We start from the raw sequence: 57,671 nt of genomic DNA on the forward strand, positions 1-57,671 counted from the left end.
TCTGCAGTTTTTTCTACATGGGTAACTTGATCATCAAAGAAAATATGTGGTTTTAGAATTTCTAATACTTTACGTTTTTCAATACCACCTAAGAAAAAGGCTTCGTTTATTGTGTCGATTCCCCATGCTCGCAAGCTAGTAATAACACGTTTGTGTGCTGGAGCATTTCTTGCAGTTACAATAGAAATTCTTAAACGGCTTTCGTAAGTAGGATGATCCTCTAAATACTTTAATTCAGCTTTTTGAAGGGTGGACAGTTGTTGAAGCAATTTATGCAAAGGTCCAGTATTTGCAGGCTGATCTGCAAGTTTAGATTCATTTTCAATAAAAGCATTCAGGTCTTGTTCTTTGTAAATTTTTTCAGAGGAGTCATCTGCAATAACTCCATCAAAGTCAAATGCAATGCGTAATTCTTTGTCGTGTTCAATATCAAAAATATTACCTTTTAGAATTAAACCAGCAGGATAGCCTGCTGTAATCGCTTGGTTTACATCAGTTTCATTTGCAGATAAAAATAAACTAATATTAAGAGCATCAATATATTTATGAGGAGTTCGTCCTTGTAAAAAAATTGCTCGTTTAATATTGAGTTTATGGTATTCAATTGAATTCATTACATGTAATCCAGTGTTTGGATCGTTACGTGATAATAAAATTACTTCAACAAAAGGCTTATCTGCTGGGAAAATATCATTAATACTTAATAAACGTTGAATAAAAGGAAAAGCAACGCCTGTTTCTAATGGAATATTTTCATTTTTACTCTGATATTTACGATAAGCTAATTCTCCTTTTTTACGGAAAACTTTGTCTGATTTTTCTAGATTAAACAAAGCACTTGAAGCAAGTCCAATTACTAACTTTTGATCTAAGTTATAACCACTCATAAAAACTCACTTGAAATTATCTAATAGAATTCTTTGCCTTATTTCAATCGCAACTTCATAGATCTTTTTTAATCTTTTTTCTTTTTCTTGAGTATCTTTATTATAAATAAGTTGTTTATTAGTTTCATTAGATACTATCTCCAAAGCTTGGAGAAAATTATAAATTTTCATAATATAAAGGGCTGAATAATCAGCCCTTTATATTATAGATTAAATTGTGAACTTCAAAGCATCAAAGCGCCGCAATCTGCTCCATATTCGCTTTAATCTTCGCTAACTGGTCAGCAAACTCAGCCAATTTCGCTTTTTCACCCTCAACCACAGCAGCAGGTGCTTTTGCTACAAAGCCTTCATTGCTCAGTTTAGTTGCAATCTGGTCATGCTGCTTTTGCACTTTGTCTAAGTCTTTTTGAAGGCGACCGAGTTCCGCTTTCGGGTCAATTAAACCTTTCATTGGAACGAATACAGATACGTGACCCACAACAGAAGATGAAGACAATGGCGGTTGTTCAGCATCAGCCAAGAAAGTAATGCTTTCAACTTTTGCTAAGGCTTTAAACAATGCTTCAATACGCGTGATCTGTGCTTTTTCAGCTTCAGTTGTGTTTTGAAGAAGAACTGGTAATAAACGTGCATTACCTAAGCCCATTTCACCACGAATGTTACGTACTGCACCAATTAAACCTTGTAACCACTGCATGTCCGCTTCAGCTTGCTCATTGATTTTTTCTTGAGCAGGCACAGGGTATGCCGCAGTCATAATGGTTTCGCCTTGAATACCGAGCATTGGTGCAAGAGTTTGCCAAATTTCTTCAGTCAAGTACGGCATAATTGGGTGTGCTAAACGTAAAGATGCTTCCATCACCGCCAATAACACACGACGAACTTCTGCTTTACGCTCTTCAGATACTTCAGCATCGTTCAATACTGGCTTGGTCAATTCGACATACCAGTCACAGTATTCATTCCAGATGAAGTCATAAATCGCTTGTGCAGCCAAGTCTAAACGGTAAGTTGCAAAAGCTTGCTGAACCGCTTGTTCCGCTTTTTGTAAACGGCTGATGATCCACTGTTCAGGTAATTCCCAAAGATCAGGGCGTGCAGTTTGACCAACAGTTTGACCTTCAACATTCATCAACACGAAACGGGTTGCGTTCCAAATCTTGTTACAGAAGTTACGGTAACCTTCAACACGTTTCATGTCGAACTTGATGTCACGACCTGTGTTGGCAAGCGCACAGAAGGTGAAACGAACGGCATCTGTACCGTAAGCCTGAATGCCCTCTGGGAATTCTTTACGGGTCGATTTTTCAATCTTCGTCGCTTGTTTCGGGTTCATCAAACCAGTGGTACGTTTTTGTACGAGGGTTTCAAGGTCTACACCGTCAATCAAGTCTAATGGGTCAAGTACGTTGCCCTTAGATTTAGACATTTTCTGACCTTCACCATCACGTACCAAACCATGTACATAGACAGTTTTGAACGGAACTTGTGGCGTGCCATCTTCATTCTTCATGAAGTGCATGGTCATCATGATCATGCGCGCTACCCAGAAGAAGATAATGTCAAAACCAGTCACCAACACATCGGTTGGGTGGAAGGTATTGAGGAAGTAGTTTTCAGCATCTTTGGCTTTGTCGCCAGTCCAACCCAAAGTTGAGAAAGTCCATAGCGCAGATGAGAACCAAGTATCGAGTACATCTTCATCTTGGTTGAGTGCAACATCAGCAGGAATGTTGTTGTTGGCACGGACTTCCGCTTCGTCACGACCCACAAAGACATTACCTTGTGCATCGTACCAAGCTGGAATACGGTGACCCCACCACAATTGACGTGAAATACACCAGTCTTGAATGTTGTTCATCCAAGCCATGTACATGTTGCTGTACTGTTCAGGTACAAACTTGATGCGACCATCTTTCACGGCTTCGATTGCGGGTTCAGCAAGCGGAGCAATTTTCACATACCATTGGTCAGTCAATAATGGCTCTACGATCACGCCTGAACGGTCACCGCGTGGTGGCTTCAATGTATACGGTTGAATTTGGTCTAACCAGCCTTCAGCTTCAGCTTGTTCAACCAATTTCTTACGTGCAGCAAAACGCTCTAAACCAATGTAGTCTGCTGGTGCAGCGATGGTTTTAGAAATTTGCTCACCCGCTTTGGCGATGTATTCAAACTCAGCCAATACTTCAGCATTTTTGTTGAAGATGTTGATGATCGGTAATTCACAGCGTTTACCTACTTCATAGTCATTGAAGTCGTGAGCAGGTGTGATTTTTACACAGCCTGTACCGAATTCTTTATCAACATATTCATCTTTAACGATTGGAACTGCACGACCTGTAATTGGCAGGATGATGTTTTTGCCAACTAACGCTGCATAACGCTCATCATCCAGTGCCACTGCAACCGCAGTATCACCCAATAAAGTTTCAGGACGTGTGGTTGCAACCACGATGTAATCTTTACCATCATGCGTGCGTAGTGATTTATCTTCAAAGAAGTATTTGAAGTGCCAGAGTGAACCTGCTTCTTCTTTATCTGACTCAACTTCAAGGTCAGAAAGAGCCGTTTGTAATTTCGGATCCCAGTTTACTAGGCGTTTGCCACGGTAAATTAAGCCTTCTTCGTGTAGTTTAACGAAGACTTCTTTTACGGCATTCGACAAACCTTCATCCATGGTGAAGCGTTCACGTGACCAGTCTACAGATGAACCCAAACGACGGATTTGGCGGGTAATGTTACCGCCAGACTGTTCTTTCCATTCCCAGACTTTTTCAATGAACTTTTCACGGCCCAAGTCATGACGGCTGATGTTTTGTGCACCAAGCTGACGTTCTACCACCATCTGGGTTGCAATACCCGCGTGGTCAGTCCCTGGTTGCCATAAGGTGTTTTTACCTGACATACGGTTGTAGCGGGTGAGGGCATCCATAATGGCATTGTTAAAACCATGACCCATGTGCAAGTTACCAGTGACGTTTGGTGGTGGAATCATGATACAGAATGAATCCCCTTGACCTGATGGCTTAAAGTAGCCTTTGTCTTCCCAAGTCTTGTACCATTTTTTCTCGATCTCGGTAGGATCGTAGGTTGTAGCAATATTCTGAGCGGAATTCGCAGTTGCGTCAGTCATAGTTAACAGATCAAAAGTGCAAAAAAATTGGCTCCATTGTAGCAAAAAAATCCACAAGATTAAGCTACAAAGCGTCGGCAATCTGTGGCATATCATGCGACAATATCCAGTTAAGCGATAAATTGGATGCTTGAAGCAGGATTTTTTATGGGGTATGTGGTCAGTTTGCAGGTCAACCCGCAAAGTTATGCACAATTTTTAACGTTACAACAGCAACTTAATGCCGCAACCAAGCAAAAGCTGGCACATGAGTTGGGGCAATTGCTTGCCGATGTTGCTGTGCAAATTATTCAGCAAGTGTTTGTAGATTTATTGACTCAACAAAAGCAGCGTGTGCAACGCCCCGAAGGGCATAAAATTGCTGAAGAGTCCGAAAAAGTCGTGCAGCATGTGCTGGATGCCTTAAAAAAATATTTGCCGTGGTCAGTGGCATTGCTCAGTAATACGCGCTTGGTTGGTATCGTCAATTATTTTGCGAAATGTATTGTCTTGGAACAAGATCAGGTATTTTTACGCTATCCTGTAACCGATACCTTGGTTGATCAAGTTTTAACATTGGTTCAAAAGATTCAGGCAGGCGATGCCAGCCAGATTAGCCCTGCATTTCATGCACTGACTGAAATTATTGATCAGGGCGTGACGCATTTAATTCGTGTTCCCAAAGAAATGCTCCATTTTAACTTTGTGGTGGATAAAACTTTAAATGGCGTCATACAAATGACCACACATATGGGTTACAAGCGTTTACAGGGCTTAGGCAAGGAAGTTGATTTGCATGTTGCACCTTATTATATCGATCATTTCCTGAAATTTTTGATTCGTGATGGACATACAAAATAAGGCAATTTATGAAAACACAAAATTTGCAAGATCAGGTGGTTTGGATCACAGGGGCATCTTCGGGAATTGGGCAGGCTTTGGCGATTGTCTTTGCCGAGTTAGGTATGCAATTGGTTTTGTCTGCACGCCGTGACAGTGAGTTGCAACGGGTAAAAGCCTTGCTGGCAAACCAAGAGAAGCATATTTGTATTCCGCTGGATATTACCAATGCCATGCAAATTGAGCAGGCGCTACAGCAGGTTTTGACAGAAAAAGGCAGAATCGACTGGTTGATCAATAACGCAGGTCTAAGTCAGCGTGCTTTAATTCAAGACACGTCCATGGACACTGAACGCAAGATTATGGAAGTAGATTATTTTGCTCAAGTCGCTATGACCAAAGCTGTTTTCCCAACGTTGCTCAAGCAAAAGTCGGGACGTGTGGTATTTATTTCCAGTGTAGCAGGGCTGATTGGAACCCAATATCGAGCCACGTATTCGGCTGCCAAAGCTGCGATTCATATGTGGGCAAACAGTTTGCGTGCCGAGGTTGCTGCACAGGGAATTCATGTTGCAGTCGTGTTCCCTGGTTTTGTTAAAACCAACGTGTCGCTAAATGCCTTAACAGGAAATGGCGAAGCACAAGGCTTCCAAGACGAAGCGATTGAGCAAGGTTTAGATGCGGATGAATTTGCGCAGCAGACAGTCAAAGCCTTGCTGCAAAATCAGGAATATATTGTGATTGGCGGCAGAAAAGAAAAACTGGGCGTAATGCTGTCACGTTTGTCACCATCCATACTGTATAAACAGATTCGTAAAGCGCAAGTGAAGTAATAAAAAAGCCCACCGAAGTGGGCTTTTTCTTGTCTGTTTTATTTTTTCTGATTGCGTTCAGCACTTGAGGCAGGGTACTGCACTTGGTCTGAAGTGTTGGCTTTCACACCACCACCTAAGGTTTTATACAATTCAATCTGGTTGTTCAGATTTGTTTGTTCAAGAGTCAGTAAACCTTGTGCCGCAGCGTAGTTTGAGCGCTGTGCATCCAAAACTGTCAAGTAATTATCAATTCCTGCGCGGAAACGGGCAGTTGATAATTGATAGTTTTTGTTGGTTGCCTGTACCAAACTACGCTGTGCTGCCAAGCGTTCATTGATATGACCGCGGGTTGCCAATACGTCATTGACTTCACGGAAAGCAGTCTGAATCGCCTTTTCATATCCAGTTAAAGACAACTGTTGATCAACTTTTGAAATTTTGACGTTGGTTTTACGTGTTCCCCAGTCAAAAATTGGCAGGTTGATCGACGGTGCAAATTGCCAAATCGTTGAACCCGATTTAAACAGATCACTTAACTGGTAGCTGGCAAAACCTGCGTTTGCAGTTAAGCTAATGGTTGGGAACATGGCTGCTTTCGCTGCACCAATATTGGCGCCTGCTGCACTTAACTGATATTCAGCCGACACAATATCTGGACGGTTGTTGAGTAAGTCACTTGGTAAGCCCGCCGCCAACACTTTTTGCGAGGTAATCTGCTTCACAGTGTCCTTTGGTAGCAACTCTGCTGGAACAGTTTTACCGACCAAAAGATCAAGCAGGTTTTTGGCTTGTTCAAGTTTAGTCTGATAATTGGCAACGTCACTACGTGCAGTTTCTACAGAAATTTGCGATTGGCGCAGTGGGACTTCACTGTCGATACCGACATCAAAGCGTTTTTTGTTGAGGTTATACGATTCTTGCTGTGCTTTAAGCGTTTGCTGTGCCAGATGCAAGTTTGCATTTGCATAAGAATAACTCACCCACGCCTCAGCCACCTGACTAATCAAACTAATTTGAGTTGAGTCTTTCGCTGCACGTGTCGACAAGTAACTATCAAGCGCTGCGTCTTTTAGGCTGCGCACACGTCCCCAGAAATCTAGTTCATAAGACGTGACTCCAAGAGAAACCTGATACATCGAATAAGGTTTCCAGTTAGAGGTGGCTGCTTGGGCACGAGCATAGTTCACTTGTGTACCGACAGTTGGTAGCTGATCAAGTTCAGTCACATGATATTGCAACTGTGCTTTTTGAATATTCAATGCTGCAGTACGCAAATCACGATTATTGTCCAAACTCATTTCAATGACTTTTAACAAACGTGGGTCTGAAAAATAATCTTTGTAGCCTTGCTCTGCAACAGAAGATCCAGCAGTATTTTGCGATGCAAACTGATTTGGAATATCGGGTTTTGCAACAGGCTCTGGACCGCGCATGCTTTGGCAGGCAGCCAAAGCAAGTGCAAGTGTGGAGACGGCAATGCTACGACCTGTAAGAGACCATATGTTTTGCATCACGATTTATGCTCCTGAATTTGGGTATTCTTTGGTTTGTATTTAAAGATACTACGAATCCAAACAAAGAATACAGGAATAAAGAAAATACCAAGTAATGTTGAGCTGAGTACGCCACCCAATACACCATAACCAACAGAGTGCTGACTACCTGCGCCTGCGCCTGTTGAAATAGCCAGTGGCAATACACCAAAACCAAATGCCAGCGTAGTCATGATAATTGGTCGTAACCGCAGTTTTGCTGCATGCATGGTGGCCTCAAACAGTTCTTCACCTTTTTCTTGCAGTTCTTTTGCAAATTCGACAATCAAGATCGCATTTTTCGCCGAAAGACCAATCACCGCAATAATCGCCACCTGAAAGTAGATGTTATTGGCAAGATTTGGATTCTTCAAGATCATCAAGCCGACAAAGGTGAGAGCTAACGCACCGAGTACACCGAGTGGTACAACCAATAAGACTGAGAAAGGAACTGACCAGCTTTCATATAACGCTGCCAAGCACAAGAAGACAATCATTAACGAAAGGGCATACAGGTAAGGACCTTGTTTACCTGAATCCTGTTCTTCAAGTGACAGACCTGTCCATTCATAGTCGAAGCCTTTTAAGCCCATCGCAGGCAATTTCTGCATGATTTCCTGCATGGCCTTGATGGCTTCACCTGAACTCACACCTGGTGCTGGTGCACCCTGAATGTTAATAGACGATACACCATTATAACGTTCTAAGCGCGGTGAGCCATATGTCCAAGAACCTGTAGCAAAACTAGAGAATGGAACCATCGTCCCTGAAGCGTTACGAACATACCATTTGTTCAAGTCTTCAGGCATCATACGGCTTGGTGAATCACCTTGTACATAGACTTTCTTAATACGACCATGATCGAGGAAGTCATTTACATAACTACCACCCCAAGCAATACTCATGGTGTTGTTAATGTCTGACAGGTTAATGCCCATAGCACCAGCTTTGGCTTGGTCAATCTGAATTTGATACTGTGAAGTATCTTGCATACCGTTTGGACGCACAGCCATCAAGCGCTTGTCTTGAGATGCCATGCCCAAAATCGCATTACGCGCTTCAAGCAATTTGGTATGTCCCTGACCATTCACATCTTTGAGCATGAAGTCAAAACCAGAACTTGTACCCAGTTCAGGCATGGATGGTAATTGTAACGGGAAGATCATTGACGCATCTTTGATCATGCCATTAAGTGCCATTGCACGCCCAACCAGTGCACCGATTTGGGTTTCTGGTGTTTTACGTTCGCTCCAGTCTTTGAGTTTGACGAACTGGATGCCCTGGTTTTGCCCAACACCTGTGAACGAGAAGCCTGCCACACTAAACACCGATGCCACACTCGATTTTTCTTTATTCATGAAATAATCGGTCATGGTGTCAAGGGTTTTACCTGTACGTTCTAAAGAAGCATTGGTTGGTAATTGTACCAATGCCATGACCACACCTTGGTCTTCATCGGGCAAGAATGCAGTTGGCAGTGATTTAAACAAGAAGCCTAAAAGACCAATCACAATCGCATAAAATGTTGCAGAGAACACTTTATTATGTGTCATGCGATTGACGCCGTTTTGATAGCGTTGTGATAACTTGTCGAAACCGCTGTTAAATCCTCTAAAGAAACGCGCAAAAACATGGTTGCTTGGCACTTTATCTGGATCATGCTGTTTTAAAATGGTCGCACAAAGGGCAGGTGTAAAGGTCAAGGCAATAATCAATGACAAGACCATCGCGGTGACCAGTGTAATCGAGAATTGTCGATAAATAACCCCGGTTGTCCCGCTAAAAAATGACATTGGGATAAACACAGCAGTTAATACACTGGTAATACCAATCAATGCCCCTGTAATTTGCCCCATCGATTTTTCGGTTGCCGTGACAGGGTCAAGGTGTTCTTGCTGCATCAGTCGTTCGACATTCTCTACTACCACAATCGCATCATCGACCAGCAAACCAATTGCAAGTACCATCGCAAACATGGTTAAGGTGTTAATCGAGAAGCCGAACAGGTTAATGATTGCAAATGTACCTAAAACCACCACAGGAACCGCAAGCGTTGGAATGATGGTTGCACGCCAGTTCTGCAAGAACAGGAACATGACAATAAACACCAGTACGATTGCTTCAACGAGGGTATGTACCACGTTTTCAATCGATAGTTTAATAAATGGTGTACTGTCAAATGCAATCGTATCTTTCATACCCGCAGGGTAGTTGGGACGCAATTTCGCAAGAGCAGCCTGTACGTTGTTGGCAGTATCGAGTGCATTTGCACCTGTTGCCAGACGAATCGCGACACCACCTGCAGCTTTACCATTATATTTAGTGTCGTACTGATAGTCTTCAGCACCAAGCTCTACACGTGCCACATCACCCAAACGGACTTGAGCACCAGATGTGGTGTTTTTCAGAATAATGTTTTTAAACTGTTCTGGTGTTTGCATTAAGCTTTGCGCATTGACTGTCGCATTGATCATCTGACCATTGACCGCAGGTGATCCGCCGAGCTGACCGACAGAAACCTGAGTGTTTTGTGCTTGAATCGCACTACTTACATCACTTGGGGTTAGCTGATAATTAGTCAGTTTTGCAGGATCGAGCCAGATACGCATTGCATATTGACCACCGAAGACCTGAACTTCACCTACACCTGCAACACGGCTGAGCGGTTCAGAAATATGTGAGTTCACATAGTCCTTGATGTATGCACCGCTTAAGCTGTCATCAGGCGAATAGAATGCGACGACTTGCAAGAAGCTGGCGCCCGATTTTTTAACGGTTACGCCTTGACGCTGTACAGCTTGAGGTAAAGATGCTGTTGCAGTCTGCAACTTATTTTGCACCTGTACCTGTGCCATGTTTGGATCAACCCCTTGCTTGAAGTTGACTGCAATCGATACAGAACCATTGGCTGCACTTTGTGAGCTGATATAGCGCAAACCATCCAAGCCGTTTAATTGTTGTTCAATGACCTGTGTAACGGTATTTTCAACAGTTTCAGCAGATGCTCCTGGATACATCGCCGAAATTGTAATTTTCGGTGGAGCAACTGTTGGATATTGTGCAATTGGCATCTTTGTCAGCGTAATAACCCCCGCCAACATGATCACCAATGCAATCACCCATGCAAAAATTGGGCGATGAATAAAAAAGCGAGCCATTCAATCTACCCCTTAAGCATGTTGCTGTGCTTGCTGTTTAGATGAGCTTTGAGCCGGTGCTGATGCATTTGGTTTTGCGACAGGAGTAACAGGATTTGCTGGCGTTGCTGCTTGAGCAGGAGCAGGCTGATACGGTGTGGTTTTCACCTGTTGGCCTTCTTTCACTTTAGCAACACCATCGGCAATGACTTTATCACCTGGTTTTAAACCACTGGTTACAATCCAGTTTTGACCTTGAGCAGCAGAAGTCTGAACATTGCGGGTTTCTACGATACCTTTTGCATTGACAATAAATACCGTTGCTTGACCTGTCGGTGTGCGAGACACTGCAATTTGTGGCACTAGATAAGCATTTGGAACAACACCTTCCACAATTTGTGCGGTGACGTACATACCAGGAAGTAGCAAGCGATCCGGATTAGAGAACACGGCACGAATGGTAATACTTCCTGTACTGGTGTCTACACTGGCATCGGCAAAGGCAAGGTTGCCCTGATTGCCATATGTGCTTCCATCTTCGAGCTTCAGTTTAACTTTAGCGTTGTTGCTGTTGTCTAAACTGCCTTTTTTTAGTTCCTGTCTCAAACGTAACAAGTCACTGCTTGACTGGGTAATATCGACATAAATCGGATCTAGGCGCTGAATTTTAACCAGTGCATCGGCTTGTCCCGAGGTGACTAAAGCACCTGCGGTAAATGATGAACGATCAGTTTGACCTGAAATCGGCGCACGAATTGTAGAGTAGCCGAGATTGATTTGTGCAGTGTTTAATGCTGCACGTGCTGCCTCAACCTGAGCTTTTGCAACTTTAACCTGACCAACCAAATCATCGTAGTCCTGCTTGGCGACAGCATTAATGCCGACCAACTGGTTATAACGATTCATTTTGGTGGTTAGACTGTTGAGATTGGCTTCTTGCTGTAACAATGCCGCGTTGGCATTTTCAACACTAGCACGGTTAGCACGAGAGTCAATCTGATACAAAGGTTGCCCAGCTTTGACATAGCTACCTTCAGCAAATAGACGTTTTAAAATCACGCCGCCTGTCTGAGGGCGAACCTCAGAGACTTCATAAGGCGATGTTCTACCTGCGAGTTCAACCGTTTTCTCCACATTTTGTGGCTGAGCAACAATTACACCGACTTCAACCATAGGTGCTTGCTGGGAAGCGGCAGCTTGCTGCGCATCCTTTTTGTCATTGCTACAACCAACAAGTGTGATACTTGTTGCCAATGCGCAAGCAGTAAGGGTTGGAACCCAAAGCTTAGCTGCCATCATTCTTACACCTCTTTTAGATTTTTTCTAAAAATTAAATTGTTGTTTGCTCATATGAATTCGCGTGAATCCGAGCCAAATCAGGGCTACCCATAAAAAGCCAATGCCCCAACCTGCCAATACATCTGTTGGGTAATGTACACCTAGATATACTCGAGAAATCCCCATAAATATGAACCAGATACATGCTGTTGGCGCAATGCTACGGAAATGTGGGTGTCGTCGGTAAATCATGATTACAAGGCATGCCAGCGTTGCTGCAGAGACACTATGACCACTAGGAAAGGATGCACCATAGCTATTGACCATATGGTAGATAGAGGCAGGGCGTGGACGATCAAAATACCACTTTAAACTCCAGCCAATAATACTACTCCCACTCACTGCTAAAATAATGGTTACGACGATCGCATACTGTCGAATGCGTAGCCAGTAAACACACCAAAGTGTCGTAAATATCGATACAAAAGGCATGCTACCAAGATCAGATAAGCCTTTTGCAACAGGATCTAACCACTCAATTCGATGCAGGCTCAATATTCTGACAATTTGCTGATCTAAGATTTGAGTGCTCATTAAATTCAGTAGACTGACACTGAAAATAAAAAAAACACAGCCAATACAAAACATTAGATACGGCATGCATCAACCTTGTAATTTAGGTCACCGAACAACGGTATTTTTAAGAAGGTAAAGTGTACTTTCCAGTACACTTTTTTTCAAGTCTGAAAATTTATAGTAATTTTATTTCAAGTTTTTTTTAACATTAAGTAAACAAACATAACAAAAAACAGCAGGGTTCTATTGTGGATACATTCGATTTTATATCGTTATAACATTGTATTTGGTGTTATTTTTGAGGGTGTTCAGAAGTTTCAGATGTTGTTTTAGGTGGCCAAAAAAAGTCACTTGGTCGTGTTACAAAATGGGTGAGTACCAACTTGGCCAAAGGTTTCCATTGTTCAAAACGAACTCGTCGAGCGCGTAATGCCACAAGAATAGTCAATGAAAAACTGACAAACAGGTTAGTGAGCCCAATCAGTAAGACGCCAAAACTAGACACTAGAATTAGCCCTAAATCAGGAGGTTCATTGATGGACATTAAACCTTGAATGAGATTGGCAGAAGCAAAAGCAATATGTCGAATATCTAAGGGTAAGCCTAAAATAAAACCAATGGTGCCCATACTACCAAGCATTATTCCAAATATGAAATTACCCGAAAGCGCACCCAGATTGCGTTCGACATAATCAGAAAATCTAATTTGACGTTCTTCACCTAGCCAATCGCGTAAACGTTGATGTGCTTTTAGACGTGGACCAATTTTGCGGTAAATCGCCATGTTGTCGAAGTAACCCGCAATTAAGCCTGATAAAAACAAACATACCCCTGCAATTGCGGCGTGGGGAATTGCCAGAGAAGTAAATGGATCAAGACTGTGTAGCAAGTCGGCAGCCTTGGCATGCTTCAGTAAGGGTTCACTGGTTATCTTTTGCCATAAAAAAGTGATGATTGCAGCAGTGGGGATTGCAATCGAAATATTACCCAAAATAGCAATAAACTGTGTACGTATAATATTGACAATCAACTCTGCAAGTTCAGCAAGTTGCGCCGTCCGTGAGCCCTTACGATGCTGAACCGTTGCTGCCAATGCCGCAGCAGTCATAGCGGGTTGTTTGGTTGCAACTGTGAAATGCAAGATGTGAATAAATACGAACCCGAAAGCATAATTCAGACTATAACTTAATGCATGAGCGAATGGAGCAAGTGTTAGGCGAGACAGCAGAATCTTTAGGGTTGCCATCAAAGCAATAATGCAACCTGCACCTGCGGCTGCCCAGTACATACTAAAAAAACCTTGTTTGTCAGTGCTGACATAATTTTCGCCAGTCTTGCTCGCATTTTCAGTGACTTGAAAAGCCAGTAATTCGCTGTTGGCAGAAAGTAATGCGCCAACACTTTTTTCATTGTGGGTAGCAGTGACCAAGTCACAGATCAGTTTATGAATACCATTGGCACGAATCTCTTTAGATTCCTGTAATAATTTCAATAACAGCTCCAACCGCTCAAGACTTTGTTCTAAAACTGTCAGCAAATAGGTCAGATTCAAACTGACGCCAATCCGTTTGGTGGATTTACGAATATTACCGACAATGGTCTGACATTGTTCAATCATCACAAACGCCTGTGCAGCATCCAGCGGTTGCTCTATGCTCGTCTGATGATCTTTCAGTAATAGGTTATTGAACTTATTAATAAAACCAATAATTTCACGGTTCTGTGCGATAAAAGGGGATTCGTATTCGGTGAGTTTTGGTTCGGCATAAATCAGCTCTGGAAATAATCCAATTCCACTGATGCGATAACTCAAAACATTAATTGCTTTAATTACATCTTGTTTTAGCAGATTTTTTTGCTGCTTCTGATTTTGATTCTGGTCAAATAATTGAAATAGTACCCGCCATTCAACAAGCTCAATCTGTTCGAGCCAGTAATGGTCAGTCGGTAAAAAAAAGACTTTTTCCAGCAGGTTTTGCAACTGAGTCTGGTCATTAATTGGAGGCAAGATATGAGACATAAAACGCTGTCCCAATTGATTCCAGAAACCATCCAAGGACAAAATTCCAATGTCTGCATACAATTTTGTTTGCTGATATTGGGTGATTAGGCACAACAAATACTGCTGCAAGCTGACAATACTATGCGGAGTTTGTCGCAATGCTTGCAACAGGCAACGGAACTTGCTTCTGGTTTCTTCCACATTGTGTGGATTTTCTGGACGAAGCTGCTGAACGAGATCAATCAGGATTTGTTCATCTACAGCAGTTGAAGGGTATTCAAGCTGCTGTTGGATATGAATCAGAATTTGGCTGATAGATTGTTGAGTCATCTCACCACGGTCTATTATTGGATACGATCCAGAGCCAGCATGGCTAAGTTGTATAGTCCCTGACGGGCAATACTCTCTGGTAAAATTGCTAAAGCATCAATGGCAAGCTGAGTTTCTTGTTGGGCACGCAGGCGACAATAATCCAAAGCGCCAGAATTTTGTACAATACGAATGACGTCATCAAGTTCAGTCAAGCCGCCTGTGGCAATACTTTTACGGATAATCTCGTGATCTGTGCCTGAAGTCTTACTTAATGCCGAGATTAATGGCAAAGTCGGCTTACCTTCCATTAAATCATCGCCAATATTTTTACCTAGTGTTTCAGCATCCGAGGTATAGTCCAAAATATCATCAATAATCTGAAAGGCATTGCCAAAGTGTCCTGCATATTGTTGTAGCGCCTGACGATATTCAGGTTTGCCGACTAAAATTGCAGCACCTTCAGTCGCGAGCTGAAATAAGCGTGACGTTTTACCATGAATAATGCTGAGATAAGTCTCTTCTGTGGTATCTGGTTGATGCTGAGCCTGAAGCTGCAACACTTCGCCCTCGGCGATCTCGCAAGTTCCTGTTGAAAACTCTTTTAATAAGGTCATATTGTTGAGATCAACCAACAAATCAAAAGAGCGGGCAATCAGAAAGTCACCGACTAAAACGGCAGTTTGATTGTTCCATGTGGCATTGGCAGTAGGTCGACCCCGACGTAAATTAGACTCATCCACCACATCATCATGAACCAATGTTGCCGTATGCAACATCTCGATAACAGCTGCTAAGCGCTGAGTCTGGGTGAGATCATTTTCACCACAGGCTTGTGCCGCCAGTAGACACATGATTGGGCGCATACGTTTGCCACCTGCCTCAACCACATGTTTGCTCACAGACATAACCAGTGCGACTTTAGAGCTAATTCCTTCATTGATAAATTTATCCATTGCAGCAAAGTCCGCAGCAACAGGGGCGAGAATATCTTGCTTAAAATCGATGGCCATAAACATAAAACCTAAAATCTATTTAAAACGTTTTTATACTGCCTGCCACAAGCAAATGCATTGTGGCTGAAAGCATGTTTTATACCATAAAATAGATGTTTTTCTTAGTTCTTGGTTTTTTATTTGCAAATAATAGTTAAAAAATAATAAAAAACATATACTTATATATAGTTAACTTTTAATGTGTAAAAATAAATATGCCTACTTGTTGTTTGTATGTTTTTTACTTAAAATACTAGCCCTTTATATCCCCAGTGGCGTTCGTTTTAAGATCGATATATCCCTTTATCGACACGACGACACGGGCTTGGTTTGGAGTACATTATGTACGCAGTAATCCAAAGCGGTGGTAAACAGCACCGTGTGGTTGAGGGTGAAACCCTTAAAGTAGAATTGTTAAAAGCTGAAACTGGTTCAACTATTACATTTGATGATGTATTAATGGTTGTAAACGGCGAAAGCATTCAAATCGGTGCTCCAGTTGTTGCTGGCGCTAAAGTAACTGCAGAAGTGGTTGGTCATGGTCGTCACGACAAAATTCGTATTGTAAAAATGCGTCGTCGTAAACACTACCGTAAACAACAAGGTCACCGTCAATGGTTTACTGAGTTGAAAATTACTGGTATTTCAGGCTAATCACGAGGAGTAAGAGACATGGCTCACAAGAAAGCCGGTGGTTCGACACGTAATGGTCGTGATTCAAACCCAAAAATGCTAGGTGTTAAAGCTTACGGTGGTCAAACTGTATCAGCTGGAAGCATCATCGTTCGTCAACGTGGTACAGAATTCCACGCTGGTGCAAATGTTGGTATGGGTCGCGACCATACTCTATTTGCTACTGCTGACGGCGTAGTAAAATTCGAAGTGAAAGGTCAATTTGGCCGTCGCTACGTAAAAATTGAAGCTGTATAAGCTTTGATTAAAAAAAGCCTGCTTTTGCAGGCTTTTTTTATGCCTCAATTTTTCATATTTTATTCATGAATAGGGCAAATGCTCACAAACTGGTGCTATAACAAATACAAAATTGCTTATATTCTCTGTTCTTAGATTTTATCATCTAGAGTAGTATGGCAAACAATGCAACTGCATTTATAAAGAAAAAGGTGAATCAATGAATATGCTTCGTAAAACATTTTGTGCTGCGGTACTTGGTGCCGTGACTTTGGCTCCAGTCGTAAGTACAACAGTTTTCGCAGCGCCAGTTCCCGCTTCAGAACAGCAAGCGACTCAAAATTTAGTCAGACAGTTAACCAGTTTACATAGCTTGAGTGCGAACTTTGAACAAACCACCAAAAGCAATGGTAAAAAAACAGTACAGAAGAAAGGGTTAACAGCACAGCACCTGAACCAGACATTCCGTGGTGTGATGAAAGTCGCTCGACCAGGAAAATTTTTCTGGGAAACAACAGCACCATCAAAACAAACCATCGTGACGACGGGTAAGACAGTATGGATTTACGATCCTGACTTGCAGCAAGCCGTGCGTCAAAGTTTGAGCGATCAAGTGGCGAATACACCTGCATTATTGCTTTCAGGTAACACCAGTCAGATTATGCAGTCTTATCGTGTGAGTCAGCCAGACCACAGTAAAACTTACTATACCTTGACGCCAAAAGCTAAAGAAAGCGCATTTCAGAATTTGAGTATCAGTTTTTCTGCAAATGGTACGCCAGCGTTTATGATTTTAAATGATTCTTTAGGGCAAACCACAACCATACGTTTTACCAATGCGGCGAAAAATGTCAGCGTTCCTGCATCGATTTTTAATTTTACCCCACCTAAGGGTACGGATATTATTGATCAGTAATATTTTTCTGATCCGAAGAGCCTGCGATATGCAGGCTTTTTTTTGTTTAGCAAGAATGCAACACAGTTTAACCACCAAATCCTTTATAGTGAAAAGATTGCTGAATATAAGGGAGTTATACGTTGAATTATAAGCATAAAATACTCAATTGCTGTGTTGGCGCAGTCTTAGTAAGCGTATTGAGTGCCTGCCATGACAGTCAGCAATCTCAACATACTCAGGAAACCTCATCAGCCAGTCAAAGCCTGTCGCAAACTGCAAGCATTCCATTAATTCAGGCAAAAACTCAGCCTATTATTTTGCCAAAGGTTGAAGTTTGTGAGAAAGATGAATGCACATCTTATCAATTGGCAACGGTACAAACCAATGTGGACTGGATTGATGGATTCTTCTTGAAACGTTTTAAGAAAGATTTTCCACTGGCATTTAACCCACCTGCATCTGAACCAGCAGCCAGTCAGGCACAGCATTTAATTCAAAGTTCGAATAGCGCTCTGGTGCGTTATTTAGGGCAAAATGCCAATCTGGCCTCATTTGTGATTGAGTCGGAAACTTATAATCAGGGTGCAGCGCATGGCATGTACCATAAGGAATATGTGATTTTTGATTTAAAAACCAAGAAACGCATTATGGTGGATGATCTTTTACAAACCCAAGTGCAGCAAAAACTTCTGAATGCCTTGTATGAAGCCAACCAGAACTGGTTCAGTCAGCATCAATTTGCCAAAGAAAAACTGGAGATTACCGATAATTTTTACTATGGTGCAAATGGCCTTGTTTTTGTGTATCCATTATATGAAATGACCTCTTATGCTGAGGGTATGACAGAACTGACCTTGCCATATTCGATGGCAAAAGGTTTGATTCGTGCTGAATATTTGCCGAAATAGTCTTGGATCCTGTAGCTCAACTGCAGGATTCATCACAGGTGACTGTATTTTTTAGAATGAAGCGCTTACACTATACCCAGTCTTTTTTATGCAATTTGATTGGTTATGATTGACCCGAAATTACTGAGAAATAATATTGAGGCGGTAAATGCAGCGCTTGCCAAACGTGGTGTACAACTGAACGTTGAAGAATGGGCAGCTTTAGAATCTCGTCGTAAAGAAATTCAGTCTAAAACTGAAAATCTCCAAGCAGAACGTAATGCTGGAGCGAAACAGGTTGGGCAAATCAAAAAAGCAGGTGGCGATGCCTCCGAAATTATGACCCGTATGCAAGCGATTGCCGATGAAATTAAAACGGCAGAACTTGAACTGGCTGAATTGCAAAATGAAATTGAACAAAAATATTTGTCGATTCCAAACTTGCCAGACGAATCTGTACCGAATGGCAAAGATGAAAGTGATAATGTTGAAGTCTACAGATGGGGAACGCCTCGTGAATTTGACTTTGAGATCAAAGATCATACTGACCTTGGCGAGTGGATGGGCGGTTTGGAGTTTGAAACTGCAACCAAACTGACAGGTTCACGCTTTAGTGTTTTGAAAGGACCACTTGCGCGTTTACAACGTGCATTGACCCAGTTCATGCTTGACACACATACTCTCAAAAATGGCTATACCGAAGCGTATGTGCCGTATCTGGTGAATGCTGATACTTTGCGTGGCACAGGTCAACTTCCTAAATTTGAAGAAGATTTATTCAAATTAAAAGGTGAGAAAGAGTATTACCTGATTCCAACAGCAGAAGTGCCAATCACTAACTTTGTACGTGATGAAATTATTGATGCAGATCGTCTGCCACTCAAATATACCGCACATACACCATGTTTCCGTAGTGAAGCTGGGTCTTATGGACGCGATACGCGTGGTTTGATTCGTCAGCACCAGTTCGACAAAGTTGAGATGGTGCAAATCGTGAAGCCTGAAGATTCGATGCAGGCTTTGGAAGAGCTGACTTCTCATGCAGAAGGTATTTTGCAGGCATTAGGTTTACCGTACCGCAAGATTATCCTTTGTGGTGGTGACATGGGATTTGGTGCAACCAAAACTTACGATTTGGAAGTTTGGGTACCAAGCCAAAATACTTATCGCGAAATTTCAAGCTGCTCAAATATGGGCGACTTTCAGGCGCGCCGTATGAAAGCACGTTACCGTGTTGATCAAAAGAAACTTGAACTGGTACATACTTTAAATGGTTCAGGTTTGGCTGTAGGTCGTACCTTGCTTGCCGTTATGGAAAACTATCAGCAAAAAGATGGCAAAATTGTCATTCCTGAAGTATTACGCCCATATATGGGTGGTTTAGAGTACATCGATTAATTTTGTGCACGATTTTTGCTTAAAGACGATCAGATTGAAAGTTAGGGAGTTGTTGTGGAAATTTTTCCAATCTCGCTCAAGTTGCAGCAGCAGCGTTGTTTGATCGTTGGAGGAGGGCATATTGCCTACCGCAAAGCGATTTTGTTACATAAAGCAGGAGCAATCATTGATGTGGTTGCACCTGAAATCGATGAAAATCTGCTTGAGATTGTGCATAAATCAACAGGGAAATTCCTGCAACATGCATTTGTTGAAACTGATTTAGACCATCCTTATCGTCTTGTTATTGCAGCAACGAATCAGGCTAAAGTCAATCATCAGGTTTTTGATTTGTGTGAGCAGCGTAACTTATTGGTCAATAGTGTCGATGATATTCCGCACTGTCGTTTTATGGTACCTGCGATTATTGATCGTTCGCCTTTGGTAGTTTCTGTTGCTTCAAATGGCACATCGCCAGTACTTTCCCGTCAGTTACGCACCCAAATTGAAAGTTTGCTGCCGCATGGTTTAGGCAAGCTGGCAAAATTTTCGGGGCACTGGCGTAAAGCTGTGAAAGAAAAAATTCCCAACCCTGATCAGCGTCGGGTGTTTTGGGAGGAGCTGTATGCTAGCCCTCTCAAAGAACAAGTGTTTAATGACAACTTGGAAAAAGCCGATCAGATGCTACAACAGGCACTGGCAGAGTGGACAGCACCCAAAGGGGAAGTGTATTTGGTTGGGGCAGGGCCAGGTGATCCTGAACTATTGACGCTCAAAGCCTTACGTCTCATGCAACAAGCAGATGTAGTAATTTATGACCGTTTGGTCTCTCCACCTATTTTAGACTTATGCCGCCGCGATGCTGAAAAGGTCTATGTGGGTAAAGCACGCTCCAATCATAGTGTCCCTCAAGATGGTATCAATGCCTTACTGGTTGAATATGCACAACAGGGCAAACGGGTCTGTCGCCTAAAAGGTGGTGATCCGTTTATTTTTGGACGTGGTGGCGAAGAAATTCAGGAATTATTTGCTGCGGGTGTGCCTTTTCAAGTTGTACCCGGGATTACTGCGGCATCAGGCTGTTCAGCTTATGCGGGTATTCCATTAACACATCGTGACTATGCTCAAAGTGTACGTTTTCTGACAGGACATCTGAAAGAAGGTTCCCCTGAATTGCCTTGGGATGAACTGGTGTATGAAAACCAGACTCTGGTGTTGTATATGGGCTTGGTAGGACTGGAAAAAATTAGCCAGCAATTGATTGCTCATGGTCAGCGCCCAGATATGCCTGTCGCACTGATTTCTAAGGGAACAACACCCGATCAGAAAGTCGTTGTGGGAACATTGGCGGATATTGCCAGTAAAGTCACCGAATATCAAATTCAAGCACCAACTTTGACCATTATTGGTGAAGTCGTGCATTTACGTGAACAGTTACAGTGGCAGTAGTTGCGGTAACTTCTGTAGAAAAAGTCGAGAAAAGTTGTGATTCATGTGGTTTTGTACGAGCCTGAAATTCCAAGTAATACGGGAAATATCATTCGTTTATGTGCCAATACGGGTGCTCAGTTACATTTGATCAAGCCTTTAGGTTTTGAATTGGATGACAAAAAGCTCAAGCGTGCAGGATTGGACTATCACGAATATGCACGTATGAAAATCTGGGATAATTTTGAGCAGTGCCTTGAGAACTTGGCAAGTCAGGGCGTTGAGCATATTTTTCCATTGACGACCAAAGGTTCGGCAATTCCGCATACTGTTGATTTAAATCGTCCTGTTGCATTGCTGATGGGGCCTGAAACCCGTGGCTTGCCAGAACATGTACGCCTCATGTTTCCAAAAGAACAATGGATTCGTCTGCCAATGGCAGAAAATTCTCGCAGCTTGAATTTGTCGAATGCCACAGCAGTCATTGTGTATGAAGCTTGGCGTCAACAAGGTTTTAAAGTGCTGTAATGATCAAAGTTGCATAAAAAAGTGTCCTCTTTATGAGGACACTTTTTTTTATTTATAAATAGGCTTTGATCATCAGCCATTTCATTTCTATTGTGCTTCATTGAAATATATTTTTTGTTTTGGGGTAAAGATAAAGAAGATATTAAGCCTCGAGGAACGATGCCTAATATTTTTATCCATTAAGAACTTATAAATTATTCAAAAACTTAGTCAGTTGATATTTTTTTCAGATTCGCATCATATGCATTTTGTGCATGTAAAACACGATCAATATTCTGTTCCGCCCATTCTTTTAATAAATATGCAGTTTTTGAGAAATCTGTTCCGAGTGGAGTTAAAGCATATTCTACTCGGATTGGGCTGCTATCGATCACAGTTCTTTTCACAAAGCCGTCACGTTCTAAGTTTTTAAGTGTTTGTGACAGGACTTTGGGAGAAATCCCTTCAATATTTTTTTTCAAAAGATTGAAATGTTGGGGAGAGCATTCCAATACATTCATGATTAGTAAGACCCATTTATTGGCAAGTGTTTCAAAAAACAGGCGTGCTGGGCAATACAGATTGTAAATGTTGTAAGACGGTAACGATGCCATATTTCAAATATATTCCGTGCTATGTTTGATCAGATACCAGTAGTTACCTTTTGGTAACTAATTGACAGTTAGTTTCTAAAATATATTATATAGCAATTCCTTTCTAAAACGAAAAAATAGGGTTTCAATATGGCAAAAGTAGCAGTGGTATATTTTTCTGGATATGGTCATACCAAAGTGATTGCAGAGACGTTTGCAAATGAAATTGCAGCACAATTAATTGCAATTGACCAAAATGGCGATATTCAAGAAGCTGACTGGGAAACATTAAATCAGGCCGATGCAATTGTATTTGGTGCACCAACTTACATGGGTACAGCACCTTGGCAATTTAAGAAATTTGCTGATGCAACTTCAAAAGCATGGTTCACTCAAGCATGGAAAGATAAAGTGTTTGCAGGTTTTACCAACAGCGCAAGTTTTAACGGTGACAAACAAGTAACACTCATTCAGTTGCAAACTTTGGCATCACAACATGGTGGTCTTTGGGTGAGCTTGGGATTGTTGCCTGCGAATACAAAAGCAGCGACTCGCCAAGATATTAATAACTTGGGCGGATCAGTCGGTCTGTTGGTACAGTCTCCTGCCGACGCAAGTGTCGATGAGATTCCATCGGGTGATTTAGATACAGCTAAAGCCTATGCAAAACGTGTTCTAGCGATTGCTGAAAAATTGGCAGGCTAATTCAAAGCTTGAGTTGACAAACTCAAGTCATAAAAAACCAGCGTAAAGCTGGTTTTTTATTGGGCGTACTCTAGTCGTGTTTGTACTGTGGTGGTGGAATTTTAAATCCTTTGGTTTTATAGCCAAGGAATAAAACCCCAATCACAGCCCAGACAATTCCCCATTGCAACGCAGTGTGGTTAATCTGAAGCCAGAGTGCACCAATCGAGATAAAGCCGAGCATTGGAATCACCAAATAGCGGAAAATATCTGCGGCTGTTTTGGTACGTCCTTCACGCAATACATATTGTGAAACCACACACAGGTTCACAAAACTAAATGCAGTCAGTGCCCCGAAGCTAATCAGGTTAATGACATGCTCAAGGTCGGTAAAACCTGCAGAGAGTGCGATGACGCCAACCAAAATAATGTTAAAGGTTGGAGCATGAGTTTGTGGGCTCAGATGTCCAAAATATTTTTTGTTAAAGACCCCATCACGACCCATGACATACATCAGGCGCGATACTCCTGCATGCGCAGAAATACCTGATGCCATGACTGTTACAATCGCAAATGCCAAGATCACAGACTTGAACATCTCACCACCGACGATGCGTAAAATATCAGGTTGGGTGGCATCGACGTGTTTGAAGTACTGTGCAGGGTTCCCTGGAAAATACAGTTGCATAAAGTAGGTCGCAGCAATAAACACAACGCCCGCAATCAGTGCAGTCAGGAAAATGGCTTTAGGCAAGACTTTATCGGTTTCATGGGTTTCTTCTGCCAGTGAACTGAGTGCATCAAAACCTGTGAAAGAAAAGCACAAAATGGTTGCCCCAGAAATTAAGGCGCCTAGTTTGGCTTGATCACTCCAGAACGGTGCAGATGAAAGCAAGGTGCCATTATTTGCTGCCGATAAACCCATTGCAGTTTGTGCAGTATGACCAAGTGCCAAGTCTTTAATAATTAAAAAGACAAAAATTGCAATCACCAGCATCTGGAAAAATACGATTAAGCCATTCAGATTGGCTACAAATCTGATGCCGCGCAGGTTGACCCATGTCATAAGTCCAGTCAGACCAATGACCCATACCCATTGATTCACACTGGGGAACATGCTTGTTAAATAGATGACTGCAAGTAAAATATTCACCATCGGGCTAAGAATATAGTCGAGCAGGGAAGACCAGCCAACCATAAAGCCCGCATTGGGATGAATCGCACGTTGCACATAAGTATATGCTGATCCTGAAGATGGATAACGTTTGATCATATAGCCATAGCTCAGCGCAGTGAACAGCACCGCCAGCAAGGCAAAGAAATAAGATGTTGGTACATGTTGGGCACTGGCTTCAGATACCATACCGAAGGTATCGAACAAGGTCATGGGTTGAATATAGGCAAGACCTATAACAATAACATGCCCCAGTAGAAGTGATTTTTGCAGTTTTGCTGCCGATTGAGTCCCAGGAGAATGTGTCAACGGCGTTATCCTCATAATCGTTGATCAAGGATCAGCTATCAATTTTTAGGATCGTTTAGGACGAACGATCCCCCCATTTTTTAACAAAGAGCGCAACTTTATCGTAAATAGATATCTGTTGTCAGCAATTAATTGCAGTATTCCTTTAGCAATTTTTCTGCCAATTCAACGATCTTTGCATTGTAGTTGATTCTTATATAACAAAAAACGCCCAATGTACCAGTGGCAATGGGCGTTTTTTGTTATTTGGTTGGTTTACCACGCCTTTTGCAAGATTTCTCGTAACTGAGCTAAAGAGGCTTCTTTAGGATTGTAAATAATCGAGCCATCATTTAAGGCTTTTTCTGCAACCTCATCGAGCTGGCTTTCGCTAACTTTGCCTGTTTCACGCAAATTACGTGGCAATTTGGTGAGTTCATACAAATGATCACGAATGCTGTAGAGGGTTTCGATTGTTTTGTCAGTACGTTGGTCGGCTGGGGTTTGTGCATAAATATCTGCACCAGCCAAAGGTAACAACAGCTCCGCAATTTTATCGCCATTGACCGACTTGTTGTATTCAAGCACATACGGCAAGAACAGGTTCATACATAGACCATGAGGTAAATGTGCAACTGCACCCAATGCATGCCCAAGAGAATGTACTAAGCCAACCATAGAGTTAGAGAAAGCAATACCTGCCATGGTTGATGCTTGTGCCAGTTCTAAACGTGCCTCTGCATCTTTAGGGTTATCCAATACTTTAAACAGGTTCTGGCTAATTTTCTTGATTGCGCCTGTTGCATAGGCGTCACTCAGTGGATTTGCCGCCATACAGGTATAGGCTTCAATGGCATGCGTCATGGCATCCATAGCGGTCATTGCAGTCAGGTGCGCGGGTAGGGTTTGCGTCATGCGTGGATCAAGAATCGCGGCATGTGGCATCAGGTAGTAAGAAGCAAATGCCATTTTGACATTTTTGACAGGGTCAGAAACCACAGCCACCATGGTGACTTCCGAACCTGTACCTGACGTCGTTGGAATCACAAAAAATGGTTTCAGTGGTTTAGGTAAATTATGTGCGCCCGAATATTTGAGTAAATCATCACCGCCTTCAGTGACTAAAATATTGGTCGCTTTCGCCGTATCAATCACCGAGCCACCACCGACTGCAATGAGCGCATCACATTGATGTTCACGATAAAAAGCTGCGGCTTTTTTAACGGTTTCTAAGCTTGAATCGGGTGGTACTTCATCAAAAATAAAACCGATTTCAGCATCAGTTGAGCTAAATGCCGTTTCAATCGGTTCAAGCAAACCATTGGTACGTACGCCTTTATCGGTAATAATCAGTGGGCGTTTTGCACCTAAAGTAGCAAGTTCAAAAGGAATATGTTCTAAAGCCGCGTGACCTGCAATGACTTTGACTGGACAGAAAAATTCATAATACGCTTTTGTCATGTGCTTATGCGCTCCGTTTTAGAAAGGATTGTGCAAGTTTTAAATAGATCAGGCTGGCGTTGGATAGTTTTTCTTTAAAGCCAAGTTGTTCTGGGTATTGTTTGACCGCGAGTGATGCGATCAGCTTTGGTAAAATCAGTGATTCCATTTTGTTTAAACAGCGCACAAGGCGAATCGCATAAGAAACGTCACCATCTGCAATCATACGGTCATTGGCAAAGGCGCGTGCAGTACTTTCCTGAAATGAAAAAACCAGAAATGCATGTTCCAAATGCTTAAAGATAATGCACAGATCAGGTTTACCACTTGGTTCATCGACCAGTTCAAGTTGCTTAAGCTGGTTGACTCTCGCAGTAAATGCTGGGCCATGTGGAAAAACCTTCATTGATAGCGTGAAGTTTTCAGGGAATTTAGCAATTTCTTGCTGAATTTCAGGGTCAACTTGGCTGGCAATCACCAAGCCGTTGCCAATAACACTCATCATGAGCTTGACGTAAGCTTGCTGCATTGCTGGTTTTAACGGCTTAGTAAACACGTACTTGTCCTTTTTTGTATTTATTGATCTGAAAGAGAGAACCAGAAAAAACGTTATTTTTCCAGAATGACCTCAATTTCTTTAAAGTACTGAGTTTGTGTTAAATATTCAATCACGTCTTGGCTGAGTTGTGTAAATTTAGGATGATTTTCGACAAGATCCTGAATCCGTACCATTTCTAAACCAGCATAGCCACATGGGTTAATTGTCTGAAAACCGTAAAGGTCACAGTCGATATTCAATGATAAACCATGATAGCTGCGACCACGACGAATTTTAAAACCTAAAGAACCGATTTTACGCCCATCGACATAGACGCCTGGTGCATCAGGTTTAGCATACGCTTCGATCTGGTACTTTTTGAGCAAGTCAATCATCAACTGTTCGGCAAAGCTGACCAGTGTACGCACATGCCATTTTAAGCGGTTGAGGTCAAACAGAAAGTAAGCAATCATTTGCCCTGGGCCATGCCATGTTACCTGACCACCACGATCTGACTGCACCACAGGAATATTGCTGCTAACCAAAATATGTTCAGGTTTTCCAGATTGTCCTTGAGTAAGTACATCTTGATGCTGCAACAGCCACAACTCATCGTGAGTATCTGCTTCACGTGTTTCAGTGAAGGTTTTCATTTTTGAAAACTTGGCTTGATAATCTTGTAAGTTATCGAAAATACGAATAATAAGTTTTGGTGACTGCTGGAGAGTAGATGCATCCATGGAATGAAAAACCTTATATAAAAAACAAAACCAGATGTTTTAGGCATCTGGTTCAGGATTAAAGCGCAGTTCGGATGTGAGGGCAAGCTGCCAAGTCTGCATACAGTGCGTGAACTTGTTCAAGCTCATCAAAACGTAGTTGAGCAGTAATTGAGTGGTATTTTCCTGTACGCGAAGGTTGTACAGCCAAAGTGGCTTCATCAAACTCAGGGAAATGTTTGATCAAGATTTCTACCACGGCAATACGAAGTTCTGTACCTGCATTGCCAATGAGTTTAATAGGATAATCCATTGGGAATACCCAAAGGTCTTCACGAAGTTCACGAGAAGGTGTGCGATCTAACATAGGTGCTCTCAGCAGTTGAAACGCCTGCAAGAGCAGGCGTTTTTTAATTCTTTAAAGATAAAATGGGGTAGTTTCCTGAAAAATCAAGAATCCCGATTAATCATTTTCCAAGAATGAACGTAAGTGTTCTGAGCGTGAAGGATGGCGCAATTTACGCAGCGCTTTGGCTTCAATCTGACGGATACGTTCACGCGTTACATCAAACTGTTTACCTACTTCTTCAAGCGTATGGTCAGTTGGCATATCGATACCAAAACGCATTTTCAAGACTTTGGCTTCACGTTCAGTTAAGTTCTCAAGCACTTCACGAGTTGCTTCTTTCAAGCCTTCTGAAGTTGCAGCATCCACAGGTGATGTGATGTTTTGATCTTCAATGAAATCACCAAGATGCGAATCTTCATCATCACCAATCGGAGTTTCCATTGAAATCGGTTCTTTGGCAATTTTCAGCACTTTACGAACTTTAACTTCATCCATTTCCAGACGTTCACCTAGTTCTTCAGGAGTTGGCTCACGGCCCATTTCTTGAAGAAGCTGGCGAGATACACGATTGATTTTGTTAATCGTTTCAATCATGTGTACTGGAATACGAATGGTACGTGCTTGGTCGGCAATCGAACGGGTAATCGCCTGACGGATCCACCAAGTTGCATACGTCGAGAATTTGTAACCACGGCGATACTCAAACTTATCTACCGCTTTCATCAAGCCGATGTTACCTTCCTGAATCAAGTCAAGGAATTGCAAACCACGGTTGGTGTATTTTTTCGCAATCGAAATCACCAAACGCAAGTTAGCTTCAACCATTTCTTTTTTGGCGCGGCGTGCTTTGGCTTCACCAATCGCCATACGTTTAGAAATATCTTTGATTTCCTGAACGTTTAAGCCAAGCTCAGTTTCAATATCTGCAATTTTTTGCTGGAATGCCAAGATGTCTGGACGAACTTTTTCCAGATGCGGTTTCACTTCTGGCGTTACTTTGGCAAGCTGTGCATCAAGCCATGCTGGATTCGATTCTTGTTGAGGGAATGTAGTACGGAACAAGTTACGATCCATACGACCACGACGGACGGCATAACGCATGATTTCACGTTCAGCCGTGCGGATACGCTCATGTGTACCACGGATCATTTCAGAAATGATATCAAATAAACGAGGTGTGAATTTGAACATCATAAATACAGTTGCAAGGGTAACCAATGCTTCATCAGCTTCTTTTGAGTTACGACCATGCTGCTGAATCGCTGCTTTGGTTTTGCTCCACGCTTGTTCCAACTCTGCAAAACGCACTTTTGCAACTTCTGGATCTGGGCCTGAATCACCTTCAGAATCGTCATCACCTTCCGACTCTTCTTCCTCATCGTCGTCGTCAAGTTTGACCTCTTTGGCAGGCTTCGATGTATCTTCTTCGACATCGACCAATTCGGTTTCTTCTTCCTCGATGACTTCTGGAATGTCATCGTCGGTTTCAGGGTCAAGGTACCCTGATAAAATATCAGCTAAACGGCGTTCGCCAGTGTTAACGTCTTCGTATTCTTGGAGGACAACTTCAACCGCATTTGGCCAGTAAGCAATCGCATTTAATACATCACGAATCCCTTCTTCGATTCGTTTTGCAATGCTAATTTCACCTTCGCGAGTGAGCAGCTCAACGGTTCCCATTTCACGCATATACATACGAACTGGGTCAGTCGTACGACCAGGTTCGTTTTCAACTGAAGCAAGTACCGCAGCGGCTTCTTCTTCGGCAACTTCATCGGCTGCTTCGGTTGATTCGCCAAACATCGTATCGTCAGATTCAGGTGCGCGTTCATGAACAGGAATACCCACATCTTGAAGCATTTGAATAATGTCTTCAATCTGTTCGCTTTCCGTGATTGAGTCTGGGAGATGATCGTTAACCTCAGCGTAAGTTAAGTAACCTTGCTCTTTGCCTCGGCTAATCAGAGCCGCTACTTGAGAAGTAGGGGAATGCATATCGCTCATCTTTTGCTTACTCTTTGTTGAATCTGTGGCAGTGAAAAACCGTGCATGATAGCACAATTTGTTTAAAAAATTCAGAAATCATGGGGCGGGCACCGAATTCATGACATCTTTTGTGTTGTTAAAGTAGAATGAATATTGTGTCATTTTTAATTTTTTCAAGTCCGTGCAATTTTGTGATGAAAAACTCCAGATTCTTAATAAATACACAAAAAAAACGCGGAAAAAAAGCAGATTTTAGTGAGAACCCTAAAAATATAAATGCATAAAAATCTTGACAGAAATAAATAACTACGCTAAATAGCGCGTAAAACATTTATATTTTTATGTTGAGGTAGTTTGAGTGTCTTCTACAGATTTTGAACTAGATGATAACTACGATGATGACGTTAGCTTTGATGAGGCATCGAATAAAATCAGTGCCAAAGAGTCATTAGAAAAACGTCGTTTAATTGATGACTTACTTGCGCAACGCCGTTTGGAGCGCGAGTTGAAAGACTTTGATTATGATTTCGACGATGATGATTCGGGCGATGATGATGCATAAAAGCATTTAGAATATCATCCCTATCAATGCTATGCTCATACCCTAGTAACCAATGATGGAATCAAAATGAGTTCTTTGAATTTAGATCAGTTAAGTGATTATTTAGATGGTGACCAAAACGAATATGGTCTAGATTTTGCGGCAACTCATGGATTTTTATGCGCCATTGCTGTTGGACCAAAATTTGATACTTGGCTTGATGCTTTGTTTGATGGAAACCCAAATAAAGTGCCGAGTGAAATTGTGGTGCAGGTCAAATTATGGCTCGAACAGTTACGTCAAAGCCTTGCCAATGAAGAAGGAATCGAGTTTCCTTTTGAAATTGAAGAAGCCGATGTAGACTCAAGTTTGGGTGACTGGAGTGTTGGTTTTGTCGATGCCATGTTCCTGAACGAAGAAGCATGGTTTACGCCTGAGTTCGAAGAACAATTAGTCGATTTGACTTTGCCAATGATGATCTTTAGCGGCGTTGATGAAGAAGATGCACAAATGGAATCTTTCCGTCGCAACGGCCAGTTAATGGATGAACTTGCAGAAGAAATTCCAGACAATCTAAATGAACTTTTCTTGATGTATCATACACAATCATGATGATATGACAGGCGATGCCGTGATGGCATTCTGCGTGTCATAGTCAATTATTGTTGTTGTAGCAAAAGCCTGATCATTGTAGCAATGGTCAGGTTTTTTTGTGAAAAGATGAAATTTTTGTTAGTTCAGCACGTTAATCATCAATCTTTTTTGCCAGATACCATGCAGTTTCAATCGCATCCTGTTGTTGAAATGCTCCTAATCTGTTAATGCGAATCAATGGCTCGATATCGTAAACATCATCATACAAACCTTTGATTTTTGCTTCGGGAATTGAAAAGGGTGGGCCTGAAAAAGCATCCTGATCATATTCATAGCTAATCAGAAGTTGCGGAGCATTGTTGGTAATTTGCTTGAGATGCTGTGCATACTCAACCCGCATATTTTCAGGTAAGGCGACTAATGCTGCCCGATCATAGATTGCATCGACATTGCCGAGTAGCGGCTGGGTAAGTTGGAAAATATCGCCATTAAAAATGTCGATTTGTGGATGATGAAAATGTCGAAGGCTTTGATTTGGTATTTCTTCAAAAGGCAAGTTCAGGGTTTTGATTAACTCTTCAACGGCCAACTCACTTAACTCAACTGCGACCACGCGTAATCCCTGATCCAGCAGCCAATGGATATCCAGACTTTTGCCACAAAGCGGAACAAAAATCCGATCATTTTTTTGCAAGGATAATTTGTCGATATATTTTGCTAAAAATTCATTTACTTGCTGTTGATGAAAACCAATCTGATTGTTTTTCCATTTATCTAGCCAAAATTGCTCTTGCATGATACAACCTTATTCTTACTTGAATTTTCAAAACATTAGCGGATTTTGCATACAGGTTAAAAGAAATTTTAGTCAAAAATTAAGATTTTCCGTAATAAAAAAGCCATCGTGTTGATGGCTTAATCTTTAATGAAACTTAATTTTATAGGCGTTTTCTTTTTGCTGCGGCAATTTGGGATTGGCGCATACGGAATCCCGCTTTTTGTTTCTCGCTGGTTTTGTTGATGCAGTACACACAAGATACGCCGTGTTCATAGCTTGGTAATACTGATTCTTCAGGGGTAAGCGGCCAGCCGCAAGCGTGACATTTAATATTTTGACCTTCTTCAACCCCATGAGTTACTGCAGTACGACCATCAAACACGAAGCATTCGCCTTCCCACATGCTTTCTTCAGTAGGGGTTTCTTCAAGGTATTTCAAGATCCCACCTTTGAGGTGATAAACCTCTTCAAAACCTTCTTGTAAAAGCAAAGAGGTTGATTTCTCACAGCGAATACCACCTGTACAGAACATGGCAATTTTTTTGTCTTTATGCTGTTCAAGCTCTTTTTTGACGTATTCTGGAAATTCACGGAAAGTTTCAGTTTTCGGGTCAATCGCACCTTTGAATGTGCCTGCTTTGTATTCGTAATCATTACGAGTGTCGATGAGAATGACATCATCACGTGCAATCAGTTCATTCCATTCTTTAGGATCTAAATAATGACCCACCAAATCACGTGGTTTTACTTTAACACCCAACGTTACAATTTCTTTTTTTAGCTTGATTTTCATTTTACGAAATGGCTTGTCAGAGCTATGAGACTCTTTATATTCCATTGCGTTAAAGCCTTCATTTAGTAAAAATTGATGAATCGTATCAATCGCTTGACGATCTCCAGCGACTGTACCATTAATGCCTTCATCAGCTACAATTAGAGTTCCGCATAGATTGATGGTTTTAACCAAGTCAAGTAGACGTTGCTGCAAATCAGCAGGGTCTTGAATTTCTTTGAATTGATATAGTGCGGCAACAACCCAATCAGCGGTCGCTTGCTGTTCTACAGGTGCAAGCTGTTCTACAGTAGCGTTCATGCGGGACTCCAAATGTATTAAGATAGAAAAATAAGGCGCGTATTTTAGCGTGATTTTGAAAATTAAGCGAGAATGGTTCTTGTGAAGGAGAGGTTGGTTTGAGTAAAGATCGTCGCATTGCGACACTCACCCCATGTGCAGGGCGTTGCTCCACTGTATTTGGTGATCATGTCTGTCGAGGCTGCCGACGTTTTAATCATGAAGTGATTCAATGGAATACTTATACACTTGAACAGCAGCATGTCGTTTGGAAACGTCTGGATTCCCAGTTAGATCAAATTTTAGTGCCGATGCTGCCCCATGCCAATCTGCAACAGGTTGAGGGTTTTATTGTTTCAAAACGTACACGCTTGTTATCTGATGCCTCTATTGGGCGCAAGTTGTATCATGCGCTTAAAATTTGTGAAAAACATCGCCAGTTTGCTGAAGAGAGTGGCTTGGGCATTCAGCAGGCACAAGTCAAGCCATTGTGGGATGAATTTGAGCGGCGTGTATTGGCACTTGCTAAAGCCAGTTATGAATTCGCTTGGCTGCGTGCCGACGGGATTCATTATAGTTTGTTGCACATGGCAGATGATTAAGCCTGTAATTTTTTGATCAGGTTGATCATGAGCTGTTTGTTCTGTTCAGCAATTTCTGCTTGAAAGCCTTTAACCAAAAATCGGCTTATTAACCCCTCTAAAAAGTTATAGCACAATTCAGTGACTGCCTGTGGTTGCTTGAGGTGTTGTGCGTACTGCGCAATAAATTCGTATAACCAGTGCTTATGCTGCTTAGCGAGATCAAGAATTTCAGTATCTTGCTGTGAAGACTCTCCAGCGGCTCGTACAAATAGGCAACCTTTAAAATGATCTTGCTGAAACCACTGGACGTGCCAGTCAAAAATCTGCTCAAGTGCGGCTAAACCTTGAGCCTCTCCAACAAAATCACACAGACTTTGTCGAAACTGAACGTCTCGCTTTTTTAGTACAGAAGCAACAAGTTGTTGTTTATTTTTAAAATATGTGTACAGCGTTGTTTTGGAACAGCCTGATTCATCCCGAATTAAATCTACCCCAACTGCGTTAAAACTGTGCTGATTAAATAACTTTTCGGCAGTGCCTAGAATTTTAGCTGCGGATTTTGACATACTTTTTGCTCTTGTAAATAGTACAGATCTGTACTATTTTGATTTTAACGTGCAAATCGACAAAAATCAATTCAGGGGGAACGTGATGTTGAAATCATTCCAGTATTCAATTTCTGATTTAATGAAGGCATTGGTGGGCGCGAGTCTGAGTATTGCCATTTTATTGTATTTGACCCAGCTTTCTCATCAGCTATGGATTATGGCGCCGTTCGGTGCAAGTTGTGTCTTGCTGTATGCTGCGGCACATTCGCCTTTGGCACAGCCTAAAAATGTGATCATCGGGCATGTGGTATCGGCAGCTATAGGCTTGGCATTTGTGCATTACATTCCGATTAACATTGCTACGATAGCGTTTGCTGTGGGCTTGGCGATTGTATCGATGCAGATTTTGGCGTGCGTTCATCCACCTGCGGGAGCAAATCCATTGTTGATTTTATTGAGTGCATCATCGGTGCATTATGATTGGGATTTTCTGATTTTCCCTGTGCTGACAGGTGCGGTTATTTTAGTCATGATTGCTCAATTGATGCATGCTTTACAGCAAAGATTTGAGAAATACGGTGAGAAAAATGCATCACCATCGTTGTTATGATGATGCTAAAAAATTAAATGTGTTGAGCTAAACGATATTGAACCAATTCTTCAATGGTAATGACGGTTAAATGATGGGTCTGAGCATAAGATAACACCTGAATGCCTGCTGCCATTGTGCCGTCTGGATTGGTTAATTCACACAACACACCTGCTGCTTTTAAACCTGCTAGTCGAGCCAAATCAATCGTAGCTTCAGTGTGACCACGGCGGGTTAAAACACCACCTTCACGTGCGCGTAATGGAAATACGTGTCCAGGGCGATTCAAATCGCTGGCTACAGCACCATCTTTGGTTGCAGCGCGAATGGTAGTCACGCGGTCTTTTGCCGATACGCCTGTTGTTACGCCTTCAGCTGCTTCAATGGTGACGGTAAATGCCGTATGGAAATGGCTAGAGTTGTTGCTCACCATTGGTGGAAGTTCAAGATGATCAGCCAGCTGTTCCGTTAAACATAAACACACAATACCTGAGCCATCACGAATCATACGTGCCATGGTTTCTACATTGAGAGTTTCTGCGGCAACAACTAAATCTGCCTCATTTTCACGGTCAAAATCATCCATGACCAAAACAGGTTTGCCTTGGCGGATATCTTCTAAGGCTTGTTGAATGCGTTGTTCAGCAGGGGACAGGCTTGAAAAAAATAATTCGGGTTGAATTAAAATAGACATAATGAAACGCTCACGTAATTTAGATACAGGAACATTTCAGGACTGATCGAAAAAATGGGGTCGTGACAAAAGCTTGAAAAGTGAATCTTCTGAAACGTCGACTTCTTTCATCCGGACTATACCGTCGGCTTTGGATTTGCACCAAATCTGCAAATGACACCAGTCATTGGCTCGCGGGCTTGCTCGAGAGTGAGCTTACCGCCGGTGGGGAGTTGCGCCCCGCCCTGAAGCGATGTGACAAAATTATAGCGTTATTTTTTGTGAAAAATCATCCTTTCTATAGAATGATTCGTACTATAAATATTAAATAATCTGCTATGAGCAGTCATCTGAGCATATCGAAATATGCTCATGATCCAACTCAAAAAAGTTAAGCAACCTGTACAGGAATACAGTTGGCCGTATGGTTGACGGTATTGTCAGGATTAGCATAGACAAGGCGTGGTTTATGAGCATTGGCTTCTTGTTCATTGAAGTCGCCAAATGTTGCAATAATCACGATATCACCCACTTCAGCCTGATGCGCAGCGCCACCATTAACGGAAATGATGCCTGAGTGATCTTCACCACGGATAGCATAAGTTGTAAAACGCTTACCATTGGTGACATTCCAAACATGAATTTCTTCATATTCACGAATGCCTGCCAAATCCATTAAAACGCCGTCAATTGCACAAGAACCTTCATAGTGAAGCTCAGCATGTGTGACGATTGCGCGATGGATTTTGCATTTTAATAAACGTGATAACATGCAAATATCTCCTCGATTTGCTCAGTTTGCTAGAAAAAAGGCATTCAAAGACTTAAGAGATGTGCATAAAGATGCCATCAGAGATTGAATTTACGGTTTATAGGCATTGATCTGATTCATGGCTTGCGAAACTTGACCATCAACCAAAAGTTGAGTCTTCGACAATGCATGATCAATTGCTGCATCTATAAGATCCTGTTCACTTTTAGGTGCTTTACCTAAAACATGACCAGAAACACGTTCTTTAGCGCCAGGGTGCCCAATACCAATACGTAAACGATGAAAATTGGCACCAATATGCGGAACAATGTCACGTAGACCATTGTGGCCACCATGACCACCACCTGTTTTGAGGCGGATCACACCAGGGTTCATATCCAGTTCATCATGCGCAATTAAGATTGCTTCAGGTTGAATTTGATAAAATTTGGTGAAAGGAACGACACTTTGCCCAGAACGGTTCATAAATGTGGTAGGGAGTAACAAACGGACATCATGACCTTCGATGTTACCTCGACCGCTGATACCGTAAAATTTGGGATCTGCTTTTAAACTAATGCCATAACGGTCTGCGAGTTGCTCAACAAACCAAAAGCCAGCATTGTGTCGGGTTTGGGCATATTCTTTACCAGGATTGCCCAAACCGACAATGAGCGAAATTTTAGTCACGAAACTACGCTCTCACTTACCATTACGCGCGTTTGAAGTCAGCGTGCATAGGTGTGTTTTTTGCTGGGTGACGTTGAAGCGCTTGGATTTTAACGCTTTCAGTTTTGTCACCAATTTTGATTTCTACAACTTCAGCAAAGAAATCGTTGTTTTCTAGAGCTTTAACAAGTTCACGAAGTTGTAAAGTTACAGATACAGGTTCTGCGTCACCACCGTAGATGATAGCAGGAACTAGTGCTTCACGACGAAGGCGGCGGCTCGAACCTTTCCCTTGTTTGTCTTCAGCACGTGCTTGAGCATTTAATACGAAATTAGCCATGAGATATCCTCATTAAGTTACGAAACAGCCAGATTTGCGACCAATCTGGCTAATAGAAAGCCCCGCATTATAGCAGGGCTTTAGGAAAATTGTGCAGCTATATTATAAATAGCTGTCAAACATCGCGCTGATCGATTCTTCGTTGTTAATACGACGAATGGTTTCAGCAACCATGCTTGCAACAGAAACCTGACGAATTTTACCTAAATCAATCGCTTCTTGTGATAAAGGAATGGTGTCAGTGACAACCAATTCATCAATCACAGAGTTGCGTAGATTTTCGAGCGCTTTACCTGAAAGTACAGGGTGAGTTGCATAAGCAACAACACGGCGTGCACCAAATTGTTTAAGCGCATCGGCTGCTTTACATAAAGTACCAGCGGTATCGACCATATCATCTACGATGACGCAGTCACGATTTTTGACATCACCGATCAAGTGCATCACTTGAGATTCATTCGCTTTTTGACGACGTTTATCAATGATTGCTAAATCGATATCGCCCATCTGTTTTGCAACGGCACGTGCACGAACAACACCGCCAACATCTGGTGATACTACCATCAGGTTGTCATGTTGTTGTTGACGTAAGTCCGCAAGCAAAGCAGGTGTACCGTAAATGTTGTCGACAGGAATATCGAAGAAACCTTGAATTTGGTCAGCATGCAAATCGATCATCACAACACGGTCAATACCAACGGTAGTGAGCATGTCAGCAACGACTTTAGCTGTAATCGGCACACGTGCAGAACGTGGACGACGATCTTGGCGAGCATAGCCAAAGTAAGGGATAACAGCAGTAATACGTCCAGCGCTAGCACGGCGAAGTGCATCAGCCATGACCAAGATTTCCATCAGGTTATCATTGGTTGGGGCGCAAGTAGGCTGAACTATGAAAACGTCCTTACCACGTACATTTTCAGTAATTTCTACAGCAATTTCACCATCAGAAAAGCGGTTAATTGAAGCAGAGCCTAAAGGAATGTGTAAATGGCTTACGACTTTTTGAGCGAATTGTGGATGAGCATTTCCACTAAAAACGACAAGATTGGGCATGAAGCACCCTTGGCGGTTGATGTGTTGTTTAGAAGAATCTGGCAGGGGCGGCTGGATTCGAACCAACGGATGGCGAGATCAAAACCCGCTGCCTTACCACTTGGCGACGCCCCTAATATGTGGCAGAACTTTAAAGTTTTTACTCTGTTTTGTCAAGGAAAAATGACAAGAGCTTTCGCTTTAATTTCTGTCTTTTCAAACAATGGCAGGGGCGGCTGGATTCGAACCAACGGATGGCGAGATCAAAACCCGCTGCCTTACCACTTGGCGACGCCCCTAAATTCGATAATTGCAATGGCAGGGGCGGCTGGATTCGAACCAACGGATGGCGAGATCAAAACCCGCTGCCTTACCACTTGGCGACGCCCCTAATATGCAAAAATCTTCAGATGATGGCAGGGGCGGCTGGATTCGAACCAACGGATGGCGAGATCAAAACCCGCTGCCTTACCACTTGGCGACGCCCCTATAGTACTACTGTATGTCACACAAAGGAGATTTATCCAAGCTTTGTACCAAGTAAGCTTTACATGGTGCATTGCGAACAATCTGCTCTGTTTGCATATCAGGAGTTACTTCAACAAAAACACAGGCACCTGTTCCTGTAAGCTTTGCAATGCCGAACTGATCGAGATATTGCATTGCCTCATCAACTTCTGGATATAAGCTTCTTGCGATTGGCTCAAAGTTATTTCCGAAATCCGATGGCTTTCCCTGATAGGCGCAAAATTTAGAGGTCTTGGAATCTCTTGTCAACGTTTTTTGTGAAAAAAGTAGTTGAGTGCTGATAAAACAATCAGGTTTAAGCACAATGAACTGTTTTTTAGGCAAATTGATGAATGTAATTTGTTCACCGATGCCTTCTGCCCATGCATTGCGACCATACACAAAGACAGGTACATCTGCACCTAAGCTTTGTCCAATTTCTGCCAGTTGCTGGATATTTAAGCTGCATTGCCAAAGCTGATTGAGTACCAAAAGCGTGGTTGCTGCATTGGATGAACCACCACCTAGACCTGCACCCATAGGAATATGTTTGTCTAAATGGATATTTAATCCACAAAAGCGCTGGGCAAAAGGCTTGAGTTTTTCAGCAGCCTTGAAAATTAGATTGTCTGTTTGTTCGACACTGGATAACCCATCAAGGCAAATGTTTTGATTACCATTAGGTTCAAACTCGAGCCAGTCATATAAATCGATGAGTTGAAAAATGGTTTGCAATTCATGGTAACCATCAGCTCGTCGACCAGTGATATGTAAAAAAAGATTAAGTTTTGCTGGGGAAGGAACGCGAATCATAAATTGGAATCTAGTTAGCGGTCTTGAATGATCATTGTAATACGATTTTCCTGACCATCATCAAGCTGTTGTTTTAAAATTAATTTGTTAGGCAGGGTTGCAGCGTTGTTGTAACTGAGATGGACGATCCAGCCATCTTCAATAAATTGTGTTGGGCGTTGTTGCTGGTCTTTTTCGATTTGAACTGAAGCTGTTGCGGGCTGCGCTAAAATCCAGTGAACCAAATCGGTAATAGGAGCTTGCCAGCCTGTCGCTTTTTCTAAAAGCTCTTCTGGTGTTGCTGCGTGAATCAAGCCTGTTTTTGCACTATTGAGGGTCACTTGTCCTGGTATCCCTTGAATATGGGTTTTGCCCATACCCAGTGCGCCACTTAGCTCAATGTTAAAATTGTCCTGTTGTTGTTCCCATGTAAAAAAAGCACTGCCAGATTGTTTTGGTGTACGCACTCCAATTTTACCTTGCAGAGAAAAATTGGTTTCTTGAGTCGGTGCTGTTGTATTGGTTGTAGGCAACTGATTGGTCATTGCTTGGGGCTTTCTGTACTGCTGACAGCCTGTCAAAATTAAACTACTGCTAGTCAGTAATCCTAAACCAATTTTAGTGAACAGATGCATGGTGAACTAAACTCATTTTTTGCTGTTGTGATAATAACAAGGAATTTAATTGAATTACTTGTGGATTGTTCGGATGTTTTTGTTTGAGTTCTTGTAGTAAATCTGCAAATTTCTGCATGTTGCCTCGTAAATACAATGCCTTGGCTAGGCGAACGCCTGTACCTACATTTTCATTGAGCAGGTAGGCTTTTTCTAAGGTTGGGATCGCAGTGGCAAGATCATTTTGTAAAAAGGTGATTAAGCCATAAGTGTCGAGAATAGAGGCTTGATCGGGAGCGTACTCCAAAGCATGTTCGACATATTTGCGTGCATCGCCCAAGCGACGGTTTTGTAATGCCAGTGTATAAGCATAGGCATTCAGATATGTAGGGCTATTGGGTTCAATACTCAGTAACTTATTTAAATCTTGTTCTAAACGGTCTTTATCCTGATAAGGATCAAGCAGTAAGACTTGTGCGTAAATCAAATCAGGGTCATCGGGCAGATTGTGAATTGCTTCATCGAGCAGTTCAATCGCTGCCAGTTTATGATTCAGTTTCTTTAGGATTTCTGCTTGCAGTTGGTATAAAAAACTGGCGTGTTGCGGATAATTGACTCGTTCTTGTGTCAAAAAGCGTAATGCATCGCTGAGTTTATTTTCTTTATCATAAATGGTGACGAGGCTTCGGCGTGATACCGTGTATAGGCTACCATCGACTAGGCGATAATAGGCTTTTGCCGTTTCATAATGTTGTTTACGCTCAGCATTAATCGCGAGGTAATAATAGGCATCATTTTGATATTGTGAAGAATTTTTAAGTTGTAATAAGAAACCTTCAGCTTGATCATAACGTTTTAAGTCAATGCTGGTTAAGCCTGCAATAAAAATAGGTTCATCGGCAGAAGGCCATTTACGAATAACACTTTCAAGTTTTTTTAAGCCAAGTTCAGATTGACCAATCTTGATTAGATATTTTGCTTCAGCAAGACGTACTTCTAGGTTGTAAGAATGCTGACGACTCGATTTTGCATACCATTTTATGGTGGCATCCTGATTACCCGATGCATCCAAGATATTGGCTTTAAGTAAAATAAAACTGGTGACATTTGGGTGTTTGCGCAAAGCGCGCTGTATATCTTTTAGCGCTTGTTCTAATTGGTTGTCTTGGGCTTCTAAGCTTGCAATCATCACCAAAATGGATGGATTACTTCGGGCTTTACTACTGCGCAAGGTTTTGAGCAGTGTGGTTCGATCTTCTTGTGAGTCCGGTGCAATCCCCGCGACAATTTCAGCCAGATCGGCATCGGGGTCGATGTTTAAAATTTTATCAAGTGTTTGTGCAGTTAACTCATATTTATGTGTTTTTAGTGCAATGTGTGCTAAATAGAATAGAGCAGGTACATCTGTTGGGTCTTGATTGACCCAATGTGTTGCAATATCGAGTGCAGATGGCAGGTCATTTTCATCAAGCGTGATGTCGAGCGCACGTTGTTTGACTGCTGTGGAACTGTTATGAATTGCCAGAACTGTATAGTTGTGTAATGCTGTGGCAGTTTGTTGATATTGCAAAGCAAATTCTGCAATCATGGTTTGTTGTAACGGAAGTGGATTATAGTGTGCCACTGTATTTTGCGCGTAAGTGTAATTATAGGCACATAAGGTGATGCTTCCTAGCAATAAGATTGTGCTAGAATAGCGTCGTATCAACATACATGATTGTTGGCGAATTGTTTGCTGCAAAATTTCTTTATCCAAATATTTATGCTTATTATGACACCGATGATGCACAATAACACATGCATAATTTTAGTGAAATGATGATCTGACATGGCGTTTATTGCTTTAGGTGTCAACCATCAAACAGCCTCAGTTGAGTTGCGTGAACGTGTTGCGTTCAATGCAGAACGACTGCGTACTTTATTGGCTGAACAAAGTCATCAAAGTCAATTCAATGACTTAGTGGTGGTGTCAACCTGTAACCGTACCGAAGTCTATGCGATGACTGATGAAGCAGATATGCTATTAAATTGGCTCGCTCAAGCCAATGGTATTGATGTTAACCAATTGTTTAATCATGTATATCGCTATGAGGATATTCAGGCAGTTTCTCACCTGATGCGGGTTGCGAGCGGTCTGGATTCACTGATGCTCGGTGAGCCCCAAATTTTGGGGCAGGTGAAATCGGCATTGTCGCTGGCCAAAGAGTCGGGCACGGTGTCGGGAAATTTAAACCGTGTCTTCGAATATGCGTTTTATGCAGCTAAACGTGTGCGCTCAGAAACAGCCGTTGGTAGTCATGCAGTGTCTATGGGGTATGCCGTAGCTCAGTTAGCACAACAAGTTTTTAGCCACCCTGAAAAACTGGTGGTGCTCATGGTTGCGGCAGGGGAAATGAACAGCCTTGTAGCAAAGCATATGGCAGATCTCGGTGTAGCAAAAATCCTGATTTGTAACCGAGGGCGTGAACGTGCAGAAAAGCTCGCCAATGAAATCACACCATTCGTAGAAGTTGAAATTATTCCATTTGAAGAACTGTCACAACATTTGCATCGTGCCGATGTGATTTCAAGTTGTACAGGCAGTTTGCATCAAGTCATTGCTTATCAGGATGTCAAAGCAGCCTTAAAGAAGCGCCGTTATCAGCAAATGTTGATGGTGGATTTGGCCGTTCCGCGCGATATAGACCCAAAAATTGAAAGTTTGGATGGTGTGTATCTATACGGTGTTGATGATTTACAAAGCGTGATTGATGAAAATCTGGCTCAGCGCCGTCAAGCGGCAGTTGAAGCTGAAGTTATGGTCAATCAGCTGGCAACTCAGTTACTTACTCAAGAAAAAGTCAAGCAAGCAGGGCATTCAATTTGTGCTTATCGTGAAGCTGGACAGCAGATGCAACAAGAAGAAGTTGAGCATGCCTTACAATGCTTAAAAGAAGGTGAAGCACCTGAAAGAGTGATTCAGGAACTTGCACATCGTTTAACACATAAACTACTTCACCCGACCTCTATGTTGTTGCGTGAAGCTGCTCAAACTGAAGATCCTGAATATTTGGAATGGATTCAAGATCATTTACACCGTGTGTTGCAGCATCGTCGAAAACCCAAAAGTTAGTTTTTGTGTTCTACATTGTTAGTATGTAATATTTTAGATTTTGTGACTACAAAGTCATTTGTTTGAAACTCTTCAGATATTAAAAAAATAATGATTATTCTTCAAAAGATTAATGCCTACTTGGTTGTCAAGTCATGTGTTTTTTAAGTGATACCGAGAAATTTTAACGTTGTTCTATTGCTCTTTAGACGCATTATACTGTCTCCGCTGTAAAATCTCCGAAAAGGATATTGGTTGATTTTCACTGCTCGCATTTCATTTTTAGCGGTAGGAGATTGACATGAAATATCGTATGAATTCTGCATCGTCACACATTTGTTTATCACAAGTATGTTTACATCCATGGCAGTTTGGTAAGCGTCAAATCGCACAGTATTGCCCTGATTTAAAAAGTATCTCGATTGGTGTTTTTGATGGTGAATTTGAAAATGCCCAGACACGCCAGCAACAAGTACAGCAGCTTGGCGTGCATAAGTGTTTTCAATCTGCTTATCGGCATTTATTTTTTAATTAATTGTTGTGATGCAAAGCAGGTGAGATAAATTTCATCTGCTATTTTGATTAGTGTAATAATCTTAAACTGATTTTCTTGGTCAGTTCATTGAGCTGCATTCGTAAATTTTGCGATTCCTGTAGTGATGCAGGGCGTTTCATACGCTGTCTAAGCAACTTTTCTTGTAAAGCTAAAGCATTTTCTTTTGCAAAATTAAAAGCCTGTTCTGGCGAATTTAAAATATCTAAAACATTGGTGCGCTGTAATAATTCGGCAATTTCATTTCGATACGCATAGCAAGCACCTAGAACATAATAAATGGCTCGCTCCTGATCTTCAGGCAGTTTATCAAAGACTTGATCGAGAATCGCTAGAATTTCGGCTAACAGATCATCTTGCTGAATATAGGCGCGTAATTGCTCAAAGTGTGTATATAAAAACGGATTACTCATCAGCAAGGCAACTGCAAAGTCTTCATCTCGCGTGCGGATATTGAAAGAGAGTGAGGCGTCATGGCTGATTTTTGGGGTAAAGCGTTTACCTAGCCCCAGTTTTTCCCGAAAAGCCTGATTGAGCAAATAACGATAAGAGCCTTGTGGTGGCAAGAGTTGCGTCATATTTTTCAGTTCGCCCATCACCTGACTTTTCCCTTCGGGTGTACTGACATCATGCTGTTGGGTTAGTAGAGCAAATAAAAAATCAGACAGCAAAGGTGCTTGTTGCCAGAGTTGCTGGAATTTCTCTACACCTTCTTGGCGAATTAAAGAGTCTGGATCGTGGTCATTGGGTAAAATAAAGAATTTCAGTTCGCGACCATCATTGAGAAGGGGGAGGGCAATTTCTAAGGTGCGCTGTGCAGCTTTTTGCCCTGCACTATCGCCGTCAAAAGCGATGGTAATCCGATGATTGCGTTTGAATAAAATGTTGAGATGTTCGGTGTTACTGGCGGTTCCAAGTGTCGCGACGGCACCATGTATGCCTGCCTGATGTAAGGCAATAACATCCATATAGCCTTCGACCAATAGCCAGTCTTGGGCTTTAAATTTGGTACCTTCATACAACCCATATAGCAACTGGTTTTTATGAAAGACTTCAGAATCGGGTGAGTTGATATATTTGGGTTTGATTTCGTCGTTCAGGGTACGACCGCCAAAACCAACCACACGTCCTTTTGGGTCACGAATCGGGAAAATCACCCGATCTCGCAATAAGTCAAAGTCTCGTCCGCTGTCACTGGTACGAATCAAGCCAAGTTGTTTTAAACCATCAATATCTTGAGGGAATGCTTGTTCCAAGTGCTGCCAGTCTTCGGGTGCATAACCCAAACGCCAGTCTTGAATGGTTGTGGGGCTTAAACCACGTTGCTTGAAATAACGCTGAGCAGAAGTGCTTTTGGGGAGTTGCTGCTGATAAAACTGAGCAATATTTTCCAGTAAATCATACAAATTCCCTTCTTGGGTAATCTCGGCAAACTGCTGGTCTGCAAATAAAAACGGATCATCCTGCGGGAATGGGTAGGGTTCAAAGTCCTGAATATGGTCGGGTGTAGGTGTCGGAGCAACAGGTGGAGTACTGATGCTTGGTGCTGGTGTTGGCGTAATTGTTTTTTTATAGGTAAGTTTCTTACTGTCCTGATTGTCTTTGGGAAGTTCGATCCCTGTCTGACTGGCTAAGTCTTTCATGACATCGATAAAGCTGCGGTTGTCGATGTCCATTAAGAATTTAATGGCATTCCCATTGGCTTGGCAACCAAAGCAGTGATAGTACTGTTTGTCCCGATAAACATGAAAAGACGGGCTTTTTTCCTGATGAAACGGGCAACAGCCCGAGTATGTGCGTCCAGTCTTTTTAAGTTTGACACGCTGACTGATCAGATCGACAAGATCTGTACGGTCAAGAATTTGGTCAATGGTCTGTTGTGGAATCGCCATAATCAGGGATGTAACAATACGATGCGGGTTAACCAGTGTAACAAATTTTCAAGGTACACAAAATATAAAAGGCAAGCTCATGAGCTTGCCTTTAGGAACGCTAGACCGAAATTAGTTGCTTTCAGGTTTGTCGAGCATGCCGAAGCTTAAGCGGTTTGTCCAGCTGCGTTTTGGTTTTTCATTTGAATTGTCAACAGGCGCTGCAACAGGTTCAGAAGCGATCACTGGTGAAGGTGTAGCGGTAGTCGGAGTTGTAGCTTCTGTTTCAGGTTTGTCGAGCATGCCAAAGCTTAGACGATTGGTCCAGCTACGTTTTTCTTCCGTAGTATTATCAGAGCTAGCTTTCTGCTCGCGCACGTTGTTTTCTGAGCTACGGCCAAAAATACCTAAAGTCGCCTTGTTCCACCAGCTGCCTTCTTTACGCGCCGCTGCAATGTTCACACTACCATTGGCTTTGACTAAATTTGGATAATTTAGTTTTAGGACATTGGTATATTGCTGAGCGCTTTGCTGATCACCTAGCTGGTTATAGCTATAGGCAATCGTTGCTAATGCTTCTGGAATTTGTGGCGTGTTTGGATAATGTTCAACGACCCACTGGCTACGTTCAATCGCAGCAACCCATGCTTTACGTTCAACGTTGAAGCGAGCAGCGGTCATTTCGTGTTCTGCCAGTTCTTGACCAATATATTTCATACGCTGTGCAGCATCGACAGAATATTGGCTCGATGGGAAACGACGAATCAAATCAACAAAGTTTTGATATGCTAATTTTAAATAGTTGATATCACGATGTGACTGCTTAAGCGAAGTGTAACGCACAAGACCATCATAATTTTGTTCCATGTTGGCAACGCCACGTGCATAGTAAGCATAAGCAACATTTGGATGGTCTGGGTTTAAACGAATAAAGCGATCAGCGGCAGTGACAACCCCAGGATAGTCTTTTTGTTGGAATTTGACATAAATTAAATCCAACTGCGCTTTTTGAGCATGTGTGCCTGTTGGAAAGTAAGTATCAATCGCTTGGAGGTTTTTTGCCGCTTCATTATATTGACCTTTATTGAGCGCTTGTTCAGCCGAATCAAAATAGGCTTGTTCGCTGTTTTGTGGTCCAAGATCGACAACTTCTTTTTTTGATGGATTGCTGCTACAGCCCACAAATGTACCAGCAATGCCTAAACAAAGCACAAGCATAGTAACTTTATAACGTGGTAGCGACATAAAAATTCCTCAGTTAATACGGCCAATGAGCTACAATGGCATTATTAAACCATTATTGTCTTAATGAGCCAAATGACTTCAACACAATCTTCTCATTCTAATTCCACTGAAACAGATTTCAATTTACTTGAAGATGCTGAGGATGCAGATAATCATACTTCGAGCGTAACTGCAACACATTTATCGTTGCAATTTCAGGTGGATGAACAATATCTTGGGCTGCGGATTGATCAGGTTGCAGCAACCGTTTGGGCTGATTTTTCACGAGAAAAACTCAAACAATGGATGAAAGATGGGCATCTGTTGGTTGACGGTAACAAAATTAAACCGAAATATCGCTGTGAAGGGCATGAATTGCTCACGCTTGATGTTGAGCTTGAGGTGCAAACTCACAACCAGCCTGAAAATATCCCTTTAGATATTGTTTATGAAGATGACGATATTCTTGTCATTAATAAACCCGTTGGTATGGTGGTGCATCCTGGTGCGGGCAATGGCTCGGGAACACTGGTCAATGCGTTACTGTATCACTATCCAAAATCGGCAGAGTTGTCGCGTGCCGGACTGGTACATCGGATCGATAAAGACACCAGTGGTTTGCTGGTGGTTGCGAAAAATCTGGAAGCACAGTTTTCATTGACCAAGCAACTCGGTGATAAGTCTGTCTATCGTGTCTATGACCTTGTGGTATATGGCAACATTATTGCAGGCGGCACGATTGATGAACCGATTAAACGTCACCCTGTTGACCGTGTAAAAATGACCGTGCTTCCTGGTGGGCGCGATGCTGTGACGCATTACAATGTCAAAGAACGCTTCCAGAATTTTACCCGTGTACAGGCACAACTTGAAACAGGTCGTACGCATCAGATTCGGGTGCATTTTACCTATATTGGCTATAGCTTGGTGGGCGATACTGTATATATGAGTCGTGTTCGTGTGCCTGCGGGTGCTTCAGAGCGTTTAGCTAGCACTTTGCGTGGCTTCCGCCGTCAAGCCTTGCATGCAGCAAAACTCGGTTTAGTGCATCCACGTACGCAAGAAGAAATGCTTTTTGAAGCACCGTGGCCAGAAGACTTTAAAAATCTGGTACAAGTATTACGCGAAGAAAATGCAGCCTACTAATCAGGTCGTATCTGCTACACCGCAATCGGAGAATTCAGTCATGCAATTTGTTCAAGGTTTACCCCAAGGTGTTTATGTTGGGCAAACCCATGTTCAGCATCCAGAAAGCCTTTCCAGTGAACGTGCTGAACTGTCAGGGTTTAATCTGGCCTTGCATGTGCAGGATAATCCGCAACGTGTACAGCAGCATCGTATGACATTATTGCAAGAGTTTGCTCAGTATGGTGTCAACAAACTGACGTGGATGACGCAAACGCATAGCACGATTTGCCATACGGTCAATCAGCAAGTCTACTTTGAGCCATTGGTGGGTGATGGTTTGGTCACCCAGCAAAAAGGGCATGCGATCTTGATGATGACTGCAGACTGTTTGCCTGTGGTTTTAGGCAATGCAGATGGCTCTGAAGTTGCCAATCTGCATGCAGGCTGGCGTGGTCTGGCAGGCGGAATTATTGAAAATACTATTGCCACGATGCAAACCCGACCCACATGGGCTTGGCTTGGTGCGTGTATTAGTCAGCCGTGCTTTGAGATTGGCGCAGAAGTCAAACAGGCATTTTGTGAAAAATACCCGTTAGAGTTCGCCTTTAAAGCAGGTGAGCAGGCAGGGAAATACTATGCCGACCTGTATGCGATTGCGCGTTATATTTTAGAGCAGCATGGCGTGGCTTTAGTGTCGGGTGGAGATCAGTGTACCTACACCCAGACCGAGGATTATTTCTCTTATCGCCGTAATGCGAAAACAGGTCGCATGGCGACATTCGTGTTTATGCAAGAATAATTCATGCTAAACTGCTCGGGATTTTTTGCTATTGATTCTCAATAATGACGACGTTGCCTAAATCCCTTGCTATTGTTTACCACAGCCCGTATGGGCATACCGCAAAAGTTGCCCAATACATTGCCAAAGGCGCAGCGCAAATTGGCGTGACTGTCCATGTCATGTCGATTGAGCATGTGGATTGGGACAAGCTAGATCAGGCACACGGCATTATTCTAGGCTGCCCAACCTATATGGGTAGCGTTACTGGTCAGTTCAAAATGTTTATGGACTCGACCTCGAAGCGCTGGATCAATCGTTTGTGGCAAGGCAAACTTGCCGCGGGCTTTACCAATTCGGGTGGTTTAAGCGGTGACAAACTTTCTGTGTTGCAGCAAATTAACTTGTTTGCCATGCAGCATGGCATGCTCTGGACAGGTTTGCCTTTGTTGTCGACAGGGCAAAAAGACACCGATTTAAACCGTTTGGCCAGTCACTTGGGACTCATGACCCAATCGAACAATGCGCCTGTTGAAATTACTCCGCCACAAGGTGATTTGGATACAGCTATCTGGTTTGGTGAATATATCGCGCTGATGTTGAATCGCCTGAATCATTCAGCCTAAGTTCACTTTTGCCGCATTTCAAAGCTAAAAATCATCGCAACAGTGACGCTGACCTGAGCATGAACCCAGTCAGCGCCTGTTGAACCTTAAGAATTTGACTGTTCTCGCCATTTCTCCTTTGCTATTTATTTCACAGAGAGAAATAGTGGATATATGGAAGAAGCCGATTCAATCTCCAATCATAATTTACGTTTATCCAGTTGGCGTGCCAGTTGATCGCCAGTGGCTTGAATCAGCATCACCAGAATCACCAACACCACAATCACCGCAAACATAATCTGCAAATCAAAACGCTGATAACCATAACGATAAGCCACATCGCCCAAACCGCCTGCGCCAATCGCTCCTGCAATTGCCGATGAGTTAATCATGGTGACAATGGTCACGGTAAACCCCGCTACAATGCCAGGTAAAGCTTCAGGCAACAGCACATGCCAGATAATCTGCTTGCGGTTACAGCCCATGGCTTGAGCAGCTTCAATCAGACCATGATCGACTTCTCTTAAACTTACTTCGGCAATCCGCGCGAAAAATGGCGTGGCTGCCAGTGATAAAGGTACAATCGCAGCCCAAACGCCGTAGCTCGTCCCGACAACCCAACGGGTAATTGGAATCAGTGCAACCATTAAAATCAGAAAAGGCACAGAACGGGTAATGTTGATGACCCAGCCAATCGGTTGATTGATCTTCGCGGAAGGAAAAATGCCCTGAGCTGAAGTGCTGACCAAGATGACCGCAAGTGGTAAACCGATCAGCAAGGCAATCAGTGCCGATAAGCCGACCATGACCAAAGTATCCAGTGTTCCTGTCAGAAGCAGGTCAAATAACTGATCTTGCATAACCAAGCTCCTTGATTTGTAAATGCTGAATATGTTGCCAATCTTTTAAATCAGGTGTTGGGTGGTCTGAATCAACTGCAATCACCAAACGCGCCACGATATAGTGCTGGATCTGATCAATATGGCTTTGTAGAACCTGCACAGGTGACTGAAACTGTTGCAGCAGTTGGTTAAAGTCAAATGCCTGATCAGCACGGTGCGCATAGTCGATTTGCAGAATTTTTTGTGTATGTTCGGCACTGGCATCAGGGCTAAGCGCAATCGCAAAGTCCTGTTGTTCCAAATTCAGCAGTTCTTGGGTAATCTGCTGTTGAGGGTTGGAAAATACCGACCAGACTGCACCAGACTCGACAATTTCACCATGATCAATCACCACCACTTCATCGCAAATGTCACGGATCACTTGCATTTCATGGGTGATCAGCACAATTGTAATACCCAGTTCCTGATTGATTTTTTTCAGCAAAGCCAAAATGGTGGCAGTGCTTTCTGGATCGAGTGCCGAGGTGGCTTCGTCACAGAGCAAGATTTCAGGTTGATGCACTAAGGCTCGGGCAATCCCGACACGTTGTTTTTGTCCACCTGAAAGCTGGGCAGGGTAATGCTCAGTTTTTTCACTCAGCCCGACCAACTCCAGCACATGATTGACGCGTGAAGATATTTCCGCTTTTGCAACCCCCGAAATTTTCAGGGGCAATGCCACATTTTCCCAGACGGTTTTGGCAGACATTAAATTGAAATGCTGAAAAATCATGCCGATTTTCTGACGCAGTTGAATCAGTTCGGCATGTTTGAGCTGGGTTAAATCCTGTTGATGAATCAGGATTTGACCACTCGATGGCTGTTCCAGACCATTCAGACTGCGTATCAGAGAGGATTTTCCTGCACCGCTTTTGCCGATAATGCCAAAAATATGCCCTTGTGGAATATCCAGTTGAATGTCTTTTAAGGCATGAACCTGTTGGCTTTGCCCTGCATAGTATTTATTCAGGTTACGAATTTTGATATGCGGTGTACTAAATTCGAGCGATGTCCCAAAACTGACCATGTTACTTATCTCCTATTGCCAACCTTTAAACCAGAGACCTTGACCAAAATCTTTATCTAAAATTTGTTGAACTTTTGTGGACTGTTGAAATGTTTTAACAAAGGTGGCAAGTTTTTGATTTTTATCTTGATAATCGCCACGTGTTACAAAAAGAATGGCATATTTTTTATCAATTGCATCTAAGAAAAGAGCATCTTTAGGGTCTGCTGTTTTTGCCATTTTTAAATAATGTGGATAGCCAAAAATTAAATCAGCATCATCAATTGCACGTGCAGTTTGAGGGCCTTCAACTTCAACAAATTGAAATTGTTTAGGGTTGGAAACAATATCTTGTCGGGTAGAAAGCTCATTTTGAGCATCTTTTAACTGAATGAGTTTCGCTTTATCTAATAAAATTAATGCACGAGCCAAATTTACTGGGTCACTTGGAATGACAATTCGTGCATGTTCAGGTAACTCGCTGAGCGAATGGTATTTCTTTGAATAAAGTCCAACATGGCTACCAGTTCCAACAGCGAAAGCATGTAAATTAAAATGAGTTTGGCGGATCGCATTTTTTAGATAAACACGTTGCTGAAAAAAGTTGGCATCAATATCACCATTTTGCACTGCAATATTGGGTACCTGCCAATCAGAAAATTCGACCAGTTTGACATGGATACCTTGTTTTTCAACATCATCTGCAACGCTTTGCAGTAGATCTTTATAGGGTGGACTAATGCCGATGGTGAGCACATAGTCCTGATTTTTTTGTTGAATATAACGATAGCCTGCTAAGCCAAAAATAGCCAAAACAACGACAAAACTTATAATTAAAGGGCGAGATTTTAATATTCCTGACATTGTTACCACCCCGCATACCACAGCCCAGAGCCAATTTCTGCATTGAGAGAGGCTTTGACTTGTGGTGAATGCTGATAAATATCGACAAATTTTTGTAAGCGACCGCCTTCATCTTTATAGTCTTTACGCACTACAAAAAGAATCGCATAGCGTTTATCTTCTTGGTTATTCAGCAGCAAGGCTTTTTTCGGATCGATGGTTTTGGCAAGGTTTAAATAATGCGGATAGCTGAATGCCAAATCGACATCATCGACTGCACGGGCAGTTTGTGGGCCTTCCATTTCAACGAATTGTAAGTCTTTTGGATTCGCCACAATGTCTTTTAAATTCGATAAATAATTCTTCGGATCTTTTAAGGTAATCAGCTTTGCTTGCTGTAATAACAGTAAGGCGCGACCTTCGTTGACTGGGTCATTCGGTACAGCAACGCGGGCTTTATTTGGGAGGGCATCCAGACTGCTGTATTTTTTCGAATACAGCCCAACGCGTGATGCAGCCCCCGCAGCAAAAGGCTGAAGCTCGTATTTACCTTCTTTAATCGCATTATTTAAAAACGGTTGATGCTGGAAAAAGTTGGCATCAATATCGCCATGATTGAGGGTAATGTTCGGCGTGTTCCAGTCAGAAAACTCCACCAGTTTGACATTTAACCCTTGTTTCTTGGCTTCATTGGCTGCGACTTGTAAGGTATTGGCAAAAGCAGGGGTAATCCCGATCACCAGTTCCTTGCTTTGTGCCTGACGGTGCTGATTCCATGCAAATAAACCTGCGATGACGGCAACCACCACCACGCCGATACTGGCGATTTTCTTACCTGATAATGTCTGTGTTTGTCCCATGAAAAATATCTCAAAATTGTGTGTTTAGCCGTCGAGTGCGGCAGCATTTGAAAATGTCTGTGTTTGCGTTTTGCCCTGACGTGCAGGATGCTGAGTAGGCAGTTGATTGCCTTGTGCAAAAATCTTGTGACGGAGCGTGCCATCGGCATAAGCAGTTTTGTAACGTCCGCGCTGCTGCCACTCAGGAATCACATACTGAATAAAATCTTCATGTGATTCAGGGGTGATGGTGCGGGTCAGGTTAAAGCCATCAATGTCGGTTTGATCGAGCAGTTCAATCAGTTGCTCGGCAACTTCGGCGCCACTGCCCACAAATAGCGGATAGCGCCCACCCAAAACATGCTGTTGTTTTAAATCCTGCGGGGTAATGCGTTGTTCTTTAAATTTCTGATTGACCGAAGCAATACTGTTGGTGTCCTGATAGGGAATGGCTTCATCATCGGCAAATTGGGCAAGGTCGATGCCAACCGAACTGGAATAATGCGCCAAACCTGCTTCAGGGCTAGCATAGCGTTGATATTCGATGAATTTTTCCTGAGCTTCGGCTGATGTCTTTGCGGTGACTACGGTAATACCGACAAAGACTTTAATCGAATGTGGATCACGTCCTTGTTCACTTGCCAGTTGGCGCAGACGCTGTACTTGCTGACGGATTTTTTCAGGGCGATCGCCACCAATAAACACACATTCGGCATGGCGCGTGGCAAACTGCATGCCACGTGGTGATGCACCTGCCTGAAACAATACTGGTGTGCGCTGCGGAGATGGGGCAACCTGAAACACGCCTTCACTCTGGAAGAAGCGCCCGTGATGCTGAATCGGGTGAACCTTGCGTGGGTCAGTAAAGATGCGTTGCTGTTTGTCTTTCAGGACAGCATCATCTTCCCAAGAGTCTTGCCAGAACTTGTAAGATAACTCTAAAAATTCTTCGGCTTGTTCGTAACGTAAATCGTGATCTTTCAGCCCTGATTGACCAATCAGGCGTTCGGCACTGTCGAGGTAGCCTGTGACGATATTCCAGCCGATCCGCCCGCGAGTCAGGTGGTCTAAACTGGCAAAACGCCGTGCAAGTTGATAAGGATGCTCATAACTTAAATTCACCGTTAAGCCAAAACCCAAATGCTCTGTGACACTTGCCATCGCAGAAATCAGGGTTGCAGGGTCATTGCTTGGCAGTTGTACTGATTCGCGTAAGGTCACATCGAGGTTGTTTTGATAAACATCGTAAACCCCTGTAATGTCGGCAATAAACACACCATCAAACAGACCTTTTTCAAGGGTTTTGGCTAAATCTGTCCAGTAGTTCAGCTCGTCAAAACGGTAGGATTGATCACGTGGATGTGTCCATAAACCGTGATTGATATGCCCAACACTGTTCATGTCAAAGGCATTCAGTAAAATCTGCTTGGACATTACAGTGTTCCTCGACGCGGTGGCAAGATGTGGTTCAACACATAATTACCAATAAAATAATATTTCCAGCGAGCAGCATCGTGCAGGGTATGTACCCGTGTATTGCGCCAGTACAGGTCAAGACCATCATCACGCTGACTGCCGCGGCTACCTGCCAGTTCAATCAGTTTGGATGAAGCCAGCAGGGCAATGTCTGTGCTATGCGCACGTACCTTGGCCACCTGAATCGAAGCATGGGCAATGTTATCGACTGTCGGTTTCGGTTTGGCTGCATCTACGGCAAAAGCGGCTTGTTTCAGTAACAGTTCACTGGCTTTGACATCGACTGCGACTTGACCCAGTTCATATAAGGTCAGCGGGTCTTGGCTAGCATAGTCGACTCCCGCATCAATCCAAGGACGTGCCTGTTTGACGCGTTGCAGAGTTTCTTCAAAAGCTGCACGGGCAATCCCGACTTCAATAGATGCATGAATCAGTTGGGCAAAAGGCCCGACCAAGGTCGGTTGTGTAAAGGCTTGATCGAAGGGAATCACATCGTCTTCTGCGACAAAAACCTGATTAAATTTGACTGTGCCGCTGCCTGTAGTGCGTTGTCCAAAACCTGACCAGTCATCTAGCAGTTCTAAACCATCACTATGTCGTGGTACAAAGGCCAAAAACTCACGCTCTTGTGCATCTTTTACTAAAGTGGGAATACGATGGGCAAACAAACTGCCTGTGCAGTAAAACTTTTCACCCTGAATCAGATAACCACCTTCAATCGCCTGAATCTGGCTATGTTTCTGTGCGGAATTTCTGGTTTTAAACTCAGCAAGTGCATTGCCAAAACGAGCACCTTGTAATACTTCACGGTAAAGTTGCTGTTTTTGTGGTTCTGTGCCTGTATTGCGTAGCACTTCAAGGGCATAAAAATGGTTTTGTGGAATTTGCCCGATTGAGCCATCTACACCACTAAATAACGCCACAATTTGAGCCACAGTCCAGCTTGAGACTTCTGCACCGCCGTATTGTTTTGGCACCGTGATTGCCCATAACCCAGACTGGCTAAATTTTTGAATTTCTTCAAAAGGCAAGCGGCGCTCTTGATCACGCTCAACGGCCAGTTGCTTGAACTCCTGACTGAGTTGCTGTGCGATCGCCAGTGCTTCGGCATCGGAGCTAATAATGTGGGCGGTGTGGTGTAGTTGAGGCTGCACTGCCCAAAAATCTTGATAGGAAGTCATGGTTTTCTCCTTAAATCCATGCGTGGCGTGCAGGAAAAACGCCGTTTAAGTAATAATTGCCCAAGGCATGATATTTCCAGCGCACAGGGTCATGCAGGGTGTGCACGCGTGCATTGCGCCAGTGCTGGTCGAGGTTGTATTGGCTTAAAGAAGAACGGCTGCCACCGAGTTCAAACAGTTTTTCTGAAATGGTTAGTGCAGCGCGGTGTGCATAAATTTTGGCTTCGGCAACGGCAATTGAGGCTTGAGCAGCTTGTGCATCAGTAATACTGGACAGCTGATCCAGTTCATCGAGGAGTTCAGCAGCATCATTGAGCAGGAGTACGCTGGCATTGAGTAAAATGTCTAGCTTGCCAATTTCCTGTAAGGTAAATAATTCCTGATTGGCACGCTCGACCTGAGCATCGACAATCGGGCGGGCTTTGCGTACAGAACTGAGCGTATCTTGTAAAGCTGCTTCGGCAATTCCGACATCAATCGAGACCTGAAGTAGTTGTGAATACGCCCCGCGATAATTTGCCGTTTCACTAAGCTTACGTTCATCAAAAATCAGTTCGGGGTCAACCTGTACCTGATGCAGTTTAACTGTGCCACTCGATGTGGTGCGTTGTCCAAAACCATTCCAGTCATCAATCACTTCAACGCCGTGTTGTTGTCTTTCAACCAAGACCAGTACCACATGGCCTTCAGGATGCAGTGCTTTCACTGCCAGTAAGTCTGCAAAACTGCTGCCTGTCGAATAAAACTTTTCACCTGTCAGGAAGTATTGACCATTCACCAGATTTAACGTGGTATGCAAAGTCTTGGTGTCTTTGCTATGTCGCTCAGGTCCTGCATTGGCCAAGAAGCGACCTGCTAAGATTTTCTGATAAACCCATTTTTTTTGTTTTTCAGTACCCATAATCTCGATCAGATTGAGCACCCCAAACTGGTTCTGTGGAATTTGACCCACATTGGCATCGGCTTTCGCCAAGATACGAAACACATGACTTAAGGTTTTATTGGAAACAAAAGCACCACCATAGGTTTTGGGAATACGAATGCCAGTCAGCCCTTTTTGAGTGAGTTGCTGAATGACATCGGTAGGTAAAACGCGTTGTTGATCACGTAGATTTCGTTGTTCTAAAGCAAAATCTGCCAATTGATAGGCAGCATTAATTGCTTCTTGATCGTTTTGAATAATATTGGCATTTGGCTGAATAGTAGACATGACAAGCCCCTTGATTGCATCGTCACACCGTAATCAGAAAAAAAGTGGTTGAGAAATAAGGCTTCTTGCAAACCTTATGCAAAAAACTGCATAAAAAGCCAAAAATAAGATAAGAATGGAATTAAAAATTTAAGTTACTGATATTATTTATATTTTTATTTTATTGCTACTGGATTTGAAACTGGAATACAGAAAAACTGCTAAGTAATGCAGAAATCGAGCTAAATATATCCGAATACAGACGGGGACTATGGGCATAAAAAAGCGAAACCAATGGTTTCGCTTTTAAAAAATCAGGTTTAGCGGTGAAAAATACGGGCTTTGTCACGTTGCCAGTCGCGGTCTTTTTCAGTAGCGCGTTTATCATGGAGTTGCTTACCTTTTACCAGCGCAATTTCCAGTTTCGCCAAATGTCCTTTCCAGTAACATGCCAAAGGTACACACGTGTAACCTTTTTGATTGACTGCGCCTGTGAGCTGTTCCAGTTCACGACGTGACAGTAATAGTTTGCGAGTACGAGTGGCTTCGGGGACTACGTGAGTTGAGGCAGACAAGAGCGGCTGAATCTGTGCGCCAAATAAAAACGCTTCATTATTTTTAAAAATAATATAGCTTTCAACTAGACTCATACGCCCAGCACGCAAGGATTTGACTTCCCAACCCTGTAGGGAAAGACCCGCTTCAAATTTTTCTTCGATAAAATAATCATGACGGGCACGCTTATTTTGTGCAATAGTTCCGCCATTATTTTTCTTGACTACAGTTGCTTTCGCCATAATTAAATCATTCCAAAACTGTATCTATTGTGCCGCAAACTTTTCCTAAGGTGAAGCTTTTCTACAGAAAACAAAGCAGTTCCTTCGCTAAAAAATAACTTTTTGCTAGAATAGCTGCACCAAAGCGTAAACTAGAGAAGATTAGGATGTCGAAATCACGCATCATTTACCCGGGGACGTTTGATCCATTTACCAGAGGTCATATTGATTTAGTTGTGCGTGCAGCCAAAATGTTTGATGAAGTTGTGGTTGCGATTGCGGTTGGGCATCATAAAAATCCGATTTTTTCCCTTGAAGAACGCGTGGAACTGGCACAGCAGTCGCTGAGTCATCTCGATAATGTTGAATTTATGGGTTTCGATGGCTTGTTGGTCAATTTTTTTAATGAACAAAAAGCTACTGCGGTGTTGCGTGGTTTACGTGCAGTTTCAGATTTTGAATACGAGTTTCAACTCGCGAATATGAACCGTACCTTAGATGCCAGCTTTGAAACCGTATTTTTAACACCTGCCGAGCAGTATTCTTTTATTTCATCCACCATGGTACGTGAAATTGCACGTCTTAATGGCGATGTATCTAAATTTGTACCGAAACATGTGGTTGAAGCATTTAAACGTAAACATCAGCAAGGTTGGTAGCGTGTCATTATATATTACTGAAGAATGTATTAACTGTGATGTCTGTGAGCCAGTATGCCCCAATGAAGCGATTTTCTTTGGGGAGCTGATTTATGAGATCAATCCTGATTTATGCACCGAATGTGTGGGACATCATGATCAGCCACAGTGCCAGTTATTTTGTCCTGTTGACTGTATTCCTCTCGATCCGAACCATAAAGAAAGCCAAGAGCAGTTAT

Annotated in this window: 57 protein-coding genes, 4 tRNA genes and 1 riboswitch (2 of these 62 cut by a window edge); of the genes, 21 read left to right on the forward strand and 40 right to left on the reverse strand. The window is 42.6% G+C overall.

Annotation, left to right across the window (positions count from 1 at the left end; translation table 11 throughout):
* Nucleotides 1-887: the 5' portion of a 5'-nucleotidase gene (locus ACX1N5_RS05880; RefSeq protein WP_458800834.1), read on the reverse strand. Its footprint begins 115 nt before the window's first position; 887 of the gene's 1,002 nt are visible here — the first part of the coding sequence; its start codon is at nt 885-887; its stop codon lies beyond the left edge, outside the window.
* Nucleotides 888-1,119: 232 nt separating this feature from the next.
* On the reverse strand, nt 1,120-4,026 hold the full coding sequence (locus ACX1N5_RS05885) for a valine--tRNA ligase (RefSeq protein WP_458800836.1): 2,907 nt from the start codon (nt 4,024-4,026) through the stop codon (nt 1,120-1,122).
* Nucleotides 4,027-4,173: 147 nt separating this feature from the next.
* Between ACX1N5_RS05885 and ACX1N5_RS05890 the strand changes: the two genes are divergently transcribed.
* Both ACX1N5_RS05890 and ACX1N5_RS05895 read left to right on the forward strand, forming a co-directional pair.
* Nucleotides 4,174-4,866 carry a hypothetical protein gene (locus tag ACX1N5_RS05890; protein WP_458800838.1) on the forward strand — a complete coding sequence of 231 codons (693 nt, stop codon included), beginning with the start codon at nt 4,174-4,176 and terminating at the stop codon, nt 4,864-4,866.
* A gap of 8 nt (nt 4,867-4,874) precedes the next feature.
* The gene (locus ACX1N5_RS05895) at nt 4,875-5,678 is read left to right on the forward strand and encodes an SDR family oxidoreductase (RefSeq protein WP_458800840.1); all 804 of its coding nucleotides are present in this window, start codon (nt 4,875-4,877) and stop codon (nt 5,676-5,678) included.
* 38 nt (nt 5,679-5,716) lie between these two features.
* On the opposite strand, the gene adeC is transcribed toward ACX1N5_RS05895, so the two are convergent.
* From adeC to sdsA, 6 genes are all read right to left on the reverse strand, one after another.
* Nucleotides 5,717-7,171, reverse strand: a complete 1,455-nt coding sequence (gene adeC / locus ACX1N5_RS05900) for an AdeC/AdeK/OprM family multidrug efflux complex outer membrane factor (RefSeq protein WP_131380532.1) — start codon at nt 7,169-7,171, stop codon at nt 5,717-5,719.
* On the reverse strand, nt 7,171-10,350 hold the full coding sequence (locus ACX1N5_RS05905; protein ID WP_458800842.1) for an efflux RND transporter permease subunit: 3,180 nt from the start codon (nt 10,348-10,350) through the stop codon (nt 7,171-7,173). The genes adeC and ACX1N5_RS05905 overlap by 1 nt, the downstream gene beginning before the upstream one ends.
* Before the next feature lie 12 nt (nt 10,351-10,362).
* Nucleotides 10,363-11,628, reverse strand: coding sequence for an efflux RND transporter periplasmic adaptor subunit (locus tag ACX1N5_RS05910; RefSeq protein ID WP_458800844.1), 1,266 nt, complete (start codon nt 11,626-11,628; stop codon nt 10,363-10,365).
* 24 nt (nt 11,629-11,652) lie between these two features.
* Nucleotides 11,653-12,267 carry a phosphatase PAP2 family protein gene (locus tag ACX1N5_RS05915; protein ID WP_004751037.1) on the reverse strand — a complete coding sequence of 205 codons (615 nt, stop codon included), beginning with the start codon at nt 12,265-12,267 and terminating at the stop codon, nt 11,653-11,655.
* Nucleotides 12,268-12,475: 208 nt separating this feature from the next.
* Nucleotides 12,476-14,515 carry a site-specific recombinase gene (locus tag ACX1N5_RS05920; RefSeq protein ID WP_458800846.1) on the reverse strand — a complete coding sequence of 680 codons (2,040 nt, stop codon included), beginning with the start codon at nt 14,513-14,515 and terminating at the stop codon, nt 12,476-12,478.
* Nucleotides 14,516-14,529: 14 nt separating this feature from the next.
* Entirely contained in the window at nt 14,530-15,507 is a 978-nt protein-coding gene (sdsA, locus tag ACX1N5_RS05925) for an All-trans-nonaprenyl-diphosphate synthase (RefSeq protein WP_004751041.1), read from the reverse strand.
* Nucleotides 15,508-15,831: 324 nt separating this feature from the next.
* Between sdsA and rplU the strand changes: the two genes are divergently transcribed.
* The 7 genes from rplU to ACX1N5_RS05960 all read left to right on the forward strand — a co-directional run bounded on the left by rplU (nt 15,832) and on the right by ACX1N5_RS05960 (nt 21,516).
* A complete protein-coding gene (gene rplU, locus ACX1N5_RS05930; protein WP_004751043.1) occupies nt 15,832-16,143 on the forward strand; it encodes a 50S ribosomal protein L21 in 312 nt (103 codons plus the stop codon).
* Between the two features lie 18 nt (nt 16,144-16,161).
* On the forward strand, nt 16,162-16,419 hold the full coding sequence (gene rpmA / locus ACX1N5_RS05935) for a 50S ribosomal protein L27 (protein ID WP_004751045.1): 258 nt from the start codon (nt 16,162-16,164) through the stop codon (nt 16,417-16,419).
* Nucleotides 16,420-16,618: 199 nt separating this feature from the next.
* On the forward strand, nt 16,619-17,314 hold the full coding sequence (gene lolA / locus ACX1N5_RS05940; protein WP_458800849.1) for an outer membrane lipoprotein chaperone LolA: 696 nt from the start codon (nt 16,619-16,621) through the stop codon (nt 17,312-17,314).
* Nucleotides 17,315-17,436: 122 nt separating this feature from the next.
* On the forward strand, nt 17,437-18,204 hold the full coding sequence (locus ACX1N5_RS05945) for an RsiV family protein (protein ID WP_458800851.1): 768 nt from the start codon (nt 17,437-17,439) through the stop codon (nt 18,202-18,204).
* 105 nt (nt 18,205-18,309) lie between these two features.
* Nucleotides 18,310-19,581 carry a serine--tRNA ligase gene (gene serS / locus ACX1N5_RS05950; protein WP_458800852.1) on the forward strand — a complete coding sequence of 424 codons (1,272 nt, stop codon included), beginning with the start codon at nt 18,310-18,312 and terminating at the stop codon, nt 19,579-19,581.
* Between the two features lie 54 nt (nt 19,582-19,635).
* Nucleotides 19,636-21,009, forward strand: coding sequence for a siroheme synthase CysG (cysG, locus tag ACX1N5_RS05955; protein WP_131380299.1), 1,374 nt, complete (start codon nt 19,636-19,638; stop codon nt 21,007-21,009).
* A gap of 36 nt (nt 21,010-21,045) precedes the next feature.
* Nucleotides 21,046-21,516, forward strand: coding sequence for a tRNA (cytidine(34)-2'-O)-methyltransferase (locus ACX1N5_RS05960; protein ID WP_004751054.1), 471 nt, complete (start codon nt 21,046-21,048; stop codon nt 21,514-21,516).
* Between the two features lie 206 nt (nt 21,517-21,722).
* On the opposite strand, the gene ACX1N5_RS05965 is transcribed toward ACX1N5_RS05960, so the two are convergent.
* Entirely contained in the window at nt 21,723-22,109 is a 387-nt protein-coding gene (locus ACX1N5_RS05965; RefSeq protein ID WP_458800854.1) for a winged helix-turn-helix transcriptional regulator, read from the reverse strand.
* A 129-nt stretch (nt 22,110-22,238) separates the two neighbouring features.
* Here ACX1N5_RS05965 and ACX1N5_RS05970 point away from each other — a divergent pair, with 129 nt between their 5' ends.
* The gene (locus tag ACX1N5_RS05970; RefSeq protein ID WP_458800856.1) at nt 22,239-22,793 is read left to right on the forward strand and encodes a flavodoxin family protein; all 555 of its coding nucleotides are present in this window, start codon (nt 22,239-22,241) and stop codon (nt 22,791-22,793) included.
* Between the two features lie 70 nt (nt 22,794-22,863).
* Here the strand turns inward: ACX1N5_RS05970 and ACX1N5_RS05975 are convergent, their stop codons facing one another.
* The 6 genes from ACX1N5_RS05975 to rpoD all read right to left on the reverse strand — a co-directional run bounded on the left by ACX1N5_RS05975 (nt 22,864) and on the right by rpoD (nt 29,341).
* Nucleotides 22,864-24,270, reverse strand: coding sequence for an APC family permease (locus ACX1N5_RS05975; protein ID WP_004751060.1), 1,407 nt, complete (start codon nt 24,268-24,270; stop codon nt 22,864-22,866).
* A 240-nt stretch (nt 24,271-24,510) separates the two neighbouring features.
* Nucleotides 24,511-25,695: an iron-containing alcohol dehydrogenase gene (locus ACX1N5_RS05980; RefSeq protein WP_004751062.1), complete on the reverse strand. Its 1,185-nt coding sequence runs from the start codon at nt 25,693-25,695 to the stop codon at nt 24,511-24,513.
* 4 nt (nt 25,696-25,699) lie between these two features.
* Complete coding sequence (locus ACX1N5_RS05985; protein WP_131380530.1) at nt 25,700-26,203, reverse strand: hypothetical protein; 504 nt, start codon at nt 26,201-26,203, stop codon at nt 25,700-25,702.
* An 80-nt stretch (nt 26,204-26,283) separates the two neighbouring features.
* Entirely contained in the window at nt 26,284-26,952 is a 669-nt protein-coding gene (gene lipB / locus ACX1N5_RS05990; RefSeq protein ID WP_458800858.1) for a lipoyl(octanoyl) transferase LipB, read from the reverse strand.
* Nucleotides 26,953-27,010: 58 nt separating this feature from the next.
* A complete protein-coding gene (locus tag ACX1N5_RS05995; protein WP_131380291.1) occupies nt 27,011-27,298 on the reverse strand; it encodes a YbeD family protein in 288 nt (95 codons plus the stop codon).
* A 96-nt stretch (nt 27,299-27,394) separates the two neighbouring features.
* A complete protein-coding gene (rpoD, locus tag ACX1N5_RS06000; protein WP_228127409.1) occupies nt 27,395-29,341 on the reverse strand; it encodes an RNA polymerase sigma factor RpoD in 1,947 nt (648 codons plus the stop codon).
* 283 nt (nt 29,342-29,624) lie between these two features.
* Between rpoD and ACX1N5_RS06005 the strand changes: the two genes are divergently transcribed.
* Together ACX1N5_RS06005 and ACX1N5_RS06010 are read left to right on the forward strand one after the other, a co-directional pair.
* Nucleotides 29,625-29,828 (forward strand): PA3496 family putative envelope integrity protein, encoded by a 204-nt coding sequence (locus ACX1N5_RS06005; RefSeq protein ID WP_004751071.1) that lies wholly within the window; start codon nt 29,625-29,627, stop codon nt 29,826-29,828.
* A gap of 66 nt (nt 29,829-29,894) precedes the next feature.
* Entirely contained in the window at nt 29,895-30,419 is a 525-nt protein-coding gene (locus ACX1N5_RS06010) for a YecA/YgfB family protein (protein ID WP_004751073.1), read from the forward strand.
* A gap of 133 nt (nt 30,420-30,552) precedes the next feature.
* On the opposite strand, the gene tmpT is transcribed toward ACX1N5_RS06010, so the two are convergent.
* Entirely contained in the window at nt 30,553-31,197 is a 645-nt protein-coding gene (tmpT, locus tag ACX1N5_RS06015) for a thiopurine S-methyltransferase (protein ID WP_131380289.1), read from the reverse strand.
* A 142-nt stretch (nt 31,198-31,339) separates the two neighbouring features.
* A complete protein-coding gene (gene trhO / locus ACX1N5_RS06020; RefSeq protein ID WP_004751077.1) occupies nt 31,340-32,272 on the reverse strand; it encodes an oxygen-dependent tRNA uridine(34) hydroxylase TrhO in 933 nt (310 codons plus the stop codon).
* A 98-nt stretch (nt 32,273-32,370) separates the two neighbouring features.
* Between trhO and ACX1N5_RS06025 the strand changes: the two genes are divergently transcribed.
* On the forward strand, nt 32,371-32,853 hold the full coding sequence (locus ACX1N5_RS06025) for a DUF1289 domain-containing protein (protein WP_458800862.1): 483 nt from the start codon (nt 32,371-32,373) through the stop codon (nt 32,851-32,853).
* Here ACX1N5_RS06025 and ACX1N5_RS06030 read toward each other — a convergent pair.
* Nucleotides 32,850-33,401 (reverse strand): TetR/AcrR family transcriptional regulator, encoded by a 552-nt coding sequence (locus ACX1N5_RS06030; RefSeq protein ID WP_458800864.1) that lies wholly within the window; start codon nt 33,399-33,401, stop codon nt 32,850-32,852. The genes ACX1N5_RS06025 and ACX1N5_RS06030 overlap by 4 nt on opposite strands.
* Before the next feature lie 85 nt (nt 33,402-33,486).
* Here ACX1N5_RS06030 and ACX1N5_RS06035 point away from each other — a divergent pair, with 85 nt between their 5' ends.
* Nucleotides 33,487-33,993: an HPP family protein gene (locus tag ACX1N5_RS06035; RefSeq protein ID WP_458800866.1), complete on the forward strand. Its 507-nt coding sequence runs from the start codon at nt 33,487-33,489 to the stop codon at nt 33,991-33,993.
* A 13-nt stretch (nt 33,994-34,006) separates the two neighbouring features.
* Here ACX1N5_RS06035 and ribB read toward each other — a convergent pair whose 3' ends face one another.
* The 12 genes from ribB to ACX1N5_RS06095 form a co-directional block, all read right to left on the reverse strand.
* A complete protein-coding gene (gene ribB, locus ACX1N5_RS06040; RefSeq protein WP_458800868.1) occupies nt 34,007-34,666 on the reverse strand; it encodes a 3,4-dihydroxy-2-butanone-4-phosphate synthase in 660 nt (219 codons plus the stop codon).
* 95 nt (nt 34,667-34,761) lie between these two features.
* A riboswitch (FMN riboswitch) is annotated at nt 34,762-34,901 on the reverse strand.
* A 135-nt stretch (nt 34,902-35,036) separates the two neighbouring features.
* The gene (gene panD / locus ACX1N5_RS06045) at nt 35,037-35,417 is read right to left on the reverse strand and encodes an aspartate 1-decarboxylase (protein WP_004751086.1); all 381 of its coding nucleotides are present in this window, start codon (nt 35,415-35,417) and stop codon (nt 35,037-35,039) included.
* Between the two features lie 90 nt (nt 35,418-35,507).
* A complete protein-coding gene (pth, locus tag ACX1N5_RS06050; protein ID WP_131389998.1) occupies nt 35,508-36,086 on the reverse strand; it encodes an aminoacyl-tRNA hydrolase in 579 nt (192 codons plus the stop codon).
* 22 nt (nt 36,087-36,108) lie between these two features.
* Entirely contained in the window at nt 36,109-36,405 is a 297-nt protein-coding gene (gene rplY / locus ACX1N5_RS06055; RefSeq protein WP_458800870.1) for a 50S ribosomal protein L25, read from the reverse strand.
* 102 nt (nt 36,406-36,507) lie between these two features.
* Entirely contained in the window at nt 36,508-37,461 is a 954-nt protein-coding gene (locus ACX1N5_RS06060; RefSeq protein ID WP_004751091.1) for a ribose-phosphate pyrophosphokinase, read from the reverse strand.
* 39 nt (nt 37,462-37,500) lie between these two features.
* Nucleotides 37,501-37,575, reverse strand: a tRNA-Gln gene (locus ACX1N5_RS06065).
* An 89-nt stretch (nt 37,576-37,664) separates the two neighbouring features.
* Nucleotides 37,665-37,739, reverse strand: a tRNA-Gln gene (locus ACX1N5_RS06070).
* Nucleotides 37,740-37,756: 17 nt separating this feature from the next.
* Nucleotides 37,757-37,831, reverse strand: a tRNA-Gln gene (locus tag ACX1N5_RS06075).
* A 23-nt stretch (nt 37,832-37,854) separates the two neighbouring features.
* Nucleotides 37,855-37,929: transfer RNA gene (locus ACX1N5_RS06080), tRNA-Gln, on the reverse strand.
* A 6-nt stretch (nt 37,930-37,935) separates the two neighbouring features.
* Nucleotides 37,936-38,760 (reverse strand): 4-(cytidine 5'-diphospho)-2-C-methyl-D-erythritol kinase, encoded by an 825-nt coding sequence (gene ispE / locus ACX1N5_RS06085; protein WP_458800873.1) that lies wholly within the window; start codon nt 38,758-38,760, stop codon nt 37,936-37,938.
* Between the two features lie 14 nt (nt 38,761-38,774).
* Nucleotides 38,775-39,374, reverse strand: a complete 600-nt coding sequence (gene lolB, locus ACX1N5_RS06090; protein WP_458800875.1) for a lipoprotein insertase outer membrane protein LolB — start codon at nt 39,372-39,374, stop codon at nt 38,775-38,777.
* Nucleotides 39,358-41,064, reverse strand: a complete 1,707-nt coding sequence (locus ACX1N5_RS06095; RefSeq protein WP_458801018.1) for a tetratricopeptide repeat protein — start codon at nt 41,062-41,064, stop codon at nt 39,358-39,360. The genes lolB and ACX1N5_RS06095 overlap by 17 nt, the downstream gene beginning before the upstream one ends.
* A 117-nt stretch (nt 41,065-41,181) precedes the next feature.
* Between ACX1N5_RS06095 and hemA the strand changes: the two genes are divergently transcribed.
* Both hemA and ACX1N5_RS06105 read left to right on the forward strand, forming a co-directional pair.
* Complete coding sequence (gene hemA, locus ACX1N5_RS06100) at nt 41,182-42,465, forward strand: glutamyl-tRNA reductase (protein WP_131380272.1); 1,284 nt, start codon at nt 41,182-41,184, stop codon at nt 42,463-42,465.
* A 280-nt stretch (nt 42,466-42,745) separates the two neighbouring features.
* Entirely contained in the window at nt 42,746-42,979 is a 234-nt protein-coding gene (locus ACX1N5_RS06105; RefSeq protein ID WP_458800877.1) for a hypothetical protein, read from the forward strand.
* A 47-nt stretch (nt 42,980-43,026) separates the two neighbouring features.
* Here ACX1N5_RS06105 and ACX1N5_RS06110 read toward each other — a convergent pair whose 3' ends face one another.
* Nucleotides 43,027-44,889 carry a DNA primase gene (locus ACX1N5_RS06110; RefSeq protein WP_131380268.1) on the reverse strand — a complete coding sequence of 621 codons (1,863 nt, stop codon included), beginning with the start codon at nt 44,887-44,889 and terminating at the stop codon, nt 43,027-43,029.
* A gap of 111 nt (nt 44,890-45,000) precedes the next feature.
* Nucleotides 45,001-46,113 (reverse strand): outer membrane protein assembly factor BamD, encoded by a 1,113-nt coding sequence (locus ACX1N5_RS06115; protein WP_458800879.1) that lies wholly within the window; start codon nt 46,111-46,113, stop codon nt 45,001-45,003.
* Between the two features lie 72 nt (nt 46,114-46,185).
* Between ACX1N5_RS06115 and rluD the strand changes: the two genes are divergently transcribed.
* The 3 genes from rluD to ACX1N5_RS06130 are packed head-to-tail and all read left to right on the forward strand — an operon-like array spanning nt 46,186 to nt 48,624.
* Nucleotides 46,186-47,238 (forward strand): 23S rRNA pseudouridine(1911/1915/1917) synthase RluD, encoded by a 1,053-nt coding sequence (gene rluD, locus ACX1N5_RS06120; protein ID WP_034426150.1) that lies wholly within the window; start codon nt 46,186-46,188, stop codon nt 47,236-47,238.
* Nucleotides 47,239-47,278: 40 nt separating this feature from the next.
* Nucleotides 47,279-48,019, forward strand: a complete 741-nt coding sequence (gene pgeF / locus ACX1N5_RS06125; protein WP_131380264.1) for a peptidoglycan editing factor PgeF — start codon at nt 47,279-47,281, stop codon at nt 48,017-48,019.
* Nucleotides 48,020-48,063: 44 nt separating this feature from the next.
* Nucleotides 48,064-48,624, forward strand: coding sequence for a flavodoxin family protein (locus ACX1N5_RS06130; RefSeq protein ID WP_004751113.1), 561 nt, complete (start codon nt 48,064-48,066; stop codon nt 48,622-48,624).
* Nucleotides 48,625-48,803: 179 nt separating this feature from the next.
* Here ACX1N5_RS06130 and ACX1N5_RS06135 read toward each other — a convergent pair whose 3' ends face one another.
* From ACX1N5_RS06135 to smpB, 8 genes are all read right to left on the reverse strand, one after another.
* On the reverse strand, nt 48,804-49,463 hold the full coding sequence (locus ACX1N5_RS06135; RefSeq protein ID WP_458800882.1) for a methionine ABC transporter permease: 660 nt from the start codon (nt 49,461-49,463) through the stop codon (nt 48,804-48,806).
* Nucleotides 49,444-50,511 carry a methionine ABC transporter ATP-binding protein gene (locus ACX1N5_RS06140; RefSeq protein WP_458800883.1) on the reverse strand — a complete coding sequence of 356 codons (1,068 nt, stop codon included), beginning with the start codon at nt 50,509-50,511 and terminating at the stop codon, nt 49,444-49,446. Before ACX1N5_RS06140 ends, ACX1N5_RS06135 begins: the two co-directional genes overlap by 20 nt.
* A 12-nt stretch (nt 50,512-50,523) precedes the next feature.
* Nucleotides 50,524-51,354, reverse strand: coding sequence for a MetQ/NlpA family ABC transporter substrate-binding protein (locus ACX1N5_RS06145; protein WP_458800885.1), 831 nt, complete (start codon nt 51,352-51,354; stop codon nt 50,524-50,526).
* A 2-nt stretch (nt 51,355-51,356) separates the two neighbouring features.
* Nucleotides 51,357-52,193, reverse strand: coding sequence for a MetQ/NlpA family ABC transporter substrate-binding protein (locus tag ACX1N5_RS06150; RefSeq protein WP_131380256.1), 837 nt, complete (start codon nt 52,191-52,193; stop codon nt 51,357-51,359).
* A 24-nt stretch (nt 52,194-52,217) separates the two neighbouring features.
* Complete coding sequence (locus ACX1N5_RS06155; RefSeq protein WP_458800888.1) at nt 52,218-53,606, reverse strand: LLM class flavin-dependent oxidoreductase; 1,389 nt, start codon at nt 53,604-53,606, stop codon at nt 52,218-52,220.
* Complete coding sequence (locus tag ACX1N5_RS06160; RefSeq protein WP_458800890.1) at nt 53,606-54,829, reverse strand: SfnB family sulfur acquisition oxidoreductase; 1,224 nt, start codon at nt 54,827-54,829, stop codon at nt 53,606-53,608. The genes ACX1N5_RS06155 and ACX1N5_RS06160 overlap by 1 nt, the downstream gene beginning before the upstream one ends.
* Nucleotides 54,830-54,839: 10 nt before the next feature.
* Nucleotides 54,840-56,039: an SfnB family sulfur acquisition oxidoreductase gene (locus ACX1N5_RS06165; RefSeq protein WP_458800892.1), complete on the reverse strand. Its 1,200-nt coding sequence runs from the start codon at nt 56,037-56,039 to the stop codon at nt 54,840-54,842.
* 299 nt (nt 56,040-56,338) lie between these two features.
* On the reverse strand, nt 56,339-56,815 hold the full coding sequence (gene smpB / locus ACX1N5_RS06170) for an SsrA-binding protein SmpB (RefSeq protein ID WP_004751126.1): 477 nt from the start codon (nt 56,813-56,815) through the stop codon (nt 56,339-56,341).
* Nucleotides 56,816-56,961: 146 nt separating this feature from the next.
* Here smpB and coaD point away from each other — a divergent pair, with 146 nt between their 5' ends.
* Both coaD and ACX1N5_RS06180 read left to right on the forward strand, forming a co-directional pair.
* Nucleotides 56,962-57,453 carry a pantetheine-phosphate adenylyltransferase gene (coaD, locus tag ACX1N5_RS06175; protein WP_004751128.1) on the forward strand — a complete coding sequence of 164 codons (492 nt, stop codon included), beginning with the start codon at nt 56,962-56,964 and terminating at the stop codon, nt 57,451-57,453.
* Nucleotide 57,454: 1 nt separating this feature from the next.
* Nucleotides 57,455-57,671: the 5' portion of a YfhL family 4Fe-4S dicluster ferredoxin gene (locus tag ACX1N5_RS06180; RefSeq protein ID WP_004751130.1), read on the forward strand. The gene runs 53 nt beyond the window's last position; the window shows 217 of its 270 coding nt (coding positions 1-217); the start codon lies at nt 57,455-57,457; its stop codon lies beyond the right edge, outside the window.

Source organism: Acinetobacter sp. ANC 4636 (genome assembly GCF_054454555.1).

Excerpts from the sequence above, each read along its gene's own strand:
- ACX1N5_RS05885 (WP_458800836.1), bottom strand. The coding sequence starts at position 4,026 with ATGACTGACGCAACTGCGAATTCCGCTCAGAATATTGCTACAACCTAC.
- ACX1N5_RS05890 (WP_458800838.1), top strand. The coding sequence starts at position 4,174 with ATGGGGTATGTGGTCAGTTTGCAGGTCAACCCGCAAAGTTATGCACAA.
- ACX1N5_RS05895 (WP_458800840.1), top strand. The coding sequence starts at position 4,875 with ATGAAAACACAAAATTTGCAAGATCAGGTGGTTTGGATCACAGGGGCA.
- adeC (WP_131380532.1), bottom strand. The coding sequence starts at position 7,171 with ATGCAAAACATATGGTCTCTTACAGGTCGTAGCATTGCCGTCTCCACA.
- ACX1N5_RS05905 (WP_458800842.1), bottom strand. The coding sequence starts at position 10,350 with ATGGCTCGCTTTTTTATTCATCGCCCAATTTTTGCATGGGTGATTGCA.
- ACX1N5_RS05910 (WP_458800844.1), bottom strand. The coding sequence starts at position 11,628 with ATGATGGCAGCTAAGCTTTGGGTTCCAACCCTTACTGCTTGCGCATTG.
- ACX1N5_RS05915 (WP_004751037.1), bottom strand. The coding sequence starts at position 12,267 with ATGCCGTATCTAATGTTTTGTATTGGCTGTGTTTTTTTTATTTTCAGT.
- ACX1N5_RS05920 (WP_458800846.1), bottom strand. The coding sequence starts at position 14,515 with ATGACTCAACAATCTATCAGCCAAATTCTGATTCATATCCAACAGCAG.
- sdsA (WP_004751041.1), bottom strand. The coding sequence starts at position 15,507 with ATGGCCATCGATTTTAAGCAAGATATTCTCGCCCCTGTTGCTGCGGAC.
- rplU (WP_004751043.1), top strand. The coding sequence starts at position 15,832 with ATGTACGCAGTAATCCAAAGCGGTGGTAAACAGCACCGTGTGGTTGAG.
- rpmA (WP_004751045.1), top strand. The coding sequence starts at position 16,162 with ATGGCTCACAAGAAAGCCGGTGGTTCGACACGTAATGGTCGTGATTCA.
- lolA (WP_458800849.1), top strand. The coding sequence starts at position 16,619 with ATGAATATGCTTCGTAAAACATTTTGTGCTGCGGTACTTGGTGCCGTG.
- serS (WP_458800852.1), top strand. The coding sequence starts at position 18,310 with ATGATTGACCCGAAATTACTGAGAAATAATATTGAGGCGGTAAATGCA.
- ACX1N5_RS05965 (WP_458800854.1), bottom strand. The coding sequence starts at position 22,109 with ATGGCATCGTTACCGTCTTACAACATTTACAATCTGTATTGCCCAGCA.
- ACX1N5_RS05970 (WP_458800856.1), top strand. The coding sequence starts at position 22,239 with ATGGCAAAAGTAGCAGTGGTATATTTTTCTGGATATGGTCATACCAAA.
- ACX1N5_RS05975 (WP_004751060.1), bottom strand. The coding sequence starts at position 24,270 with ATGAGGATAACGCCGTTGACACATTCTCCTGGGACTCAATCGGCAGCA.
- ACX1N5_RS05980 (WP_004751062.1), bottom strand. The coding sequence starts at position 25,695 with ATGACAAAAGCGTATTATGAATTTTTCTGTCCAGTCAAAGTCATTGCA.
- ACX1N5_RS05985 (WP_131380530.1), bottom strand. The coding sequence starts at position 26,203 with ATGCAGCAAGCTTACGTCAAGCTCATGATGAGTGTTATTGGCAACGGC.
- lipB (WP_458800858.1), bottom strand. The coding sequence starts at position 26,952 with ATGGATGCATCTACTCTCCAGCAGTCACCAAAACTTATTATTCGTATT.
- ACX1N5_RS05995 (WP_131380291.1), bottom strand. The coding sequence starts at position 27,298 with ATGTTAGATCGCACACCTTCTCGTGAACTTCGTGAAGACCTTTGGGTA.
- ACX1N5_RS06010 (WP_004751073.1), top strand. The coding sequence starts at position 29,895 with ATGAGTTCTTTGAATTTAGATCAGTTAAGTGATTATTTAGATGGTGAC.
- tmpT (WP_131380289.1), bottom strand. The coding sequence starts at position 31,197 with ATGCAAGAGCAATTTTGGCTAGATAAATGGAAAAACAATCAGATTGGT.
- trhO (WP_004751077.1), bottom strand. The coding sequence starts at position 32,272 with ATGAACGCTACTGTAGAACAGCTTGCACCTGTAGAACAGCAAGCGACC.
- ACX1N5_RS06030 (WP_458800864.1), bottom strand. The coding sequence starts at position 33,401 with ATGTCAAAATCCGCAGCTAAAATTCTAGGCACTGCCGAAAAGTTATTT.
- ACX1N5_RS06035 (WP_458800866.1), top strand. The coding sequence starts at position 33,487 with ATGTTGAAATCATTCCAGTATTCAATTTCTGATTTAATGAAGGCATTG.
- ribB (WP_458800868.1), bottom strand. The coding sequence starts at position 34,666 with ATGTCTATTTTAATTCAACCCGAATTATTTTTTTCAAGCCTGTCCCCT.
- panD (WP_004751086.1), bottom strand. The coding sequence starts at position 35,417 with ATGTTATCACGTTTATTAAAATGCAAAATCCATCGCGCAATCGTCACA.
- rplY (WP_458800870.1), bottom strand. The coding sequence starts at position 36,405 with ATGGCTAATTTCGTATTAAATGCTCAAGCACGTGCTGAAGACAAACAA.
- ACX1N5_RS06060 (WP_004751091.1), bottom strand. The coding sequence starts at position 37,461 with ATGCCCAATCTTGTCGTTTTTAGTGGAAATGCTCATCCACAATTCGCT.
- ispE (WP_458800873.1), bottom strand. The coding sequence starts at position 38,760 with ATGATTCGCGTTCCTTCCCCAGCAAAACTTAATCTTTTTTTACATATC.
- lolB (WP_458800875.1), bottom strand. The coding sequence starts at position 39,374 with ATGCATCTGTTCACTAAAATTGGTTTAGGATTACTGACTAGCAGTAGT.
- ACX1N5_RS06095 (WP_458801018.1), bottom strand. The coding sequence starts at position 41,064 with ATGTTGATACGACGCTATTCTAGCACAATCTTATTGCTAGGAAGCATC.
- hemA (WP_131380272.1), top strand. The coding sequence starts at position 41,182 with ATGGCGTTTATTGCTTTAGGTGTCAACCATCAAACAGCCTCAGTTGAG.
- ACX1N5_RS06105 (WP_458800877.1), top strand. The coding sequence starts at position 42,746 with ATGAAATATCGTATGAATTCTGCATCGTCACACATTTGTTTATCACAA.
- ACX1N5_RS06110 (WP_131380268.1), bottom strand. The coding sequence starts at position 44,889 with ATGGCGATTCCACAACAGACCATTGACCAAATTCTTGACCGTACAGAT.
- ACX1N5_RS06115 (WP_458800879.1), bottom strand. The coding sequence starts at position 46,113 with ATGTCGCTACCACGTTATAAAGTTACTATGCTTGTGCTTTGTTTAGGC.
- rluD (WP_034426150.1), top strand. The coding sequence starts at position 46,186 with ATGACTTCAACACAATCTTCTCATTCTAATTCCACTGAAACAGATTTC.
- pgeF (WP_131380264.1), top strand. The coding sequence starts at position 47,279 with ATGCAATTTGTTCAAGGTTTACCCCAAGGTGTTTATGTTGGGCAAACC.
- ACX1N5_RS06130 (WP_004751113.1), top strand. The coding sequence starts at position 48,064 with ATGACGACGTTGCCTAAATCCCTTGCTATTGTTTACCACAGCCCGTAT.
- ACX1N5_RS06135 (WP_458800882.1), bottom strand. The coding sequence starts at position 49,463 with ATGCAAGATCAGTTATTTGACCTGCTTCTGACAGGAACACTGGATACT.
- ACX1N5_RS06140 (WP_458800883.1), bottom strand. The coding sequence starts at position 50,511 with ATGGTCAGTTTTGGGACATCGCTCGAATTTAGTACACCGCATATCAAA.
- ACX1N5_RS06145 (WP_458800885.1), bottom strand. The coding sequence starts at position 51,354 with ATGTCAGGAATATTAAAATCTCGCCCTTTAATTATAAGTTTTGTCGTT.
- ACX1N5_RS06150 (WP_131380256.1), bottom strand. The coding sequence starts at position 52,193 with ATGGGACAAACACAGACATTATCAGGTAAGAAAATCGCCAGTATCGGC.
- ACX1N5_RS06155 (WP_458800888.1), bottom strand. The coding sequence starts at position 53,606 with ATGTCCAAGCAGATTTTACTGAATGCCTTTGACATGAACAGTGTTGGG.
- ACX1N5_RS06160 (WP_458800890.1), bottom strand. The coding sequence starts at position 54,829 with ATGACTTCCTATCAAGATTTTTGGGCAGTGCAGCCTCAACTACACCAC.
- ACX1N5_RS06165 (WP_458800892.1), bottom strand. The coding sequence starts at position 56,039 with ATGTCTACTATTCAGCCAAATGCCAATATTATTCAAAACGATCAAGAA.
- smpB (WP_004751126.1), bottom strand. The coding sequence starts at position 56,815 with ATGGCGAAAGCAACTGTAGTCAAGAAAAATAATGGCGGAACTATTGCA.
- coaD (WP_004751128.1), top strand. The coding sequence starts at position 56,962 with ATGTCGAAATCACGCATCATTTACCCGGGGACGTTTGATCCATTTACC.